Source organism: Bradyrhizobium lablabi (assembly GCF_001440475.1).
In the GTDB taxonomy this organism is placed as follows: domain Bacteria; phylum Pseudomonadota; class Alphaproteobacteria; order Rhizobiales; family Xanthobacteraceae; genus Bradyrhizobium; species Bradyrhizobium lablabi.
Map to the genome: position 1 here is coordinate 143,784 of NZ_LLYB01000046.1, position 57,131 is coordinate 200,914.

The 57,131-nt window shown below is 62.2% G+C and carries 51 protein-coding genes and 4 pseudogenes (1 of these 55 only partly in view); 24 read left to right on the forward strand and 31 right to left on the reverse strand.

All coding sequences use genetic code 11. The features are described from left to right. Positions 1-239: 239 nt before the first annotated feature. Positions 240-1,280: an alpha/beta hydrolase gene (locus CQ14_RS06265; RefSeq protein WP_245320218.1), complete on the forward strand. Its 1,041-nt coding sequence runs from the start codon at positions 240-242 to the stop codon at positions 1,278-1,280. A gap of 187 nt (positions 1,281-1,467) precedes the next feature. On the opposite strand, the gene CQ14_RS06270 is transcribed toward CQ14_RS06265, so the two are convergent. The 3 genes and pseudogenes from CQ14_RS06270 to CQ14_RS47535 form a co-directional block, all read right to left on the reverse strand. Beyond that, a complete protein-coding gene (locus tag CQ14_RS06270; RefSeq protein WP_057857050.1) occupies positions 1,468-2,046 on the reverse strand; it encodes a hypothetical protein in 579 nt (192 codons plus the stop codon). An 833-nt stretch (positions 2,047-2,879) separates the two neighbouring features. After that, a pseudogene (locus CQ14_RS45735) lies at positions 2,880-3,015 on the reverse strand (ClpX C4-type zinc finger protein); the annotation flags it as partial. Positions 3,016-3,096: 81 nt separating this feature from the next. Continuing rightward, a pseudogene (locus CQ14_RS47535) lies at positions 3,097-3,201 on the reverse strand (glyoxalase superfamily protein); the annotation flags it as partial. Positions 3,202-3,541: 340 nt separating this feature from the next. On the opposite strand from CQ14_RS47535, the gene CQ14_RS06280 reads away from it, so the two are divergent. Continuing rightward, a complete protein-coding gene (locus CQ14_RS06280; protein WP_057857052.1) occupies positions 3,542-4,531 on the forward strand; it encodes an OmpA family protein in 990 nt (329 codons plus the stop codon). A gap of 72 nt (positions 4,532-4,603) precedes the next feature. On the opposite strand, the gene CQ14_RS06285 is transcribed toward CQ14_RS06280, so the two are convergent. Beyond that, the gene (locus tag CQ14_RS06285; RefSeq protein WP_057857053.1) at positions 4,604-5,800 is read right to left on the reverse strand and encodes an FAD-dependent monooxygenase; all 1,197 of its coding nucleotides are present in this window, start codon (positions 5,798-5,800) and stop codon (positions 4,604-4,606) included. 257 nt (positions 5,801-6,057) lie between these two features. On the opposite strand from CQ14_RS06285, the gene CQ14_RS06290 reads away from it, so the two are divergent. Continuing rightward, on the forward strand, positions 6,058-6,357 hold the full coding sequence (locus CQ14_RS06290) for a hypothetical protein (RefSeq protein WP_057857054.1): 300 nt from the start codon (positions 6,058-6,060) through the stop codon (positions 6,355-6,357). Between the two features lie 73 nt (positions 6,358-6,430). On the opposite strand, the gene CQ14_RS06295 is transcribed toward CQ14_RS06290, so the two are convergent. Beyond that, a partial coding sequence (locus CQ14_RS06295; protein WP_210183147.1) for a hypothetical protein occupies positions 6,431-6,958 on the reverse strand: 528 nt, incomplete at its 5' end. A gap of 265 nt (positions 6,959-7,223) precedes the next feature. Between CQ14_RS06295 and CQ14_RS06300 the strand changes: the two genes are divergently transcribed. The 5 genes from CQ14_RS06300 (at position 7,224) to CQ14_RS06320 (ending at position 11,525) form a co-directional block, all read left to right on the forward strand. Then, positions 7,224-7,517: an acyl carrier protein gene (locus CQ14_RS06300; protein WP_028346689.1), complete on the forward strand. Its 294-nt coding sequence runs from the start codon at positions 7,224-7,226 to the stop codon at positions 7,515-7,517. A 9-nt stretch (positions 7,518-7,526) separates the two neighbouring features. Beyond that, the gene (locus CQ14_RS06305; RefSeq protein ID WP_057857056.1) at positions 7,527-8,000 is read left to right on the forward strand and encodes a 3-hydroxyacyl-ACP dehydratase FabZ family protein; all 474 of its coding nucleotides are present in this window, start codon (positions 7,527-7,529) and stop codon (positions 7,998-8,000) included. Further along, complete coding sequence (locus CQ14_RS06310; protein ID WP_057857057.1) at positions 7,993-9,192, forward strand: beta-ketoacyl-ACP synthase; 1,200 nt, start codon at positions 7,993-7,995, stop codon at positions 9,190-9,192. Before CQ14_RS06305 ends, CQ14_RS06310 begins: the two co-directional genes overlap by 8 nt. 100 nt (positions 9,193-9,292) lie before the next feature. Continuing rightward, positions 9,293-10,570: a beta-ketoacyl-ACP synthase gene (locus CQ14_RS06315; RefSeq protein WP_057857058.1), complete on the forward strand. Its 1,278-nt coding sequence runs from the start codon at positions 9,293-9,295 to the stop codon at positions 10,568-10,570. A gap of 19 nt (positions 10,571-10,589) precedes the next feature. After that, the gene (locus CQ14_RS06320) at positions 10,590-11,525 is read left to right on the forward strand and encodes a lipid A biosynthesis lauroyl acyltransferase (protein ID WP_057857059.1); all 936 of its coding nucleotides are present in this window, start codon (positions 10,590-10,592) and stop codon (positions 11,523-11,525) included. A 454-nt stretch (positions 11,526-11,979) separates the two neighbouring features. On the opposite strand, the gene CQ14_RS06325 is transcribed toward CQ14_RS06320, so the two are convergent. The 4 genes from CQ14_RS06325 to CQ14_RS06340 form a co-directional block, all read right to left on the reverse strand. Continuing rightward, a complete protein-coding gene (locus CQ14_RS06325; RefSeq protein WP_057857060.1) occupies positions 11,980-13,086 on the reverse strand; it encodes a polyamine ABC transporter substrate-binding protein in 1,107 nt (368 codons plus the stop codon). Between the two features lie 3 nt (positions 13,087-13,089). Next, positions 13,090-14,262 (reverse strand): aminotransferase, encoded by a 1,173-nt coding sequence (locus tag CQ14_RS06330; RefSeq protein ID WP_057857061.1) that lies wholly within the window; start codon positions 14,260-14,262, stop codon positions 13,090-13,092. 8 nt (positions 14,263-14,270) lie between these two features. After that, entirely contained in the window at positions 14,271-14,603 is a 333-nt protein-coding gene (locus CQ14_RS06335; RefSeq protein ID WP_057857062.1) for a rhodanese-like domain-containing protein, read from the reverse strand. 156 nt (positions 14,604-14,759) lie between these two features. After that, positions 14,760-15,209 carry a GNAT family N-acetyltransferase gene (locus CQ14_RS06340; RefSeq protein ID WP_156434715.1) on the reverse strand — a complete coding sequence of 150 codons (450 nt, stop codon included), beginning with the start codon at positions 15,207-15,209 and terminating at the stop codon, positions 14,760-14,762. Between the two features lie 144 nt (positions 15,210-15,353). Between CQ14_RS06340 and CQ14_RS06345 the strand changes: the two genes are divergently transcribed. From CQ14_RS06345 to CQ14_RS06355, 3 genes are all read left to right on the forward strand, one after another. After that, the gene (locus tag CQ14_RS06345; protein WP_063800303.1) at positions 15,354-16,046 is read left to right on the forward strand and encodes a winged helix-turn-helix transcriptional regulator; all 693 of its coding nucleotides are present in this window, start codon (positions 15,354-15,356) and stop codon (positions 16,044-16,046) included. A gap of 122 nt (positions 16,047-16,168) precedes the next feature. Further along, positions 16,169-16,615, forward strand: a complete 447-nt coding sequence (locus tag CQ14_RS06350) for a YybH family protein (protein ID WP_082649728.1) — start codon at positions 16,169-16,171, stop codon at positions 16,613-16,615. Between the two features lie 198 nt (positions 16,616-16,813). Further along, on the forward strand, positions 16,814-17,536 hold the full coding sequence (locus CQ14_RS06355) for a hypothetical protein (protein ID WP_156434716.1): 723 nt from the start codon (positions 16,814-16,816) through the stop codon (positions 17,534-17,536). A gap of 130 nt (positions 17,537-17,666) precedes the next feature. Here CQ14_RS06355 and CQ14_RS06360 read toward each other — a convergent pair whose 3' ends face one another. After that, positions 17,667-18,446: a class I SAM-dependent methyltransferase gene (locus CQ14_RS06360; protein WP_156434717.1), complete on the reverse strand. Its 780-nt coding sequence runs from the start codon at positions 18,444-18,446 to the stop codon at positions 17,667-17,669. A 254-nt stretch (positions 18,447-18,700) separates the two neighbouring features. On the opposite strand from CQ14_RS06360, the gene CQ14_RS06365 reads away from it, so the two are divergent. Then, complete coding sequence (locus CQ14_RS06365; protein WP_057857068.1) at positions 18,701-19,732, forward strand: IS110 family RNA-guided transposase; 1,032 nt, start codon at positions 18,701-18,703, stop codon at positions 19,730-19,732. 410 nt (positions 19,733-20,142) lie between these two features. Here CQ14_RS06365 and CQ14_RS06370 read toward each other — a convergent pair whose 3' ends face one another. Both CQ14_RS06370 and CQ14_RS06375 read right to left on the reverse strand, forming a co-directional pair. Beyond that, positions 20,143-20,955, reverse strand: a complete 813-nt coding sequence (locus CQ14_RS06370) for an aminoglycoside phosphotransferase family protein (protein WP_057857069.1) — start codon at positions 20,953-20,955, stop codon at positions 20,143-20,145. 81 nt (positions 20,956-21,036) lie between these two features. Beyond that, entirely contained in the window at positions 21,037-22,005 is a 969-nt protein-coding gene (locus CQ14_RS06375) for a Bug family tripartite tricarboxylate transporter substrate binding protein (protein WP_057857070.1), read from the reverse strand. 373 nt (positions 22,006-22,378) lie between these two features. Between CQ14_RS06375 and CQ14_RS06380 the strand changes: the two genes are divergently transcribed. From CQ14_RS06380 to CQ14_RS06415, 8 genes are all read left to right on the forward strand, one after another. Beyond that, positions 22,379-23,689, forward strand: coding sequence for an adenylate/guanylate cyclase domain-containing protein (locus CQ14_RS06380; RefSeq protein ID WP_057857071.1), 1,311 nt, complete (start codon positions 22,379-22,381; stop codon positions 23,687-23,689). Positions 23,690-24,167: 478 nt separating this feature from the next. Then, the gene (locus CQ14_RS41530; RefSeq protein ID WP_082649729.1) at positions 24,168-26,837 is read left to right on the forward strand and encodes an AMP-binding protein; all 2,670 of its coding nucleotides are present in this window, start codon (positions 24,168-24,170) and stop codon (positions 26,835-26,837) included. Between the two features lie 357 nt (positions 26,838-27,194). Continuing rightward, the gene (locus tag CQ14_RS41920) at positions 27,195-27,629 is read left to right on the forward strand and encodes a hypothetical protein (protein ID WP_082649730.1); all 435 of its coding nucleotides are present in this window, start codon (positions 27,195-27,197) and stop codon (positions 27,627-27,629) included. Between the two features lie 231 nt (positions 27,630-27,860). Beyond that, the gene (locus CQ14_RS06395) at positions 27,861-28,553 is read left to right on the forward strand and encodes a response regulator transcription factor (RefSeq protein WP_057857073.1); all 693 of its coding nucleotides are present in this window, start codon (positions 27,861-27,863) and stop codon (positions 28,551-28,553) included. Continuing rightward, a complete protein-coding gene (locus CQ14_RS06400; protein ID WP_057857074.1) occupies positions 28,540-29,919 on the forward strand; it encodes a sensor histidine kinase in 1,380 nt (459 codons plus the stop codon). The genes CQ14_RS06395 and CQ14_RS06400 overlap by 14 nt, the downstream gene beginning before the upstream one ends. A gap of 155 nt (positions 29,920-30,074) precedes the next feature. Continuing rightward, positions 30,075-30,704 carry a L,D-transpeptidase gene (locus CQ14_RS06405; RefSeq protein ID WP_057857075.1) on the forward strand — a complete coding sequence of 210 codons (630 nt, stop codon included), beginning with the start codon at positions 30,075-30,077 and terminating at the stop codon, positions 30,702-30,704. A 139-nt stretch (positions 30,705-30,843) separates the two neighbouring features. Next, a complete protein-coding gene (locus CQ14_RS06410; RefSeq protein WP_057857076.1) occupies positions 30,844-31,470 on the forward strand; it encodes a hypothetical protein in 627 nt (208 codons plus the stop codon). Positions 31,471-31,813: 343 nt separating this feature from the next. Beyond that, positions 31,814-32,401 carry a GNAT family N-acetyltransferase gene (locus tag CQ14_RS06415; protein WP_057857077.1) on the forward strand — a complete coding sequence of 196 codons (588 nt, stop codon included), beginning with the start codon at positions 31,814-31,816 and terminating at the stop codon, positions 32,399-32,401. Positions 32,402-32,483: 82 nt separating this feature from the next. On the opposite strand, the gene CQ14_RS06420 is transcribed toward CQ14_RS06415, so the two are convergent. From CQ14_RS06420 to CQ14_RS48550, 4 genes and pseudogenes are all read right to left on the reverse strand, one after another. Continuing rightward, positions 32,484-33,233 (reverse strand): ThuA domain-containing protein, encoded by a 750-nt coding sequence (locus CQ14_RS06420; RefSeq protein ID WP_082649731.1) that lies wholly within the window; start codon positions 33,231-33,233, stop codon positions 32,484-32,486. Positions 33,234-33,286: 53 nt separating this feature from the next. Continuing rightward, positions 33,287-33,874, reverse strand: coding sequence for a hypothetical protein (locus CQ14_RS06425; RefSeq protein WP_057857079.1), 588 nt, complete (start codon positions 33,872-33,874; stop codon positions 33,287-33,289). A 185-nt stretch (positions 33,875-34,059) separates the two neighbouring features. Beyond that, positions 34,060-35,610, reverse strand: a pseudogene (locus tag CQ14_RS06430) (PAS domain-containing sensor histidine kinase); the annotation flags it as partial. A gap of 135 nt (positions 35,611-35,745) precedes the next feature. Next, positions 35,746-36,597 (reverse strand): annotated as a pseudogene (locus CQ14_RS48550) (CHASE3 domain-containing protein); the annotation flags it as partial. Between CQ14_RS48550 and CQ14_RS06435 the strand changes: the two are divergent. Then, entirely contained in the window at positions 36,491-37,870 is a 1,380-nt protein-coding gene (locus tag CQ14_RS06435) for an ABC transporter substrate-binding protein (protein ID WP_057857081.1), read from the forward strand. The pseudogene CQ14_RS48550 and the gene CQ14_RS06435 sit on opposite strands and share 107 nt — an antisense overlap. Positions 37,871-37,879: 9 nt before the next feature. Here CQ14_RS06435 and CQ14_RS06440 read toward each other — a convergent pair whose 3' ends face one another. From CQ14_RS06440 to CQ14_RS06490, 11 genes are all read right to left on the reverse strand, one after another. Then, positions 37,880-38,434: a hypothetical protein gene (locus CQ14_RS06440; RefSeq protein ID WP_057857082.1), complete on the reverse strand. Its 555-nt coding sequence runs from the start codon at positions 38,432-38,434 to the stop codon at positions 37,880-37,882. A 282-nt stretch (positions 38,435-38,716) separates the two neighbouring features. Beyond that, positions 38,717-40,642, reverse strand: coding sequence for a potassium transporter Kup (locus CQ14_RS06445; protein ID WP_057857083.1), 1,926 nt, complete (start codon positions 40,640-40,642; stop codon positions 38,717-38,719). Between the two features lie 155 nt (positions 40,643-40,797). Beyond that, positions 40,798-42,708: a potassium transporter Kup gene (locus CQ14_RS06450; protein ID WP_057857084.1), complete on the reverse strand. Its 1,911-nt coding sequence runs from the start codon at positions 42,706-42,708 to the stop codon at positions 40,798-40,800. Positions 42,709-42,870: 162 nt separating this feature from the next. Continuing rightward, a complete protein-coding gene (locus CQ14_RS06455; RefSeq protein WP_057857085.1) occupies positions 42,871-43,698 on the reverse strand; it encodes an OmpA/MotB family protein in 828 nt (275 codons plus the stop codon). Positions 43,699-43,729: 31 nt separating this feature from the next. Beyond that, a complete protein-coding gene (locus tag CQ14_RS06460) occupies positions 43,730-44,503 on the reverse strand; it encodes a motility protein A (protein WP_057857086.1) in 774 nt (257 codons plus the stop codon). A 310-nt stretch (positions 44,504-44,813) separates the two neighbouring features. After that, positions 44,814-45,776, reverse strand: a complete 963-nt coding sequence (locus CQ14_RS06465; protein ID WP_057857087.1) for a Bug family tripartite tricarboxylate transporter substrate binding protein — start codon at positions 45,774-45,776, stop codon at positions 44,814-44,816. A 45-nt stretch (positions 45,777-45,821) separates the two neighbouring features. Then, positions 45,822-46,544, reverse strand: coding sequence for a hypothetical protein (locus CQ14_RS06470; protein ID WP_057857088.1), 723 nt, complete (start codon positions 46,542-46,544; stop codon positions 45,822-45,824). A 40-nt stretch (positions 46,545-46,584) separates the two neighbouring features. After that, positions 46,585-47,304, reverse strand: coding sequence for an RraA family protein (locus CQ14_RS06475; RefSeq protein ID WP_057857089.1), 720 nt, complete (start codon positions 47,302-47,304; stop codon positions 46,585-46,587). Between the two features lie 134 nt (positions 47,305-47,438). After that, positions 47,439-48,323: a CDP-alcohol phosphatidyltransferase family protein gene (locus CQ14_RS06480; RefSeq protein ID WP_057857090.1), complete on the reverse strand. Its 885-nt coding sequence runs from the start codon at positions 48,321-48,323 to the stop codon at positions 47,439-47,441. Positions 48,324-48,399: 76 nt separating this feature from the next. Beyond that, positions 48,400-49,098 (reverse strand): phosphatidylserine decarboxylase, encoded by a 699-nt coding sequence (locus CQ14_RS06485; RefSeq protein ID WP_057857091.1) that lies wholly within the window; start codon positions 49,096-49,098, stop codon positions 48,400-48,402. 54 nt (positions 49,099-49,152) lie between these two features. Continuing rightward, on the reverse strand, positions 49,153-51,144 hold the full coding sequence (locus CQ14_RS06490) for an ABCB family ABC transporter ATP-binding protein/permease (protein ID WP_057857092.1): 1,992 nt from the start codon (positions 51,142-51,144) through the stop codon (positions 49,153-49,155). A gap of 212 nt (positions 51,145-51,356) precedes the next feature. Here CQ14_RS06490 and CQ14_RS06495 point away from each other — a divergent pair, with 212 nt between their 5' ends. Continuing rightward, complete coding sequence (locus CQ14_RS06495) at positions 51,357-51,977, forward strand: LOG family protein (RefSeq protein WP_057857093.1); 621 nt, start codon at positions 51,357-51,359, stop codon at positions 51,975-51,977. Between the two features lie 11 nt (positions 51,978-51,988). Here the strand turns inward: CQ14_RS06495 and CQ14_RS06500 are convergent, their stop codons facing one another. From CQ14_RS06500 to cysS, 4 genes are all read right to left on the reverse strand, one after another. Further along, entirely contained in the window at positions 51,989-52,366 is a 378-nt protein-coding gene (locus CQ14_RS06500) for a VOC family protein (protein ID WP_057857094.1), read from the reverse strand. A gap of 163 nt (positions 52,367-52,529) precedes the next feature. Next, positions 52,530-54,128 (reverse strand): citramalate synthase, encoded by a 1,599-nt coding sequence (gene cimA, locus CQ14_RS06505; RefSeq protein ID WP_057857095.1) that lies wholly within the window; start codon positions 54,126-54,128, stop codon positions 52,530-52,532. After that, entirely contained in the window at positions 54,125-54,634 is a 510-nt protein-coding gene (locus CQ14_RS06510) for a GNAT family N-acetyltransferase (RefSeq protein WP_057857096.1), read from the reverse strand. Before CQ14_RS06510 ends, cimA begins: the two co-directional genes overlap by 4 nt. A 117-nt stretch (positions 54,635-54,751) precedes the next feature. Next, positions 54,752-56,167 (reverse strand): cysteine--tRNA ligase, encoded by a 1,416-nt coding sequence (gene cysS / locus CQ14_RS06515; protein ID WP_057857097.1) that lies wholly within the window; start codon positions 56,165-56,167, stop codon positions 54,752-54,754. 299 nt (positions 56,168-56,466) lie between these two features. On the opposite strand from cysS, the gene CQ14_RS06520 reads away from it, so the two are divergent. Both CQ14_RS06520 and CQ14_RS06525 read left to right on the forward strand, forming a co-directional pair. Beyond that, positions 56,467-56,775, forward strand: a complete 309-nt coding sequence (locus CQ14_RS06520; RefSeq protein ID WP_057857098.1) for a hypothetical protein — start codon at positions 56,467-56,469, stop codon at positions 56,773-56,775. 168 nt (positions 56,776-56,943) lie between these two features. After that, positions 56,944-57,131, forward strand: partial view of a DUF2865 domain-containing protein gene (locus CQ14_RS06525; protein ID WP_082649732.1) — the 5' end (the start) only. 982 nt of this gene lie beyond the right edge of the window; only the first 188 of its 1,170 coding nucleotides appear in the window; the start codon lies at positions 56,944-56,946; its stop codon lies off the right edge, out of view.

Here is a 57,131-nt window from a genome sequence, read left to right on the forward strand (position 1 = left end):
GTTTTACGGGTGATTTGGGTCTCGCGCGAAGCGATTTATTTTTCCACGCTGGACTGGACGGGGCAAATCAGCTTGAAGTCGTTGAAGAAAATCGCATGAACGCGCAGCGCCTCTTCAGCTCCGATCGACCACCGTCAGACCCGATCCGCCGCGTCACTGGCCGAGAATTAGATGCACGGCGAGCGCAATTGCCGTTACGTTAGGTGGGCCGAAACAAGGAAAACACGAGGGAGGCTATGGTGAGATTTTCAATCGCTGCCGCAGGCTTTTTTCTCGCAACGCTGCTTTCCATTCCGGCGCTGGCACAGACGAGGCCCCTGGTGACTGAAGAGATGATGGTCAAGACTGCCGATCCCGGCATCGAGATCTACGTCCGCAACAAGCGGCCGACCGACATGACGTCGTTCCGGCCCGAGCAGACCGTGCTTTACGTGCACGGCGCGACCTATCCTGCCGAGACGGCGTTCGACCTCAAGCTCGATGGCCTGTCCTGGATGGAATACATCGCCTCGCGCGGCTACGACGTGTGGCTTCTCGACCTACGTGGCTACGGCAAATCCACCCGGCCGAAGGAAATGGCCGACAAGCCCGACGCCAATCCGCCGATCGTGACCGGCCAGACCGCGGTCAAGGACATCGGCACCGCCGTCGATTTCATCCTGCGGCACCGCAACATTCCGCGCCTCAACCTGCTCGGCTGGTCGTGGGGCACCACGCTGATGGCGACCTACACCACTGAGAACGCCGCGAAGGTCGAACGCCTCGTGCTCTATGCACCGAGCTGGATCCGGCAAACGCCCTCGCTGGTTCAGGCCGGTGCCGGCAAGCTCGGCGCCTATCGCATGGTCAACCGCGATCAGGCACGGGAGCGCTGGTACACCGGCGTGCCCGAGGACAAGAAGGCCAACCTCATTCCCGCCGGCTGGTTCGATGCCTGGGCCGATGCGACCTTCGCCACCGATCCGGACGGTGCAACGATGAATCCGCCGGTGCTTCGCGCGCCCAACGGCGTCGTGCAGGACGGCGCCGAGTTCTTCGGCGCCGGCAAGCCCTATTACGATCCTTCGAAGATCACGGTGCCGACCTTATTGGTCGGCGCCGAATGGGACCGCGACACGCCGCCCTACATGGCCCAGACGCTGTTTCCGCTGCTGGTGAACTCGCCGGGCAAACGCTACGTGGCGCTGGCCGAGGGAACGCATACGATCATCATGGAGCGGAATCGGCTGAAGCTGTTCGAGGCGGTGCAGGCGTTTCTCGATGAGGCGAAGCGATCGTGAGAAGTGCGCAGCCCGCATGAACGCAAGCGATAATGTCGTTCGCTCATCCGGGCTACGCTTTCCCGAGAAAGCCACGCGCCACCTGATGCAGCACGCTCACGCCTTTGAGCCGGTGCACGCCCCCCGGGACCACCGGGGCCCGCGCAAAGACGCATCAGCGGGGCTCGCACTTTGGCGGCGGTGATCCTCACCGGGTTTTTATCGCCGCGCAGAACTGTTCCGTGACCGCCGTCGTTTCCTCGGTGACGTTCCAGCCGTTCGTCTCGGCCTTTTCCCTGGCCAACTTCTGCTCGTTCTGAAGCATCTTTTTGATGGACGCGTACGGTTTCCAGTCGGCCCTGGACAGCCTGGCGGGGGGCGCACCGCAGACGTTGTGGGCGATCGCTTTCTGCACACCCGAGCTGACTTCGCTCAATTGGCCCTCGACCACGGCGGTGAAGCGCGCCTTGGCGTATTGGCTGTTGTCTGCGATGAAGTCCCTGCAGAAGGCGACCCGTTGACCTCCGTCGCGGGCCTTGATGTAGGCCGTCTGCGTTTCGTAATGGAGGCGGTAGGCGAGTTTGTTGGCGTTCGGGTCGGATTTCACCGCTTCGAGCATGGCGCGGTGTTCACCCAAGGTGGCGTCATTGATCCTGAAGTCACATACTTTGGCGAGGGAGACGACCGGAACGTAGACCCGCATCTTGGCTTCCAGGGTTTCGTCGGCGTGCGCAACTGGTGCGAACAGGCTGGCGGCGATTGCGAAAGCAGCAGGGCAGCGTTTCATTGTTGACGTACCTCCACAAGCGGTGGCGGTTTGCGAGCGCGGTGACCCAGCCAAGGAGCGTCCAGCCCAGGGCGAATTTCTTGAGACGAATTTCTTGGGCGGCCGTCGAGCGCTCATCTTGATCTGGATCAAGCAGTCAAGCTCGGGTCCTGTTCAGCTTATCATTTCAGTCTTGCAAGTCTGCGGAAATGGGAAGCCCCCTCCATGATCATTCCTCGGCAAACGGACCTTGGGCGCCGCATAATCTATCGGCCGCCGGGGGCTGGACGCAGGTACGGCGTTATCAGCGCGATATACACGCGCCGGGTGTTTATCCGGTTCGATCATCAGCATTACAGCCGCGCGGTTGACCCGGCCTATCTGGAGTTTGCCAAGACGGCCGCCGAAACTCGCAAAGGCAGCGGCGGTCAGAATCGGCCAGCCCTGTAGGCTTCTTACGAATCACCGAATTGCATTCGCGGCAGCATCGATGTGGCGCGGCGGGATTACGCCTTGCGGCTAATCCGCCCTACCCCGTTCGTTCACAATGACCGTCGCGGTTCGCAGCGCCTGCTCATAGCTTTTCAACTGGGCCTGCGAATACGCCTGCATGGTTCGCAATTCGTCCGGCGACTTGTTCTTCAATTGGGCGAGGCTGGGCGATAGCGACGTCTCGCTGTCCGCTGCCGCCCCTCTCGCGTGAAGCGCGAGCACGCTCGCGATACGTTGCAATGCCAGCCGGTTGCGCTCCGCTCCCTTCTCGGCGTGGACGACATAGTGCTGCAGCCTGTCGGTCGACATGGCGCGAGCGCCCTCCTCGTCGCCTTCGATCAGGCGAAGCAGTTGCGCGTCGACGATGTCGATGCAGAGGTCGATACATTCGTCGCAGATGAACACGGCAGGTCCCGCGACCAGCTTGGTCACCTCGTTCTGGTTCTTGCCGCAGAACGAGCAATAGAGGAGCTTGGCTTGCGATGCCGGATTTTGCAGCCTGCCCGGCCAGCCGGACGGTGGCCGCGCTGTATCGATCTTGGCGGACAGGATATTCCAGTTGTCATAGCCGAACGCCTTCGCGATCAGCTCCAGGGACTCGCTGTGCGTGGTTTGCACAGATCTGGCATTTAAGGCATCGCGCAGGGAACGCGCCATGGCCTTGACATCGCGGAAATCGCGCATGAGAGCACCCGTATCGGCGAACGGAGGAGATCGGGGCTTGCCTTGCCGACCCGTTCGCCAATAGCGAGGGCCGAGAGACTTGATACGTTCACCATCCCAAAGGGCGCAAGCGGCGGGTGTATCAACCGGTCATTATAGTTGGTCCGGCCACGGTCGTTGTCAACCCCGACGGGAGACGCTTGCTTTGCCCGGAGCATCCGATGAAGTCGATGATTTGGGGATTCAGGGCATTCGTGAAATTGCAATGACAGTGCGCAGAGCGGAGAGCTCGCAACTTGGCTTGCCGTGCAAGCCATGCCACATACGGCGCCCCGATGGCCCACCATTCGAGAGAGTTTTGATGTCCTTCGTTCGTTTGCTGATCGGTTGCAGTCTCGTTTTCTCCGCATCCAGTGTGCTTGCACAGAACATGCCCGCCGACGCACCGAACGCGCGCGATCACGCGGTGTTGAGCCGCTACGCGGGCTCGTGGCTTGTCGCGCAGGAGATCAGGGAGTTCGATCAGGCCGGCGTGCCGTCCGGGCCGAAGGATAGCGATGTCGCGAGGCTCGAGGGCCGCGTGACGCGCCTTTTCTACATGGCGCCCGCCGGCAAGTCGGCGCTAGTGGTGCAGCGCAATTACGAGCAGGCGCTGGAGCGCGCAGGCGCAACCCGGCAGGACGCCTGCGCCGAAAAATGCGACGACCGGGGTTTCGGGCCGTTGCGCGCGCAGCCCGCCAAGCCGCAGCTCTCCAAGGCTCAACTGGAGGGCTGGAGTGCGGAGACCCTGCTACAGATGTGGCAGGAGACCGGCAGCGAGCGTTACTGGTATGGAACGTTGAACGCCTCCGGCAGCACGCTGCACGTGGCGGTGCTGACGGCAAAGCCGGGCACCGTCGCGCTCGCCGGCAAATACATGGCGACCGTGGTGGAGATCATCGAGCCGAAGGCGATGCACGGTCGCAAGGTGACCGTGGATGCCACAGCCCTTGCCAAGGGCCTGCAGGCCGAAGGCAAGGTCGCGCTGTATGGGCTGTTCTTCGACACCGGCAAGGCGACCATCAAGCCGGAGTCCAAGGCGCAGCTCGACGAGATGGCGCGGCTGTTGCAGTCGAATGCTGCCGCGAAGGTGTATATCGTCGGCCACACCGACAATCAGGGCGCGCTGGACGCCAACCTCGCGCTATCCAAGGCGCGCGCCCAGGCCGTCATCGACGCCTTGTCGAGCACCTACAAGATCGACGGCAAGCGCCTGTCGGGGACCGGCGTGGCGAGCTATGCGCCGCTCGCCAGCAACGCCAGCGAGAGCGGCCGCGCGCGCAATCGCCGCGTGGAGATGGTGTTGCAATAGCAAATAGCCCGCATGAGCGCATGCAATATGCGGGACTTTCTTCCGCTCTTCGTCTCGTTGGTTGACCGCGCGTCAGCTCGCACCGGACGGCGGCCGGTCGAGAGCCTCCGCATCGAAACCGAACAGCGCCGCGCGGCTGGGCGACAAGCCGGTCGACGCCCCCATGGCGGTATCGCGCTCGCGCTGCTCCGGGCCGTCGGGAAGATGAAAGGTGATGGCGTTGCCGCGGGCGGCACCCTGGATCGAGGCGGTGCGGGGCTTGCGCAAGATCTCGTAGCGCTGCAGGGCCGCCGCAACGTCCGACCGCGAAACGCCGGCGAGGCACGCGGCCAGCGTCGCGCCGTCCTCGATCGCCTGCGCCGCCCCCTGGGCCATGTAGGGCAGCATCGGATGGCACGCATCTCCAAGCAAGGTGATCCGGCCGGCGCTCCACTTCTCCAGCGGGGCCCGATCGAACAGCGCCCATTTGAACGTCTCGTCGACCGCACCGAGGATGGCGTGGATCTGCGGATGCCAGCCCGCGTAGCGGCGGCGCGCGTCGTCGACGGTGCCGCGATCGGTCCAGGATTCCCGCTCCCAGTTCGCCTGCTCATGCACCGCGACGAAATTGACGTAACGCCCGCCCGACACGAAGTAATGAACGAAGTGGCCGCCCGGCCCCATCCAGATGGTCGCGTTGTGGGGCAAACCGAGATGGTTCAGGCGCTCGGCGGGAGCCAGGCCCCGATAGGCGACGTTGGCGGAAAACCGCGGACGCTCGTCGCCGAACAGAACACGGCGCACCGTCGAATGGATGCCGTCCGCGCCGACCAGAAGATCGCCGTCGACGAACGATCCGTCCTCGAATTGCGCCCGGACACCATCATCGGTCTCTGTCACGCTGACGCAGCACTGCGCCGTCTGCAGCACGCCGCGCGGCAGCGCGTCGCTGAGCACGGACAGGAGATCGCCGCGATGAAAATGATAATACGGCGCGCCGTAGGCGGTTTCGACCGCAGCGCCGAGCTCCTCGCGCATCAGAATGGCGCCATTGTCCCATCGGCGGGCTTCGATCGCCTGCGGCCTGACGGCCAGCGGCTTCAGGGCTTCCCCAAGCCCATAGCGCTGCAACAGCCGCGTCGCGTTTGGGCTGATCTGGATCCCGGCGCCGACCTCGCTCTTGATCTGCGCCTGCTCGAAGATGCGCACGTCGCAGCCTGCGCGCGTGAGCGCGAGCGCGGCCGCCGTGCCGCCAATTCCTCCGCCGACGATAATGACCTTCAGGCTCATAGTGCATGCTCCTGGCCCGGCGGGGACGCCGGGATCTTCGCGCCGATGCCTGCGATCCGCGCCAGGCAATATGCTGGTGGGCCTGGCAAGAAACGCATCGCGACCGTACACGCGTTCAAGACGTCCCAGCACGATGGCGACAGTGAGACCGACCGGTCCACCGCCCGCAACCTGTGCATGTGTTTTCCGCATGGCTCCCGCAAGCGAACACGCCGTCGTCGACGAAACGACCTTTGCATTTCGGAAACAGCCGTCCGATGTTTGGCTACGAGTACACGTACAAACTGGGACCGTCGATGACACGTGAGGAATTCATCGCAGAGTGTAAGCTTCGGTTAGAAGCCGGCGAAGACATAGAGGCCATCGTCAGATTTTTGCGCGCATCCGCCTGCTCGAAAATAGATTCCATCGCTGTCCTCAACCGAGCCAGCGGCATCGGCCTGGCCAAAGCCAAGGAGGTTGTACACTTCAGCGCAACCTGGGCCGACCGGAAGGCTTCGGACGAAAAGTTTCACGAAGACATCGTTGATGCACTGACCAGCGAGTGGCCCACATGAGCCCCGATGTCGCTTCCGCCGACGCTCGTTGAGCTCCGGCGGACAGGCCGCTCATCCGGGCCACCTGCTCATCCTATTGCGACGTCGTCGAGTACAGGGAATCGAGCGCAGCCCGCAATTCCTCGTGAAAAATTCGAATACAGGATTGATCTACAACGAAATGCCATTTTCCGACTTCGAAAGAATTTGAGCAGTAGGATATCGTGCAAGCTGGTCTTTCCAGCGAACAAATCAGGTCTTCGCGCACACCAAGCGATATGGTCAGGCTCTGATACGTCGTTCTACATTTTGCGAGCTCCAAGGATATCGGCTTAGGCTTCAATAGCCATTGCTGTAGTTCGTCCAACAAGGTTTCGATTCGATCCTTTCGAAGGACAAGGTGGGGCAGCGAGACCGAAAACACGCTTTCCAGGCTCGACGATCCAACATCGTTTGCAAATGGCGGATCGAGCCAAAACTCTCCGACGAGAGACACCTTCGCCAGAATGAGTTCCAAGCCGTCTTCGTTCGAGCCTCGCTTGATGAAGGCCCCGCAAAATTGCTCCCTGCCGCTATTGGCGACCAGCTTCCAATTGTCTGCCGAAAAGTCCATTTCACACTCNACCATCCATGCTTCCGCCTGGAGCTACGGCGGGCTAGTCACCATCCGGGCTANCGCTCGCTTCAGCAGCCTCCCCCGGAACCAGAAACCGCCATCTTTGCCTATAAATCGGTCCCCGCCCGAACCGCCTCCCTCCATTGAACTCAGCGCCCTGCTCCGATATACGGGCACTCGACTCCGGCCGAGGGAACAGGGCCTTCCGGGGCCGCGCACCCGCCTCCTCCAAGCCGTTCCGGAATTTCTCCAGTATATCAAAGGCTTAATGATGTCTTCCACATTCGATCAGATCGCCAACATTATCGCGGAGACCTGCGACATTCCGCGCGACACGATCAAGCCGGAGAGCCACGCCATCGACGATCTGGGAATCGACAGCCTGGACTTCCTCGACATCGCCTTTGCCATCGACAAGGCGTTCGGGATCAAGATGCCGCTCGAAAAATGGACCCAGGAGGTCAACGACGGCAAGGCCACGACCGAGCAGTATTTCGTGCTGCAAAATCTCGCCGATCGCATCGACGAACTGGTCGCCGCCAAGAATGCAGCCCCGGGCGCGTAATCGCCCGCCATGAACCTTGATTACTTCACGCTGATCGACCGCATCGTCGACCTGAACCTCGACGAGAAGAGGATCACGGTCGAGGCGCAGGTGCCGGTCGCGCACACCATCTTCGAGGGGCACTTCCCCGGCTTCCCGATCATGCCCGGGGTCCTGCTCACCGAAGCGATGGCGCAGAGTTCCGGCTGGCTGATACTCGGCGTCCTGAAGTTCGAGCGCATGCCCTTCCTGGCCATCGTGAAGGAAGCCAAGATGCGGGGGTTCGTCAGCCCCGGCTCGTTGCTGACGATCGAGGCGAAGCTTGAGCACGAAGGCTCCGGTTTTGCCGTCACCAAGGTCAAGGGGCGTATCGGCAAGGAGTTGAAGTGCAGCGCTGAACTCACCTTCGGCCTTGCCCCCTTCCCCGACCCGGCCCTGCGCGTGCATATGGACGCGATGGCCAACAAGATCGGCTTCCCACTGCAGGCGATTACGCATGACTGAGTCAAATTCCGCGCCCGCCAAGGAAGTCTGGATCACCGGCATCGGCATCGTCTCCTCGCTCGGCGAAGGGCTGGATGCGCACTGGGATGCGCTGAACGAGAAGAAGATCAACGTCGACGACAAGCGGTTCGCGCCCCACATCGTGCACCCGCTGGCGCCGATTTCCTTCGACGCCCAGATCCCGAAAAAGGGCGACCAGCGCCAGATGGAAGCCTGGCAGCGCATCGGCACCTATGCCGCGGGGCTGGCGCTCGATTCGGCCGGCGTCAAAGGCAACAAGGAAATCCTGGGGCGGATGGACATGATCGTCGCCGCCGGCGGCGGCGAGCGCGACATCGCGGTCGATGCGGCCATCCTGAACGCCGATGCCAGGGGCAATTCGAGCCCCGGCTTTCTCAACGAACGGCTGATGAACGATTTGCGGCCGACGTTGTTTCTGGCCCAGCTCTCCAACCTGCTCGCCGGCAACATCGCCATCGTGCACGGCGTCTGCGGCACCTCGCGCACCTTCATGGGCGAGGAAGCCGCCTCCATCGATGCGGCGCGGATTGCGCTGGCACGGATCGAAAGCGGCCAAAGCGACATCGCGCTGGTCGGCGCCGCCCATAATGGCGAACGCCTGGACCTGCTGATCCTCTACGAATTCGGCGACTTCAATCTGACCGACAAGTTCGCTCCCGTCTGGCAACGCGAAGACAAGAGCGGCTTCGCGCTCGGCTCCGCCGGCTGCTTCCTGGTGCTGGAATCGCGTGAGCACGCCGAAGCCCGCGGCGCCAAGCCCTATGCCAGACTGACCAGGGTGGTCGCCGACCTCGCGCAGCGCAAGCAGCCGGGCGCGGTGACAAAATCGCTGGAAGCGCTGTGGCCGAAGCTCGGCGTCGGCGACAGCGGTACCTTGATCACGGGGGCGACCGGCGCCGAGCCGGCGACCTCGGACGAGAAGGCGTTCCTGCGCCAGCATCCCGGATTTGCGGTCCGCGCCACCGGAACCATGTTCGGCCACACGCTGGAAACCCAGTTTCCACTCGGCCTGGCGCTGGCCGCGCTCTCGATCTCCCGCGGTTCGCTGTTTCCACCCAACGACCCGACCGGGCTCGAGGTTGAAAAGGCAGGCAGCCCGGACCAGATTGTCGTGGTGGGGGCCGGTCACTGGCAGGGCGAAGGCATGGCCCTGGTCGAGGCCATCAAGTAGAGCGTGATTCCCGCAAGAAGGCTTGCGGCATCACGGCCAGAGCAAGAGTTGAGCGCGAGAAGCGCGCTCTTAGTTACGGCGCAGCAGCGACGGGGGAACCATGTCAGCACCACGCGATAAACTCGGCAGGCCGATCGTCGTCGTCACCGGCATGGGCGTGGTGACCTCGCTTGGCGCCGGCAAGACCGACAACTGGACCCGGCTGACCGCCGGTGAATCCGGGATCCGGACCGTGACGCGCTTTCCGATCGACAGTCTGAAGACGACCATGGCCGGCACCGTCGATTTCGTCACCCTGGAGCCGTTCTCCTCGACGGGTCTCACCGAACGTCTCGCCGAGATGGCGACCGCCGAAGCGCTCGAACAGGCTGATATCGGCGGCAAGGCCGATTTTCCCGGGCCGCTGTTTCTCGCGGTCGCGCCGGTCGAGGTCGAATGGCCGCAGCGGCTTGAGCTCGGACGCGCCGTCGGCAAAACCGAATTCGACTACGTGGATATGCTGCACGTCAGCGGCGGCGGACGGTTCACCGCATATCATCGCCGCTTCATGTTCGGCTCGGTGGCGAGTTACCTGGCCGAAAAGTTCGGCACCAAGGGATCGCCGATTTCGCTTTCCACCGCCTGCGCCTCCGGCGCCACCGCAATCCAGCTCGGTGTCGAGGCGATCCGCCGCGGTGAGGCCGACGCGGCGCTGTGCGTCGGCGCCGACGGCTCGGTGAATCCCGAAGCGATGGTGCGCTTCTCGCTGCTGTCGGCGCTGTCGACGCAGAACGATCCGCCGCAGGCCGCCTCAAAACCGTTCTCGAAGAACCGCGACGGATTCGTGATGGCCGAAGGCGCCGGCGCGATGGTGCTGGAAAGCTATGAGTCGGCGATGGCCCGCGGGGCCAAGATCCTCGGCGTGGTAGCCGGTTGCGGCGAGCTGACGGATTCGTTCCACCGCACCCGCTCCAGCCCGGACGGCAAGCCGATCATCGGCTGCATGCGCAAGACGCTGGCCGATGCCGGCCTCGAGCCGGAGCAGATCGACCACATCAACGCCCACGGCACCGCAACGCCGGAAAACGACAAGATGGAATACAACACGACCGCGGTCGTGTTCGGCGAGCATCTGCCGAAAATCCCGGTGTCGTCGAACAAGTCGATGGTCGGGCACACGATCTCGGCGGCCGGCGCGGTCGAAGCCGTGTTCTCGCTCTTGACGCTGGAGCATCAGCGGATTCCGCCGACCATCAATTACGAGATCCCGGATCCGTCGATCCTGTTCGACGTGGTCGGCAACAAGGCGCGCGACGCCAGGGTCACCGCCGTGATGTCGAACTCGTTCGGCTTCGGCGGGCAGAATGCTTCGCTGATCCTGACGCGCGAACCGGTCTAGCAGCACGTCACCCATCACGATGAACCGCCTGCTCCTACGCACCAAGGCGCGCCTGCGCGATGCCGGAAAGCCCGTGGCGGAAGCCGCCGTCGGCGCGCTGACGATCGCCCTGCTCCGCACCACCCGCTATTTCGATCCGGACAAGACCGCCAATTTCTTCGGCCGCGTCACCCGCTTCATCGGGCGACGGCTGCGCGAGGACCGCATCGGACGCGAGAACCTGAAGGCAGCTTTTCCCGAAAAGTCGCCGGAGGAGATCGAAACCATCCTGACGGGCGTGTGGGACAATCTCGGCCGCATCGGCGCCGAGTTCGCCCATCTCGATCACATCTGGGATTACGACCTCGACCACCCGGAGAAGCCGAGCCGCATCGAATTCACCCCGCGCACCAAGGAAATCTTCGATTCGCTACGCGACGACGGCAAGCCTGCGATCATCTTTGCCAGCCATCTCGGCAATTGGGAAATCCCGGCGCTTGGCGCGGTCGCCCATGGGCTCGATTGCGCGATCCTGTTCCGCCGGCCGAACATCGAGTCCGCCGACCGCGCCATCGAGCGCATTCGCGCGGTCAAGATGGGCACGCTGGTGCCGGCGGGGCGCGAGGCGCCGCTGAAACTGGCGGAAGCGCTGCAGCGGGGCCAGCACGTTGCGATGCTGGTCGATCAGTACATGGGCAACGGCGTCGAGGTGACGTTCTTCGGCCGCAAGACCAAGGCCAACCCGACGCTGGCGCGGCTGTTACGCCAGGTCGAATGCCCTGTGCACGGCGTCCGCATCATCCGCCTGCCCAACCACCGTTTCCGCGCCGAACTCTCCGAAGAGGTCAAGCCGGCGCGCGATGCCTCCGGCCAGATCGACATCCAGGGCACGATGCAGGCGGTGACGTCGGTGATCGAAGGCTGGGTGCGCGAATATCCGGACCAGTGGCTGTGGCTGCACCGGCGGTGGCGGTAGCGCCCCCTTCGTAGCCCGGGTGAAGCGCAGCGTAACCCGGGGCCGTTCTCGCAACCAGGTGAAGTCCCCGGATTGCGCTTCGCTCCATCCGGGCTACAGGTTCCTCACTACCCGCCGAACAGCAGGCCGAGGCTCCACGCCTTCATTGCGACGGCGGATCCCAGCACGAAGATGATCTGAAGCAGCGTGCGGGTTGAGAAGAAGGCGAAGATATTGGTCATGTGATGCTCCCCGAGGGAGCTATAGATTCTGCCTCGGGTTCCGGCAACCGAAGTTTGTGGTCCGGACGAGGTATTGTCCACCGGATCTCTCCACGTCATTGCCTGCGACAAACGCAAGGCGTTTGCGCAAGGGAGCGAAGCGACNAACAATCCATCTCTCCGCGTATGCGGCACGATGGATTGCTTCGCTTCGCTCGCAATGACGGCGGATAGAGGCTCGTGCGCCCCACCCGTTACTTGCCCGTCTTCACCCTGGTCCAGAGCCGGTTGATGACGCGTTGCGTGGCCGGATCGCGCGCCTGGATGACGAACAGCTTCTTCTGCGTCGCCTCGTCCGGGTAGATGTTCCTGTCGTTCAGAATCTTCGGATCGACCAGCTTCTGGCTGGCCAGATTGCCATTGGCATAGGACAGGAAGCCGGAATTCTTGGCGGCGACGTCGGGGCGGTAGAGGTAGTTGATCAGCTCATAGGCTTCAGTGACGTTCTTCGCATCCGCTGGGATCGCGAGATTGTCGAAGAACATCTGCGCGCCCTCTTTCGGGATCGTGTAGCCGATCTCGACGCCGTTCTTGGCTTCCGCGGCGCGGCTGCGCGCCTGCATGATGTCGCCCGACCATCCGACCACGAAGCAGATTTCGCCGGAGGCCAGCGCGCCCAGATATTCCGAGGAATGAAACTTGCGGACATTGGGCCTGATCTTGCTGACGAGATCGGCAGCCTTTTCCAGATCCGCCTGCTTGGTCGAATTCGGATCGATGCCGAGATAGCTGAGCGCGGCGGGCAGAATGTCGTCGGCGGAATCCAGCATGTGGATGCCGCAATCCTTGAACTTGGCCAGATTCTCCGGCTTGAAGACGATGTCCCAGCTATCGATCTTCGCATCGGGCCCGAGAATCCTCTCGGCGGTCTTGACGTTGTAGCCGATGCCCGTGGTGCCCCACATGTAATTGGCGGCGTAATTGTTGCCGGGATCGTAGGTGGCGAGCTGGCTGGTCACCACCGGCCAGGCGTTGGCGAGATTGGGCAGCTTCGACTTGTCGAGCTTGAGGAAGACTTTTGCCGTGATCTGGCGCTGCAGGAAATAGCCTGTGGGCACCACGACGTCGTAGCCCGACTTCCCCGCCAAGAGCCGCGTCTCCAGCGTCTCGTTGGCGTCAAACGTGTCGTAGACCACCTTGATGCCGGTTTCCTTGGTAAAATCCTCCAGCACCCCCGGGGCCATGTAGTTCGACCAGTTGTAGAAATTCACCGTGCGCTCCTGCGCCCATGCGGGCGAGAGCGACAGCGCGAGCGTGATCGCGCCGAAAAGGCGCAGCGAAATTCCCGTCGAATCGCGCATGTCCTACCTCTTGCGCCGGCCGTGCACCGCGTCCGACAGCCGCTCCAGCGCCGTGTCGAGCGTTTCGTCCTTCTTGGAAAAACAGAAGCGCACCACCGAGGTCACCGCGTCCTGCTCGTAGAACGCCGACACCGGAATCGCAGCGACCTTGTAGTCGGTCACGATGCGCTTGCAGAACTCGACGTCGGTCTCGTTCAAGCCGAGCGGCGACAGGTCGACGGTGAGGAAATAGGTGCCCTGCGATTTGAGCACGGGAAAGCCGATGCTCTCCAGCCCCTTGGTCAGGCGGTCCCTGCTCCGCGCCAGATCCTTGCGCATATCGTAGAAATATTCATCGGGCTTGCCGAGCCCGTAAGCTACCGCCGCTTGCAGGTTCGGCGCGGTGGTGAAGGTCAGGAACTGGTGCACCTTGGCCGCCACCCGCAGCAACGGCGGTGCGGCGCAGACGAAGCCGACCTTCCATCCCGTCAGCGAAAAGATCTTGCCGGCGCTGCCGACCTTGATGGTGCGGTCGCGCATGCCCGGGATCGTGATCAGCGGGATATGCTCGCGGCCATCGAAGATCACGTGCTCCCAGACTTCGTCACAGATCGCGATGGTGTCGAACTTCTGGCAATACCGCGCCAGCAGTTCGAGGTCCTCGCGGGGATAGACGACGGCGGCCGGATTGAGCGGGTTGTTGAACAGCACCGCCTTGGTCTTCTCGTTGAAGACGCTGGCCAGCATCTCTTCCGTCAGCCGCCAGCCCGGCGGCTCCAGCCGCAACAGGCGCGGAATGCCGCCGGCCTGGCGGATGATCGGCAGGTAGCTGTCATAGACCGGTTGGAAGCAGACGACCTCGTCGCCGGGTTCGACGACGGCGAGAATGGACGACGTCAGCGCCTCGGTGCCGCCCGAGGTCACCATCACTTCGGTCATCGGATCGAGGGAAAGCTTGTGCCAGCGGCCGTAATGGGCGGCGATCGCCTGCCGCAGTTCCGGAATGCCCATCATCGACGGGTACTGGTTGTAGCCGTTCACCGTGGCGTCGGCCGCCGCGCGGCGGATGTCCTCCGGGCCGGGATCGTCGGGAAAGCCCTGGCCGAGATTGATGGCGTTGTTGTCGCGGGCGGCCTGCGACATCGCCTCGAAGACGGTGACGGGAAGGTCGGCAAAGACCTTGTTCATGGAAGTCATGATGGAGATCAGCCGCCGGTCCTGGTCGGCAATCCCGCGGCCTTCCAGCCGATGATGCCGCCCGCCAGATGCTTGTCGTAAGGCAGCCCTGCTGCCTGCGCCGCCAGCGAGGCCGTCACCGAGCGCTTGCCGGAGCGGCAGGCGAACACCACCTGCTTGCCCTTCGGATCCGGGATAGCCGCGGGATCAAAGCTCTGGAGCGGAACGACCACGCCGTCCGGATAGGCTTCCACCGCCACCTCATTGGGCTCGCGGACGTCGACCAGCAGATAGCGGCCCTCCGCGATCCCCTTCGAAACGTCTTCCGGGGTCAAATCGTGCACCTGATGGTCCGCCAACATATCCTCCTGACAAGGCGCCGCGAGGCTCCGATAGGCCCCGCCAAGCGGGCGCCAAAGTCGCCCCTCGCGCGGCGAAAATCAAGCGCCGCGAGCGGGTTAAACGGCCGTCAAAGCCGTGCCGCCGCCCGGCTCACTTATTCTCCTCCGCGCCTGATTTCAGGTCAGAAGTCCTTTCATGATGGGCCACGCCCCATCCTGCGTTTGAGGGCCCGCCGCCCGGTAGCCGCGACGAAGGTAGAAATCACGCGCGTTTGAGCTTGCCTCGGCATGCACCGAAGGGAACTCGCGATCGCGCAGCAGCCCTTCGAGCATGCCAAGCAATCCGGCCCCAACGCCCTGCCCGGCAAATTCAGGCGCCGTATACAGGCCCTCCAGCCTGTCGGCCCGAATGGCCCCCCATCCGGCAACGATGCCGTCCAGCTCGGCCACCCATATTTCCAGCTCGTGCAGCTTTTGCTCCATACCTGATAGCGTGAGCTTCGACGCCCACGCCTGCGCTTCGGCAACGGATATTCTTGGCGGCGCAAGCTCGCGGATCGACCGGCGTCGAATGTCGTGGAGACGGCTTGCGTCCGTGCGCTGTGCCAGACGGTAAATGGCACCCATCGTTACCTGCCTCGCGTCAAACGGATCGGCCAAACGAGCGTAGCGCAAGCTCGCGCAGCAGGAGAGCCTCGATATTGGCGCGCCCGGGATATAGTCCAGAAACTGGACTACCTTGGTGGCCCTCGTGATGCTAAAGTTCTTGTCATGAAAGGCTATGGATCATTTTGTCCCGTAGCCAAAGCTGCGGAAATTCTCACGGAGCGGTGGACCCCGCTCGTGCTCCGCGAGCTGTTGCTAGGGTCCCGCCACTTCAACCAGCTTCGCCGCGGCATCCCGCAGATGTCGCCGACGCTCCTCTCCAAGCGCCTTCAAACGCTAGAAGAAGCCGGGCTAATCTCACGCCAATCAGGCGCTAATGGGCATTGCGAGTACCATCCAACCCAAGCGGCCAGAGAAGCCCGGCCAATTATCGATGCATTGGGCTATTGGGGCCACAGGTGGGCGCGCAGCCAGCTCACACCCAACGAACTCCACGTGGGCCGGCTCATGTGGAATATGCGCCGTTCATTCGATCTAGAGCACATTCCATGCGACTTCGTGCTGTACATCGAGATTGCGGACGCTCGGCCGAAGCACTGGTGGTTTGTTGTGAAGAAGGAGGAAGCCGATCTCTGCTGGGATGATCCCGGCTTCGAGGTCGATATCAGCCTCTACGCGAGTCTGCTGACACTTGTGCAGATTTTCATAGGCGAGATGCCGCTGCTACGGGCGCGTGAGCTCGGCAAAATCGAGATCTATGGTCCTAAGCATCTTGTGAACAGCATGCGCACTTGGTTCCCACGCAGCAAATATGCCAATGAGGCTCCTGCGATAGCAGATCAAGTATCAGCCAGCTGACGAAATTCTCAGTCCACTTTTAGGACTAGTGACCCAGTTCCCCTCAGCGGTAGCGTTTGCGAATGCGCTCATGCGCTAAGCACCTCGGCTAAAGCTAAGCATCTCAGCTAAAGGAGGCAAAGATGAGCCGCCCTTCTCTTCTTTCATACGCCGTGCTGTTGATCTTTACTTGTGCTTCCGTTGGTCATGCAGGAGCAGACCCACTTGCCGACGAAATTTCCTCGGTGGCTGCCAAATGGGATGCCGCCATCAACAACGCAGACTTCGATGCCCTACTTCCATTGTATACCGCTGACGGCAGATTGATGCCGCCTGGTGCGCAGCCCGTCACCGGCCCTTTGGCAATCCGTGATTTCTTTGCTGGACGGGGAAGGAGCGTCGGAAATCACAAGGTTGAGCTGGTCGATGTGTTGCCCATCGGGAACTACGCCTATACCACCTCCCATTTCACGGCCACGTTAGTGGTGAACGAGAAGGCAGCGCCAATTTCTGGCAGCACCGTGAGACTCCTTGAGCGCCAACCCGACGGACAGTGGAAGATAAAGTCTCACATCTTCGTTAGAGAATAGATTCGCGGGTGCCACAGCCATCCGGGCAGGCACCCACCTGACACGGATCGCGGTGATAGATGGTCATGCGCCCTATTGGCCCATCGCGGCAAATCTGACACGTCCCGATGAGGTCCGCTCTCAGGGGCGAAGCCGACTAGATTTTCTCGTCGCAAGTATTACGGCTCGTGACCCGTAGCGGAGCTGAGCAAGCGCGGCATGCTCGGTAAAGCCCCAATCCCATCGACAGCATTTGCAAATATTGTCTTAACTGCTCATTCATCACGCGTGGAAGCAGGTCTTTCATCACCAACGACTATCTTTTTGACAGATTATTTGATGAGCGGGACCATGGACCAAAAACATCGAAATGAGTTGCCCGCATGGGTATGGGGCTTGGCCTTCGCAGCGGGCGACGCCTCCCTGCAGTACGATGAGTCGATGGTCCCGGACGATCTCTCCCAGGCATGGGAGCGCCGTGACAACGACGCCGGCCAGCGTCAGGTCGTGTTGGACTTACTGAAGACATGCAAGCCAGTAGAGGCTCACCATTTTCTCCATTGCGTGGGCAACTACGAAGGACTGACAGCAGAATTCAATGTCGTGCTCAGGCGTCCGGATTGCGATCGAGCAACGGCGCTGATGTATTTCGCTTACTTTTGGATGAACTACTACGACGGCCGTCCCGAATGGATGGATGATGAACAGCACGAATTGATGTCGTACATACGAACACGGGCTTGGAACGGAGAATACATGATCCGCAAGTTTGATGTTCCCGAGCTCACACTGCACGAGCTTGATGAAATGCGAGAAGTTCTGGTGGACAAAAAGGATGATCCGTTCAGTCTTCCTGCCAGCTTCGTGGCCATGAGCAAGAAAGAAGAACTGTTCTACCGGCTGCGTGAAAAATTCATGCCTCGTAAGAGCTTCGCAAACTAGGGTATCCGTTTACATTGCCGTTAGTCCGCATCTCGCCCGAAGCAAAACAACGTTAAAGCCGTTGTCTTGTCGGCTGTCGGTCAATGCTCGCCTCCACCGCCGCTTGACCCGAAGCGGACCAAACTTGAAATTACTCGCGGCGCGCTGAGATCACCGAATACTCGATCTCGTCGGCGAACTGTCCATCAGCAGAGAGCCCTGACAGCCGCTCGTGGAGATCCTTTTCAAAATTCGCAACATTGTCGCCCAGAACGGCTCGTGACGCGAATGAGGTCGAGTACAAATAGCCAATGATACCGTCATATGTCCAAACATGAGGTTGAACGAAGGTCACTTCCGTGAGCGCGCAGAATGGTGTCTGCTTCAGACACTCTTGGTGCAATGGTTTGGCTGAATAGGTCCCGGGACCAGCTCGTCGTTCGTTGCCCAGCCAGTGTTTTATTGTGTCGATCACAACTGCTTTCCATTCGAATACGCGACCGGACCAAAGACTGCTCGGAGATAGAATGACAACAGCGCCATCGGGCTCGACAAATCTGTCGAGATGCCGCGCGACCGCGATGCGGTCAGTCCAATGGAACGATGCTCCAAACGCAGCGACACGTAGCGGCCCGACCGTATCCGCGATGTCCTCGGCGCGGCCGAGCACAAACGTGATTGCCTCAATCCGCTCGGCTGCCGCAGCTCTCCGGGCCATTGCCAGCATCTCCGCATCCGGGTCCATGGCGATTGTGTGAGAGAACCACCTCGCCAATCCAACGAACACGTTGCCAGGGCCGCAACCACAGTCGAGGAGTCGTCCCGCACCATCAAGCCCGTGCCGTGCGACGATCCAGTCAAAAGCCTCCTGCGGATAGGGCGGCCGAAAACGGCGGTAGTGATCAGCGGTGCCGACAAATAGCTCAGTCATGATGATCTCGTCTAAATCTTCGCTCGTCAGTGCAAGCAACGGGAAGCGGAGGTCAGGCGATCAGGCTGGAGTATCCAAATTTGTCACTGAGCGCCAGAGGCTTCGAGCCCCTAGCACCGTGACGAGCAAAAGAGGCGTCAGACAATGCCGCCCGAGATGTCGGCTCTTGATGCTGTGGACGGCTCCTCCATCCGGCATGCAAGTGCCACGGATTCGGGAGCTGCTAGGGCTCCCACGATCTAGAGGAGCTATCCATGCAGACGATCACGACAATCGGACTGGATATCGCGAAGTCGGTTTTTCAGGTTCACGGGGCGGATGCCGTCGGTCAGGTGGTGATGCGCCGTCAATTGAAGCGCCGGTACGTGCTGGCGTTCTTTGAGAAATTGTCGCCGTGCCTGGTTGGGATTGAGGCTTGCGCCTCATCGCACTATTGGTCCCGAGAGCTGCAGACGTTGGGGCATACGGTGCGGTTGATGCCACCGGCCTACGTGAAGCCATACGTCAAGCGGCAGAAGAACGATAGCACCGACGCGGAGGCGATCTGCGAGGCGGTCAGGCGTCCGAACATGCGGTTTGTGCCGACCAAGACACCCGCGCAACAGGGGTGCCTGATGCTGCATCGAGCGCGCCATCTCTTCATCCGCCAGCAGACAGCGGTCATCAATTCGATCCGGGCCTATCTTGCCGAGTTCGGGATCGTTGCCCCTGTTGGGCGCCGGGGCGTCGAGCAGCTGCTGGAGGTCGTCGCCGATACAGCCGACCGCCGGCTCCCCGAGGTGGCGCGTACCTGTCTTGCGGCGCTCGACGTTCAGTTGCGGGCGCTAAAGGCCCAAATCCTGGAGTTCGACCGACGCATCATCGCCTGGCATCGATCGAACGCGACGAGCAAACGGCTGGATGCGATTCCCGGTGTCGGTCCGGTGCTGGCGACAGCGCTGGTCGCGAGCGTTGCCGATGCCAAGGCCTTCCGCTCGGGACGGGACTTCTCTGCCTGGGTCGGGCTCGTGCCGAAGCAGAACTCCAGCGGGGGCAAGGACAGGCTTGGCAGCATCAGCAAGCAAGGCGACCGCTATTTGCGCAGCCTGTTCACGGCCGGCGCGCTCGCTGTGATCCGCTATGCCAAGATCCATGGCACCGCGCATCGGCCCTGGCTCACGGCGTTGTTGGCGCGGCGCCCCACCAAGGTCGCCGCCATCGCGCTCGCCAACAAGCTCGCCAGGATGGCCTGGGCGATGATGGCGAGGAACGATCGCTACAACGAACCCGCCGCACTCACGGCGTAACGACATTGCGCCGGACACCCGGCGTGACGTAACGGTTGGGAGGGCGAACAGCACGTAATGCAGCGCCGGTCGATCCGGCGATCAGGACAACCCACTAGGGCCATGGCATCTTCGAATGCGTGCTTTCGAACGGGACCTGATCCGCGGAGGGCATTATGGCCAGCGGTCATGTGAACCGCGCAAACAGGCCGAACACATGGCTGCTCCGACCAATGCTGCAGCGTGAAGATTCTTCTTGCCAACCCGGAGCCGTCCACACATGGCCCTAAGCAGTACGACGTTTAAGCGTCCCGCATGTCGGCTGTCCGTGGCAGACCGGAAGCCGGTCCATGCTTGCAGCCACAGCCGCTTGTAACCCATAGCGGACACTGATGGGTCGCTTCGACGGGCCACTCCGGCTCGCGAGCGACTCAGTCCTCCGCGAGCAGGGCCGCTTCGATCCGCTGGATCAGGCGCTCCCGTTGGGCAGGCGCCGGGTCCCCGAAAAGGGCGATTACGCGGACGACCGGCAGGTAAGGCTCGGCCGCCGCCGTCAGCGCCGGTTGGGAAATGCCAGCCAACCGCGCGTACTCGGACTGCGCTGCCGCGTTGACGGCGCGCGGTCGCTGCGGATTGTCGGCGACTTCCGCGGCGATCTCGGACAGCATGACGTGGCAGCGCGCGAGATCGAGGACGACGGGCGCCCGGACCGCGCCGCCCCAGTCGATGAGTCTCGGACCATCCGCCGTCATGATCACGTTGCCGGGGTGGAGGTCGGAGTGGCACAGCCCGTCCCCCGGCTGCAGCCGCTCGATCAGGGCAAGGACGCCCTCGGCGATGTGCTTGGGAACAACACCATCGGAATGCCGCAACGAGCCCTCCATCTGGTCGCGCAGAAAGAGGACGTCCGGCGGCGGCGGCGTCTTGTGAACGGATAGGTAAAGGGAGGCGAGGATCGCGCCCGCTTGCCCCAAGGTCAGGGCGCCGCTGCGCGAGAGTTGCAGCAGGGTCGGTCCGTCGAGGCGCGGCAGCACAATGCCGAAGCGTCCCTCCAAGGTTACCTCGTCGAGCACCTCAGGCGCCGGGCCGCCAGCGGCGAAGACGGCGCGGGTCATCCGCGCCTCCCACCAGCTCACCCGCCGCGGAATGCCGGCCTTGAACAGCTTCACGACCTGACCAGGCCCCCAGGCATGGACGTCCGCAAAGACGCCCTCGCCGATCTTCTCCCCCAGCGATCCCGGCATCACCCCTCCTCCCACCGGCCAGCAAACACTGGCGGCGGGCAAAAAAGAACCCCGTGGTTGGGCAGTCCCCCTTGCTGCTTATCACCGTTTCATATCGCCCGCCAAAACCACCCTGCTCCATTTCTTGACCTCATCCGAGATCAGCTTGGCGAAATCGCCGGGCGACCCGCCAAGCGTCGTGCCGCCCATATTGGCAAGCTGCGCCTGGAATTTCGGATCGGCGACGCTGACGTTGACCGCCTTGTTGAGTTTTTCGACGATTTCTTCCGGCGTGCGCTTTGGACCGCAAAGGCCGAACCATGCGCTTGCCTCGTAACCGGGCACGCTTTCGCCCAGGGCTGGAACATCCGGCAATATCGGCGAGCGCGTCACCGTCGTTACCGCCAGGGCGCGGAAATTTCCGGCCCTGACATACTCGATCGACGAGAGCAGCGGGCCGAAATAGACATGCGCTTCGCCGGTGAGAAGCGCCGGAAATACCTGCGCGCCGCGATAAGGCACGTGAAAGAGATCGAGGCCGGTCATCGTCTTGAACATTTCACCGGCCATGTGGGTCAGAGATCCGGTGCCGGCCGACGCCATATTGACCTTGCCGGGCCTGGCCTTCGCGAAGGCGATGAACTCGGCGACTGTCCTGGCGGGAATCGACGGGTGGACCTCCATGACCAACGGCACGCGAACGACACCTGCGATCGGCGCGATGTCGCGGATGAAGTCGAAGCTGACATTGAGCATGGTCGCGTTGATCGCATTTGCCGCGGTAGCCAACAGCAGCATGTAGCCGTCCGGGGATGCCCGCACCACCGCCTCGGTCGCGATGTTGCCGGTTGCGCCACTGCGGTTCTCGATGACAAATGACTGCCCAAGTCGCTCCGACAGCGATTGACCGATCAATCGCGCAACGATGTCGGGTGCTGAGCCGGCGCCAAAGCCTTCGAGCAGGTGCACCGGTCGCGTCGGGTAACTCTGTGCGCTGGCGAAACGGGATAGTGCCGGAACGGTGGCAGCGGCCGCTGCCAGATGCAGGAATTGACGGCGTGCAATTTTCATTGCGGCCTCCCCAAACTGCCGGCATGCGGAGTTTCTGCGGAGCCGCAGGGCCGCACACGCAGATGTCGGTTCAATTTCGATGCGCACCTGCCGACGGCATGATCGCTGCGGCTAAGGCAAAAGGGACTTCGGCATGTCCCGCTCGGCAGCTCATCATCAGGCTACATCAGTTGCACGACCGGCGGAAGGCACGTCGGCGGCTTTTGGCTTGTTTGGTAGCCGGTTGAGTAAGCAGCCTGTTACCGCGTGCCAGGATGACGCTTGCGCGGTTTCGGCTTCCGCGTGCCGCGGCAAGCTGGTAGGATTCAGATCGAACCGCCAGGAAAGCCGACGACGGCGATCACGCCACGCACTTTACGTGAAGTGATGTGCAATGGTTCCGAAAACCCAATACGCGAAAAGCGGTGATGTTCGCATCGCCTATCAGGTCGTTGGCGAAGGGCCGTTCGACCTCGTGTTCGTTCCTGGTTTCATCTCGAACCTCGATGTCGCCTGGGAGGAGCCCTATCGTGCGCGGGTCTGGACCCGCCTGGCGGCCTTCGCCCGCCTGATCATGTTCGACAAGCGCGGCACCGGACTTTCCGACCGAGCGGTTGGCGTGCCAACCCTGGAAGAACGCATGGACGATGTTCGCGCGGTCATGGATGCCGTCGGCTCGCAACAGGCCGCCCTGTTCGGCATCTCCGAAGGCGGTGCGATGTCAGTCCTGTTCGCGGCCACCTACCCGGAGCGTACCCGGGCGCTGGTCCTGTACGGCACCTATGGCCACTTCAGCTCATGGGTTGTGCCGCCGGACAGGATCGACGCCGCCCTGGATCGCATGGAAAGAAATTGGGGGACCGGCGAGAGCATCCATTTGTTCGCCCCCAGTGTTGCATCCGATGAGACGTTCAAGCTGTCATGGGCCCGTTTTGAACGTCTGGGTGCAAGTCCTTCTGCGGTTGTCGCGCTCATGCGAATGAACAGTGAAATCGATATTCGTCCAATCCTGCCGTCGATACGTGTGCCGACGCTCATCATTCATCGGCAAGGGGACGTTCGCGTCAACGTCGAGGCCGGGCGATTCATGGCCCGGCAAATTCCAAACGCGAAGTATCTCGAACTCCCCGGCAGTGATCACTCGTTGTGGACCGGCGAAACAGAACGGATACTGGATGCGGTCGAAGAGTTCCTGACGGGCTCGCGGTCCGCAATCGAATCCGATCGCGTGCTCGCCACTGTTCTGTTCACCGACATCGTGAACTCAACCAGGCGTGCCGAGACGATCGGAGATCGTGCATGGCACGACGTGCTTGATCGGCACAATGCGCTGGTGCGGCGGGAGATTTCCCGACATCGAGGGCATGAGGTGAGGACAATGGGTGACGGCTTCCTGGCAACCTTTGACGGCCCGGCCCGGTCAATCCGGTGCGCTCTGGCGATCAATGAAGGCGTTGAAGCGCTTGGGCTCCAGGTAAGGGCCGGCCTTCATACCGGCGAGGTCGAAATGACCGATGATGATCTGAGCGGCATCGCCGTCCACATTGCATCGCGTGTCGCGACGATGGCAAAGCCCGGGCAGGTTCTGGTGTCGAACACGGTCCGTGATCTTGTCGCGGGATCAAGCATCAGATTTCATGACGAGGGTAGTCACTCCCTGAAGGGCCTCACTGAGAGCGTCAGATTGTTCGCGGCCGAGCGTTAGCGGCGCAAAGCGGATATTCTGCGAACGGGTTTCTTGCTTTGGAAGAAGCCTTCCGTAACATCAAACATGTACCGTCAATATCTATTGCTGGCAGCAGTAGCGGACGTCGCATTGAGTGGGATAGCGGACGCCGACGAAATTGCCGAGCCAGTTCCGCCGTTGAGAGATGGAAGGCTCGATAGCGGCGCAGGCCTGTCAATGAGGATAATTCAGATGCGACCTTCCAGCGGGGAAGAAACAAACAAGGAAAGATTCTAGCCAACTGGAGGTACCCAATATTGCCAGCTGCCCGATCCGAACTTTTGTCGCGGAGCGAACCGACAAGGTGACGCAGCAGCGTTAGCGTATGATCGCAGAAGAACCGGAATGGGAAAGCGGGATGTAGTCCCCTGCTACTCCTGGCGATTGCAGTCGCTTCGTGCAGCCTCAGCCCCACAGCGGTCCATTTTCGTGGCGACGGAGGTCAGCTGTGACAGCAATGGCGGCGCAAAGTCCTAAGCCGGATTACGTGATTTGGCCCGAGGGAACCTCGACCGCCCGAGGCGACCCGGAGGCCGAAGCCCAGCTCACATTGGGGCAGGTCATCGGTCGAACTGCAAAGCAATTCCCCCACCAGCCTGCGATTATCTCCTCCACGTCTGCGCCTCTGACGTACAGCAATCTTCAGCGCCAGCTGGACGGTATCCGCCGGCAGTTGCGTTTGGCCGGGTTCGATTGCAACGCCCGGATCGGGGTACTCATGCCGAACGGCGCTGACGCCGTTCTTACCATCGTTGCCGTAGCGTGCTGCAGCGTCGCAGCTCCTCTTGATCCGCGGCTGTCCCAGACGGAGATCGATCAACGTCTCGACATGCTGCGGCTGAACGCTCTTGTCGTGCCGCAAGGCAGCGCCTCTGAAGCTCGCCAGGCCGCTGAGCGGAGAAAGCTCCCCATCATCGAAGCCGTTCCGCTCGGACACGGTCAGCTTGGACTCAATATCGCAGTGCCGGTCTCCAAATTCCCTGCGATCGATGCCGAGCCTGATCCGAACTCGCCCGCCTTCATCCTGCAGACATCGGGGACGACCGCGCAGCCGAAGCTCATTCCGTTCAGTCATGGCAATATGCTGGCGGCGGCCGCACGGCTTCAGGCCTGGTTTGGCCTCACTCACCAGGACCGTTGCCTGAGCGTATCGTCGCCCTACTATTCCCATGGGCTCAAAGTTACGGTCTTCACGCCGCTCCTGACGGGCGGCAGCATTGCCATCCCGGCGAACAGTGCCGTCGTGGCGCTGGATGAGTGGCTCGATGCCCTGCGGCCAACCTGGTACTCGGCAGGTCCTACGCTTCACGCTGCCCTGCTGGACAAGGCAAGGAGCCTTGAGAATGCAGAGGCGGCGCACACGCTGCGTTTCGTCGTATCGGGTGGCGCGCCGCTGCTGAAAGACGTGCAGGACGATCTGCAGCGCATTTTGGGCGTGCCGGTGCTGGAGCATTACGGCTCCAGCGAAGCCGCGCAAATCGCCGCCAACGTGCTACCGCCCGGGCCGAACAGGCCAGGCACTTGCGGGCAACCTTGGCCTGATACCGTGACCATTGTTGGTGAGGATGGACATCCCGTGCCGGCCGGTGAGCGGGGTGAGATCTGGGTTCGTGGTCCCACCGTGACGTTTGGCTATCTCGATGCGCCAGAACTCAATCGAGCTGCTTTTACGGAAGGTTGGCTTCGCACGGGCGACATCGGCAGCCTCGACGCAGACGGCTTCCTGACCCTGCACGGCCGCCTGAGTGAAGTAATCAACCGCGGTGGTGAGAAGATCGCCCCTGCCGAGGTGGAATCCGCGCTACTCCGCCATCCGGCCGTAGCCGAAGCCGCGGCTTTCGCAATTCCCCATCCACGCCTTGGCGATGACGTCGCAGCCGCCATCATTCCCCATTCCGGCGCGCAGACGACACCTGCGGAGCTTCGCCAGTTCCTGCAGAGCGAGTTGGCCTCGTTCAAGATTCCGCGGAGCATTCTGATCCTCGACCGGCTGCCAAAGGGGGCGACGGGAAAGGTTCAACGGCGGCGGCTGCGTGAGGCGCTCGACGTGGGTCATCAGGGGACGATGCCCCTGCCTGCTGTGAAGAAGGTGACATTGGATCTGGAAACTGAATTGCTGATCCTGTGGCGCAGGTTGCTCAAGTGCAAGACCGTGACGATCGACGATGATTTTTTCGCGCGCGGCGGTGACTCCCTTCTAGCGCTGGAAATGCTCATCGAGGTCGAGCGGCTCATCGGCAAGCCCGTACCGGAGAGGATCCTGCTCGAGGCGGAAACGATCCGGCAACTTGCTCCAAAAATCCTCATGCAGACGGGCACGCCGGCAACGCCATTCTTCCAGTTCAGTCCCTATGGTCATCGGCCTCCCCTGCACTTCTTCAATGGAGACCTCGTCAGCGGCCATGTGTGCATGCGGCGGATGGTGGAGCTTTTCGGGCCGGATTACCCGATCACCTCCATCGATCCCCATGGTCTGCGTGGGGAAGCAATTCCGCCGTCGCTCGAGCAGATGGCCGCCGACCGCCTGCCGCATATTCTGGAGAGGCAGACCAGCGGTCCTTTCCTCCTGGGCGGCAAATGCAACGGCGCCATGGTGGCGTTCGAAGCAGCCCGCCTGCTGATGGCAGCCGGCCACAAGGTTGACATGGTTGCAATGGTCGACCCGCCGACTATCAGTGCCCGTCCGGCGCCGCGGGCAATCATCGGGCTGATGAAGCCGATCGTTTCGCCATATCTTCTGCGCTGGACGTATGAACAAATGGCGCGGCTGGAGCGATACGCCAAGGCGTCGACGCGCGGGCCGATTGCGATCGCCGAGAGCGAGATTCCGCAACCGTTGTGGGACGCCTATTCAATCGCCATGGCGAAATATCTTCCGGCGCCCCTCGAGGTCCCTGTGGCATTTTACGCGGCCAAACACGACGGCCGCGCGTGGCGGCATCTCAGCTCTCAACTCGAAGTGATCGAGGTGCCTGGGGGACATCATGGCTGCCTGACGATCGGCGCTGAGCTGCTGGTCGATCATCTGCGGAAAAGAATAGACCTTCTGGCTGAAGGTGCGCCTCCGCTATTGAACCGCACAGGTCGCGATTTGCGTTCCGTCAGGCGCCGCGCCAGCACCAATTAGGCAGGGTTCGACAAGTCGCGAACACCCACCCGGATCTCCTCGTATTCAATTTCGGGGCTGAGGAACTCGACCGATCGCAACAAGCTCTCGATCAGTGTCGCGATTTGAAGCCTGTCGCTGCTGCGGTTTCGCGGAGCGTCTCATTCAGAGATGAGCTTTCCATTGGTAGCCTCTGCGCTGATCTGTTTTGGCGCGCTCACGGCGCATTCCCCCAACGGCAAAGACGATGCGCAAAACTAACTTCCGTGTCAGAAACTGTCACATTATTCATTTGAACTCACTGGATCATTTGGGTCTGCTGGCTGTCTTCCTTTCTTGCGACCGTATCGGTCGCTGCAATTCAGCACGGAGGTTGGGATGAACAACAAGCTCCTCAAATGCCTCACGGCGGGTGCGATGGCTGCGACGCTTGCGCTTGCGTCACCGGTGCTCGCTCGCGGTGGTGGCGGTCATGGTGGTGGCGGTATGCATGGTGGTGGTGGCATGCACGGAGGTGGAATGCATTTCGGTGGGATGGGCGGCGGCATGCGTGGCGGCGGCATGGGTTTCGCCGGCAGCCGGGTCGGTTTCGCAGGGAGCCGCGTCGGTTTCGCAGGTAGCCGCTTCGTGGGTCCGCGCTTCGCGTCTGCAAGGTTTGCGCATCATGGCCGGTTCTTCCATCACCGCCATCATCGCTTTGCGTTCATTGGCGTGCCCTACGCCTACGCCGCCTACGACAGTTGCTGGCGCAGGACGTGGACGCCGTACGGACTGCGATGGGTCAATGTCTGTGGCGCCTACGGCTACTACTGAAGGTATCGCGATTGAGGCAATGGCGCTGCCATATTGATCTCGTGAGTCCGGGTCCCAGCGCGTCCCTGCCGTCCGGTCGCTAGGATCCAGACATGGTGATGGCCGCCACCGCATGCTCCCGGAAACGGGATCCGGTCTCCGTAGGTGGCGGCCGTCACCTTGTTCACGTAACCTTCAGACTGCATGAGCGAGTCTCCGGCTGCCTGGCCAGTCGTTCGGAGACGGAAGACCATGACGGGAGGTCACCGGCGCATTTTGGTCGTCGAGGATGACCCGGAAACCGCGGGTCAGATCGTGGAATCGCTCAAGACCAGCGGTTACCAGGTGGATTTGGCCACCAGCGGGCACGAGGCGTTGAGTCGCGGCGGCGCTGGCGATTATGCCGTCATCACGATCGACCGCATGCTGCCTGATATCGACGGCATCGCCGTCATGCGTCAGTTGCGCGACGACGGCATCGCCGCCCCTGTCCTGATCGTCAGCGCACTCGGAGAAGTCGACGATCGGGTGCGCGGCTTGCGGGCCGGCGGCGATGACTACCTGGTCAAGCCGTTTTCGTTCGTCGAACTGCTGGCGCGCGTCGAGGCGCTCGGCCGGCGCAGTGACACCATTGTCAAGGAGACGATCTTGCGTGTCGGCGATCTCGCACTCGACCTGATGTCGCGGACCGCGAGCCGGCGTGGCAAGGACATTGTTCTATTTCCCCGGGAGTTCCAGCTTCTTGAGTATCTGGTTCGCAACGAAGGCCGCGTCGTATCCCGGGCCATGTTGCTGCAGCATGTCTGGGACCTTCATTTCGATCCCTCGACAAATATCATCGACGTTTATGTCGGTCGCGTGCGTCGCAAGGTCGACGATCAGCAGGCCTATCCGCTGATCCATACGGTTCGCGGTGTCGGGTACTCTCTCCGTGCTCCTGGCTAAGACCCTAACGTCATCGACTTTCAAGCAGGCGCTGATCGCGATCGGGACGTTCGGCATTATCGTGTCGGCGCTTTTCGTCTATGTCTACCTGTCCACTTCCTCCTATGTGCGCGGCCGGTCGGATCGTGGCATCATGACGGAATATTCGAGCCTGCAGGGCGCGTACGAACGTTCGGGGCGCGATGGGCTGATCGCCGGGATTCAACAACGCATCGCCGACGGCAATCTTGCAAGCAACGTATATCTGGTGGCCGATCCTTCATTGGTCGCGCTGGCCGGCAATCTCAGGGAATGGCCGCCGACAGCCACCGCAGCCAGCGGATGGATAGAGTTTCGCGCAAGCGAGGCGTTGCCCAACGCGGCAAACCGGCCGCTGCTGCGGGCGATGCTTCATACATTTCCAAGCGGCGACCGTCTGCTGGTGGGAAGGGATATCAGCGACCTCGACAGCTTCGCTGATCAGATCAGGATCGCGATGTTCTCGGTCGCCGTCTTGTTGTTTGTGGTTGCGGGGGTCGCGAGCATCCTCGTGACGCGCCGAACAGTGGGGCGGATTGAATCGATCAACGCCACCAGCCGGGCCATCATGCAGAGCGGCCTGGATCAACGCATTCCGCTGCGCGGCACCCATGACGAATGGGATCGCGTTGCAGAGAACCTGAACCTGATGCTGGACCGCATCGAAACATTAATGGGAGAAGTCAAGCAGGTGAGCGACAATGTCGCGCACGACCTCCGGACGCCGCTGACGCGCATGCGCGGACGGCTCGAAAAGGCCTATCACGGCCAGCGCATCGGCGAGGACGACCAGGCGCTGATCGGCGACACGATAGCCGACCTCGATGCCGTTTTGCGGATATTCTCGTCGCTCACGCGGATTGCGCAAATCGAGACCCAGGCACGAAAGGGCGCGTTCCGCACCGTGAATCTCGTGGAGATCGTCGGCGAGGTCGTGGAACTGTACGATGCCGCGGCCGAACAGGAGGGCACCCGACTCACTGTCGTCGGCGATCGCGAGGTGATGGTGACCGGCGATCGCGACCTGATCTTCGATGCCATCGCCAATCTCGTGGACAATGCGATCAAGCATGGCCGCACCGGCGGGCAAATCGTGGTCGCGACCGAAAACATCGATGGCAAGCCGGTCATCTCGATCGCCGACGACGGGCCCGGAATTCCAGCTCACGAATACGAGCAGGTTTTCAAGCGCTTTTACCGGCTCGAACAAAGCCGCTACACGCCGGGAAACGGTCTTGGGCTCAGCCTGGTCGCTGCCGTCGCCCATCTTCACGGCGCGCGGATCGAAATGCTTGATAACTCGCCGGGTCTCAGGCTCAAACTCTGGTTTTCCGCACCAATCCATTAGCCGCGAATAGGTCAAGGTGCCGGCGAAAGTCCAACGCGGTTCCTGCGAGCCAAGCTCCGTCGCTCGGGCGATCACCTTATCGTCGGGTTCTGCCTTTATTTCTGCACTATTTGAGCAGCAAATGGACCCATCTAGCGCTTCGGGGGGACAGGCAAATGCCAAGATCCGGATTAGCGTTGTCACTTCTGGGATTGGTCGGGTTTGTGCTTGGTGGGTGCATGCAATCGACGCTCGCACCGTCGTCGAGTGCCAGCTTTACTCCTAGGGACCGGCAGTTGCTGGCCCATGTGCGTTATGCGCAGGCGACCATTCCGGAGACCTATCGCCGCCATATTGTCGACTACATGCGCAAGGAGCAGCCGGGAACCATCCTGGTCGATACCAACTCAAAGTATCTCTATTACGTCCTGCCGGGCGGTAAGGCGATCCGCTACGGCGTGACGGTGGGAGAGGAAGCGCTGGCCTGGTCCGGCGTCGCCACCGTTGGCAAGATGGCTGAATGGCCGGATTGGATCCCGACAGCGGAGATCCAGGCCCGACTCGGCCCCTACCCGAAGCGCGTCGCCGGAGGTCCGGATAATCCGCTGGGCGCGCGGGCGCTCTACCTTTACGAGGGCAACAAGGACACGCTGTACCGCATCCACGGCACCAATCAGCCGGAATATATCGGCCAGGCCATCTCGTCCGGCTGCATCCGCATGACCAATGAGGATGTCATCGATCTCGTGAATCGGGTGAAGCCCGGCGCGATCGTCGTCGTCCTGCCGCCGGGCCGGAGTGCGTGACGCGTTGCGCTGCGTGAAGCTTCGCGAAGCGCGGGGTCTCCAGGCTTAGCGAACAACTCCGGCATGAGGCCGGATCTTTTGCCAGACCCGGGAACACGCGAGGCGGCGCGCCTGCCTTGTTCAGCGAGAGACATCGCCGATGGTTGAGGCGCCCGGCAAGCAAATGCCTGACGGTGCTGGCCTCGGCCAGATTTCATGGGAGCCGTCTGAACTGCTGGCAAACTACGAGCGGTTGTTGAGCCGTTGCAGAGATGAACTCCAGAAGCCCGAGCTCAATCCATATCAACACTTTCCGCGAGGTCTCTGGAAGTCGTTTCCTTTTTCTTTTCTAAAACACACCCTACACGCCCTCCAGCAGCCCAACGCCGTCGGGCAAGAGATCGCCGGAGGGGCCGCAATACTCCAAGAGCTTGAAAGACTGGACGATCAGGCGCTGCGCGGCATCGCTGAGTGCAACCGCATAAATCACCGGCGACTGCTTCAAAGAAGTGTGTTCGGGTCCTGGTCGAAGTTTACCGTCTCCTTTGGTTTCGTGCTGACGGCCTTCAAAGCAATAAAAGAGATTTTCGGTACGGACATATTCAAGGACATTTTCGGTACGGATATATCTACGGTTCGTCCCTACGCAGTACAGATCTTGGTCGGGCTGGTGCTGGGATCGGTACTAATCTGGATCCTCTCGCGTCCAGCGCTGCTTTTGGTGCGGGCTCTCGACGATCTGATTGCCATCACACTCGTACGCCGAGGCCTACCTAAATCGGAATGACGAACGTGAGCCGGCCTGTCCCGAAGAACATTTGCGTTCAACGGGTTCACGGCGGATGGGCAGACGCTTTGGAAGCCGGGATCGCGCAATAGTGTTTCAAGCTCGCGTTGCGAGGCTTCGATCGGCCCCGTCCGTCCGCGCACGTGCGGCCTTCCCGCTCCACAATCAACTGCGACGGATTGTGTTCCATCTTCGCGTGTCGGCGAAAATGGAGTCTCGCTGATTTTTCTCCTACGGCCATGCGGGACGTGATTTGACCCTTCTCGAAAATTGCACTCAAGTTCTAGCGGCTGGAAGGAAGGTATCGTTTGTTTGGACGGTGGGTGATCGAGGGAACCACACGATGGCAACGGCGCCGGAAGTCAGATCTGCGGATGCGAACATCCGGGCCATCGCGATCAGCACCATCGTGCTCGGCTTTGCGGCCGACCCGATGGCGCGCTGGGCCTGGCCCGATCCGTCCGAATACCTCAGAATAATGCCACGGTTCGTCAATGCTTTTGGCGGCCGCGCTTTCGAGCATGGCACGGCCTATGTCACCGAAGGGGGGCGCGCCGCCGCCCTGTGGCTGCCGCCCGGCGTCGAGCCGGACGAAGCCGAAATGGGCGCCATCATGGAGGAGACTCTGCGCCCGGAGATCGCCGAGGATATCAGCGTCGTCACGAAAGGCATGGCCGAACATCATCCCCGCGGGCCGCATTGGTATCTACCCCTTGTCGCCGCCGACCCGAACTGGATCGGGCAAGGGCTCGGCGCATTGCTCATGAAACACGCGCTTCGACGATGCGACGAGGAAGGCATCGCGGCCTACCTCGAAAGCTCGAACCCGCGTAACCTTTCTTTCTATGAGCGCCATGGCTTCGAGATTGTCGGCAGGATCCAAAGCGGCTCGTCTCCCGTGCTGACCCCGATGCTGCGGCCCGCATCATGAGCGCTCGAGTTGACGCGTGACCGGTACGCTGTGACGCGCGCGTCGATGGGCTCGTTGCCAACACGTGCGAAGTGTCCCGGGCTTACCTTCGCATGGACCAGAGGATGGCATTGGTGAGGATTTGCTGGTAGCGGGCGTCCCGCCAGACGGATGCTTCGTGGCCCAGCGCCGTATAGAACACCCGCCCCTCGCCGTAAGATCGTTTCCAGGCGAGCGGCCAGCCATAGGATCGTTGATGCACGCCGGTCTTGCCAAGATCCACCGAGCTTGGGTCGAGGCGCAGGAGCACGCGTGACCCGCGATAGTCGAAGTCCCTGATCTGATAGATTTCGTCCGCGACCTGCAGCGAATTTCCGAGAAATGCCACCAATGGATCGCTGCGATCAGCCACTTCGATCGTCACAGCCTGATGCCAGGGATGACCATTGAAGTAGCCACCTACCAGATCAAGATAGTCCGGCCAGTTGTAGAATGTGTCCGTGGCCGAATGAACGCCGAGGAACCCGCGGCCCGAGCGCACAAAGTTGAGCAGAGCCGCCTTCTGATCGCCGCTCATCGGAAGTTCTCCCGACGTGTAGAACATCACCGCGGCGTAGCGCTGCAGGTTGCCGGTCGAGAATTCGGAGGGATCTTCGGTTGCAGTGACATCAAAGACGCCGGAATTCTTTCCAAGCTGCGTCAGGATTTCCCTGGAAAGCGGTATGACGTCGTGCCGGTAGCCGGCCGAGTGTGTGAAATAGAGGATGCGCTCTCGCGGAGGCTCCGCGCGCGCGCCGAACGGCCCGATTGCCGCCGCGCCGCCGAGGAGCGCGATGAACTCGCGTCGCCTCACAATCCTCTCCTTCAGACCTGACCATCCATCTGGATTGCTGCGTTACGGAAAACTCAGGACAGCGTCACATTATCGAGAAACGGTTTCCAGGAGAACGCCTCGCTGTTGGCCTTGTCGAATTGTCCATCCTCGAGGAGCTTGCCGACAGACCTGAAGTACTCGCAAAGGAACGTCGCATCCGGCAATTGATAAACGTGCTCATTCGGCACCCACAAGTCAAATTTCCTGGCGGAGAGAAATGCAGACAGGATTGCAGGCTTGAGATCACGTACATTGTCCGGCCATTCTGACGCGGCGGTCCGAATTTTGATGCTGTCCGAAAGACTGCGAAATTTAACGCCCAGGCTTCGGAGTTCGGAAGCTTTTCGGTCGGCCGACTTCCGATTCAGCCATTCCAATGCGATGCCAACCAGCATTCCGGTCAGGAAGACCATCGCAAATTTGAACCAACGCTGCTGACCCAGTACGACCAGATTTTCAAAGGCGGTCGTGACCGTAGCGTTACGAAAAACCGTCGTGGCCACACCGCTGGGATCGGAGAAGACATATTCCTTCAGTCCTTTTTCGAGGATAGGCATGACCAGCGGGATCAGCAGAAGACCCCAAATCCCAAACAGAAGCTGTTTAAGCCGACTGGACATCGAGCCCTATGGTTGCACGCAGACGAGCCATTCCGCCGAACTAACGCCTGAACGACCCATCTGGCCTCCCCTAAAAAAGGCAGAGATGCAGATTGTTGCAGTGCATGAATCCGATTGTGGGGGGCGTCGGTAACATCTGCCGCAGCCGAGAACGGGTCTCACTTTGCTTTTCGCAACCTGCAATCTCATGCCGCCGGATTGGACCGGACCTGCCGGGCTGGAACGCTCTCCTCTCGCGCCAGCGGCAGGGAAAACTGAAAGACGGCGCCTCGGGGTTCGTTTGCGCTCACCCACATCCGCCCTCCATGAGCCTCGACCATCGACTTGCAGATCGCGAGGCCCATTCCCATGCCCTTGGCCTTGGTCGTGTAGAAGGCCTGGAATACGCGCTCGGCATCCTCCGGGTCGAGGCCGGGCCCGGAATCGCTGATAGTGACGAGCACGCCGGCCGCCTCCGTCTCGGTGTTGATCCGAAGCTCGCGCGCCCCCTCGTCACTGCCGTCCATGGCTTCAATGGCATTGACGATCAGGTTCAGGATCACCTGCTGCAGCTGCGTGCGATCGCCTTCCACCATGGGCAAGCCCGTGGCCAGCTCGGTCTGTAGCGAGATGCCATGCTTGAACATTTCGCTTCGGGTCAGCGCGACCATTTCGAGGATGGCTTCGTTGAGGCCGAACCAATCCTTCCGGGGCGGCACCTTGTGAATGAGGGCCCGGATGCCGCCAATGACATTGCCGGCGCGCTTGCCGTCGTCGACGATACGGTCGAGCGAATAGCGAACCTCGTCGAGATTGGGCGGCCGCGCACGCAGCCAGCGTAACGCCGCCTGGGCATTGGTAACCGTCGCGGCGATCGGCTGATTGACCTCATGGGCGATCGAGGCCGACAATTGCCCCATCGTGGTGACGCGGTTGGCGTGCGCGAGCTCTGCCTGCATGGCGCGCAAGGCTTCTTCCGCTCGCCTGCGTTCGGTGATGTGACGCCCGACGCCGCGGTAGCCGATGAAGCCCCCCTTCTCGTCAAACACCGGCAGGCCGGAGACGGACACGTAACGCTTGCTGCCATCGGGACCAAGCCGCGCCAGCTCGAAATCGCGAAACGGCAGATGGGCATCGAGTATCTCGCGGTGCTTGCGCCAGGCCTCTTCATCAGGCTCCAGGTAAGGCACTTCCCAACGTGTCTTGCCGATCTCGGAGCCCGGCGTCGGCGCATCGGCCAGGTCCTCCGCGAATTCCTGGTGAATGAAGCGATGCTGCGTGTCGGTCTCCCAGTACACGTCGAAGGAAAACTGTACGAGGGTGCGAAAGCGCTCCTCGCTCTGCCGCAGCGCTTCTACCGCCCGCTTGCGGTCGGTCAGATCGAGGACAAAGCCAACACCTTGACTTGTACCTTCCCCGAACATCGCCCCGCCGATCAGCACCGGCACGCGGCTTCCGTCTTTCCGCAAGTACTCCTTCTCGAACGGTTGGGCAGTCCCGATCCGCTTGAGCTCTGCCACGGTACGCGCGTCGCGTTCGCGCCATTCAGGTGGTGTTAGCGTTGTCCGGTGCAGACGACCCGAGGTGAGATCCTCCCGGTCGTATCCCACGATACGGAGAAACTCGTCATTGGCCTCAAGAATGCGTCCCTCGACTTCCCAGATGATGATGCCGACGATGTTGGCGTCGACCAGGTAGCGGATCTTCTTGTCGCGCGCCAGGAGATCGCCGTGCAGCGCGATGTTCTCTGCGATCGCTTTGCGCCGCCGGATCGCTTCGAGTCGTGCCAGCGCCAATGCCACCCCTGCCAGGACTGCGACAATGAGGATGGCAGTCGCGATCAGCCAGGCCTTGCGATGTTCGAGTTGCTCGCTGCGCTTCTCCTGATCCACGTGCAGGAAGCGCTCGTGGTCCACCATCTGGTCGAGCTGCGATCTTATCTCGTCCAGGCTGCGAATCATCGCCATCGCGGCAGGCCCCGAATAGGTGCGGGCAGTTTTGACGATTTCATCGACCTCGCGCAGCTTTGCTGCAACGATCAGCGCCAGATGTCCGGCGCGATGGCTCTGCAATGGATCGCCCGCGACCAGCGCCTGGAGGGCCTGCGCGTCCCGTCTTACGGCTTCGTCGGCGACGCCATAGGCCTTGAGATATTGCGGATCGAGGGTCAGCAGGTAGCCGCGCCGTTGCGCCTCCACGTCGGCGATGACCGCTCGCAATCGCTCCAGCGTCTCGAGCACCTGACGGTTGCGCTCCTGCGCAAGATTTGCCGCTTGTCGCTCCTGCCCGTATCTAAGGCCGAGAATCGCGGTCGCGACAACCACAGTGAGAAGCGCCGTGACCGCCAGCCTCAGCGGACGAGCAAACCACCGAAACGACTGGCTCAGAAGAACTGACATTGGCCTGATCTTCGATGCTCGCCTGAGCGGCGTTTTCTGATGCCGACGCAGAGTATTGCTACTATAATGGAAAACAGCCACAGTCCGCACAGGTGAGCGGGAACCGGCACCCTCAACCGCGCAGTCATAACGGCTTAAAAGCCCGTGGGTCCCCTCGCAAGGGGCCAGAACGTCACGGGAGTACCGCGGCTGCTGTGAAGTTCGATCCTTCGGCCGGAGCAACCACGGGAGCAAACAGATGGCTCCAAGCGAGAAGTTGCCTGCAAAATTGCCGGGCCTTTCCAGGCCGGCGAGCAGGCGCAGCTTCGTCAAGGGTTTGGGCGCAGCCCTGCCGGCTCTCACCATGCTGCCGCGGTGCGGCTTTGCGGCGGATGATACCGCGAACTATGCCGGCGCTGCGATCGGTTGGAAACAATTTGCGGGGCAAACGATCACGCTCGGCGGCGCTATTCATCCCTGGACGAACGCGATCACTCCGCTTTTGCCCGAGTTCACCGAGCTCACCGGCATCAACGTCGTTCCCGACTTCCGGCTGGAGACCGCGTATCTGGGCGCGCTGGCGATCCATCTCAACCGTCGCGACACCACACCCGACGTCTTCATGTTCACGATCTACGGCCAGGGCATCTCGGGAGGATGGCTTGAACCGCTGAGCGCCTATTATGCCGACAAGTCGCTAACCGATCTTGCCTGGTATGACGAGGGCGACCTTCTCAAGACGGCCCAAACCTTTCCGCTGTGGCGGGACGGCGAACGCTACGCGATGCCGATCACTTCGGAGGCGGTGACCCTGTTCATCAACGGCGATGCGCTGGCCGCCAAGAACCTGTCGGTTCCCCGCACTTTCGAGGAGCTGCTTGTTACCGCGAACGCGATCAAGACCGATGAGATGTCCGGCATAGCCATGCGGGCGCAGGCCAGCGGCAATTCGTCCGTACCGGCGATGAGCTTTGTGTTCTCTTATGGAGCCCACATGGTCAAGGACAACAGGGCCGCATTCGCGAGCCCCGAGGCAATCGCGGCCATCGAGATGTACGGTCAGTTGCTCAGCCAGGCCGGGCCTGGCGGCGTCAGCGGCTATGAATGGTACCACGTGCTGGACGACTTCCTGCAGCGCAGGACCGCGATCGCGATCGACAGCAGCAACTTCGCCACCGACATCTCCAATCCGGCAAGAAGCCAGGTTTCCGGTCAGGCCGTGTTCGCCGCCTTTCCACATGTCGCCGGCCGCACGTCAGTGCCGTTCATGTCGCACTGGCAGGCGTGCATCAATTCCAGGTCACGACACAAGCGGGCGGCTTTCCTGTTTATGCTGTGGGCGACCAGCAAACCGACCTCGATGCGGACGGCAGCAGCGGGGCTGGCGACGACGCGGGTGTCGGCCTGGTCGAGCGAAGGCTTCAAGAAGGCGTTTGGCGCACAAGCCGCGGAGGCGGCGCTGACCAACTTGCAGAATGCCGATGTCGACCGCGCCAAGGCGATCCTGTTTCACCCGCAATCGAGACCCATCATGGACGCCTTCATGATCGGCGTGAATGAAGTGGTCACCGGTGCGAAGCCGGCGAAGATTGCGATGACGAGCGCCGCCGAGAAAGCCAACGCGGCGATCCGCGGATAGCAGAGCCCGCTATTTCCCTTGCTCCCACTGCATGAATTTTTCAAGCAAGGGCTTTTCGGGCGCTGCTTTGGCCGTTCCAGCGGGCTCGGAAACAGCCGGGTCTTCGCTTCCTGGTGTTCCTCGAAACTGCTTGAACCCTTGAAGCAGCGCCTCGGAGTCTTCTTTGGATGTCGCTTGAGCCGGCGTAGCCAATGCAGGGGTAGAAATGGAAACGGCGAGGTCCGCGGGCTCATTTTTTGACCTCGGAGGCATGTTGAGCACCACGAGCGTCACGATCACAGCGGCACCGATCGCTGCCGCAATTGCCGTGACGAGCAGTCCGCGTGACGGTCGGCGTTCGTAAATGAACTGGGACTCCAGCGGACGGGTGGATTTGGCGAAGGCCTTTTCGCGCATCTCGTCAAAACGCGACACAGGGGCAGCGGAAGCAAATTGGTGCTCCCCCGTCTGCGGTGTCTCGTTAGATCGCGGGTTCGCCATGCTGCGCGCCGAGCGCGGTGCATAGTACAGCGGATCATTCGGATCGTCGGGGTTGGGATGGTCGTTCGCGCGGATGAAACTCATTTGCGCTACTCCTCACAGTACCACATCATCGCATCGGAATATTTGCCACTCAAGGCTTCAGCCTGGGCTTCCGAGCACTGTCCCACGGTCTCTGGCATGAAACGCCGCAAGCATTCGCGCCTGCGGCCAGCGGGGTAAAACTTCCATCCGCCACCCCCCGACGTCAAGAGCCTGATCCAAACCGGGAGGCGTGTGGAGTCGGATGTTCTGTTACGCCTCAGAAACAGTCAAGCTGTTGCCGTCCTGCGACAACATAGGCGGGAACTTGTGGAATTCGCGCCCCTAGATCGTGACCTGCGTTCCCACTTCGACCACGCGTCCGGTCGGGATCTGGAAGTAGTCGGTGGCGTCGTTGGCGGAGCGGCTGAGGCGGATGAACAGCAGGTCCTGCCAGCGCGGCATACCGGAATGGGCAGCCGGCTTCAGCGCGCGGCGGGACAGGAAGAACGAGGTCGACATGATGTCGAACTGCCAGCCGAGCTTGCGGGCGATCGCCAGCGTCTTCGGCACGTTCGGCGATTCCATGAAGCCGAATTTGAGCGTGACCCGCGAGAAGGTCTCGCTCAGCTGCTCCATCCGCACCCGTTCGGCATCGTTGATCCGAGGCGTCGGCGCGGTCTCGATGGTGAGAATGACGTTCTTCTCGTGCAGCACCTTGTAGTGCTTGAGGCTGTGCATCAGCGCCGTCGGCGCGCAATCGGGATCGGAGGTGAGGAAAACCGCGGTACCCGGCACCCGCTGCGGCGGACGCTTCTCCAGCATCGCCACCAGGTCGGCCAGCGGGAATTCCAGTTTGCGCGATTTCTCGAACAATAGCCGGCTGCCGCGCCGCCACGTGTACATCAGGAGCATCACGACACCACCGAGCGCCAGCGGCACCCAGCCGCCCTCGAATACCTTCAAGAGGTTGGCCGCAAGGAAGGTGATGTCGAGGAACAGGAACGGCGCGATCAGGGCGGCGGCCGCGATCGGCGACCATTTCCAGACCCGCCAGATCACGACAAAGCCCATCATCGCCGTGACCACCATGGTGCCGGTCACGGAGATGCCATAGGCCGAGGCCAGCGCACTCGACGAGCGGAATAGAACCACCAGCAGGATCACCGCCAGAAACAGCAGCAGGTTGATGCGGGGAATGTAGATCTGGCCGGAATGGGCTTCCGAGGTGTGGCGGATTTCGAACCGCGGCATCAGGCCGAGCTGGATCGCCTGGCGCGTCAGCGAATAGGCGCCGGTAATGACGGCCTGGCTCGCGATCACGGTCGCCACCGTCGCCAGCGCCACCATCGGGATCAGCGCCCAGTCCGGGAACATCAGGAAAAACGGGTTCTCGATCGCCTTGGGATCGGCGATCAACAGCGCGCCCTGCCCCAGGTAGTTCACCGCCAGCGACGGCAGCACGATGAACAGCCAGGCGGTCTGGATCGGCCGCTTGCCGAAATGGCCAAGGTCGGCATAGAGCGCCTCCGCGCCGGTGACGGCGAGAAACACCGCGCCCAGCGTCACGAAGCCGATCAGACCGTGATGGAGCATGAAGGAAACCGCGTGGAGCGGATTGAAGGCCTGAAGCACTTCGGGATGGCGTGCGATCTGCGGCACGGCCGCGATCGCGATCACGGCGAACCAGACGCACATGATCGGCCCGAAGAACGCAGCCACGCGGGCGGTGCCGTGGGACTGCACGGCAAACAGTGCGACCAGAATGACCAGCGTCAGCGGCACGACATAATGTTCGAAGGATACGGTGATCAGCTTCATGCCTTCGATCGCCGACAGCACCGAGAGCGCCGGCGTCAGCACGGCGTCGCCGTAAAACAGCGCCCCGGAGATGATGCCGAGCAGCACGATCGTGGCCCCGCCCTTCCCCACCGCGCGCTGCGCCAGCGCCATCAGCGCCAGCGTACCGCCCTCGCCATTATTGTCGGCGCGCAGGAGGATGACGACGTATTTCAGCGTCACCACCACGATCAGCGCCCACAGGATCAACGAGAGCACGCCGAGCACGGCCTGCGACGTCGCAGCGGCCGAGCCCTCACTCGCCGCCACCACCGCTTCGCGCAGCGCGTACAGCGGGCTGGTGCCGATGTCGCCATAGACGACGCCGATGCTGCCGAGCATCAGGGCTTTGAAGGTGGCGGTGGAATGCGCTTCGCCATGACCGTTGGCCGCGGGCGTTTCCGCCGCGGTGACCGCAAACTGGACTGACATGGGGATTTGCGCCTCGATTGCTTACTGCAATGCACAATTCAGAACGGCAGGGCTATACTCCCGCCGCGAACGCATAGGTTAGGCTTGATTCAGGCCTCCGGTATGCAGCCGGAGCATGGATGGAGAGCCGCCACTAGCCACGATTCACAGCAATATCAGATAGTTACCTGCGTGCCGACCTCCACGACCCGTCCGGTCGGGATCTGGAAATAGTCGGTGGCATCGTTGGCCGACCGGCTCATCGCGATGAACAGGTGGTCCTGCCAGAGCGGCATCCCCGACTGCGCCGAGGGCTTGAGCGAGCGCCGCGACACGAAGAACGACGTCGCCATGATGTCGAACTGCCAGCCGAGCTTGCGCGCGATCACCAGCGCCTTCGGCACGTTCGGCGATTCCATGAAGCCGAAGCGCAGCCGCACCGTGGAGAACTTCTCGCTGATGCTCTCCATCTTGACCCGCTCGGACAGGTCGACGCGCGGCGTCTGCGCGGTCTCGATGGTCAGGATCACGTTGTGCTCGTGCAGCACCTTGTTGTGCTTGAGATTGTGCATCATCGCGGTCGGCACGAAGCTCGGGTCTGAGGTCAGAAATACCGCCGTGCCCTTGACGATGTGGGGTGGACGCTTTTCCAGGCTCTTGATCAGGTCCGCCAGCGGCACCTCGATGCGGCGCGTCTTGGCGGTCAGGATGGTGGCGCCACGGCGCCAGGTCCAGATCATCACCGCGACCGCAATGCCAAACAGCAACGGCACCCAGGCGCCCTCGAACAGCTTCAGCAGGTTCGCGGCAAAGAAACTGGTGTCGACGACGACGAGGGGCAGGATCACGGCCGCGGCGGTGGCCGCGCGCCAGTTCCACAGCTTCCAGATCACGACAAAGCCCATGATGCCGTCGACCACCATGGTGGTGGAGACGGCAATGCCATAGGCCGACGCGAGGCCGCTCGAGGTACGGAACAACAGGACCAGCAGCACGACCCCGATCAACAGCAGCCGGTTGACGCGCGGCAGATAGATCTGGCCGGCATGCGATTCCGAGGTGTAGCGCACCTCGAACCGCGGCAGGAGGCCGAGCTGCACCGCCTGCCGGATCAGCGAAAACGCCCCCGTGATCACCGCCTGGCTGGCGATGACGGTCGCCGCGGTCGCCAGCACCACCATCGGCAACAACAGCATCCCCGGCACCAGCCGGTAGAATGGGTTTTCGACCGCCGCCGGATCGGACAACACCAGCGCGCCCTGCCCGAAATAGTTGATCAGCAGCGCCGGCATCACGAAATAGAACCAGCCGGTCTGGATCGGCTTGCGTCCGAAATGGCCGAGGTCGGCATAAAGCGCCTCGCCACCGGTCACGGCCAGAAACACCAGGCCCATCGTCACCAGTCCGATGGTGCCGTGGGACAGCATGAACTGGATCGCGTACCAGGGATTGATCGCGTAAAGCACCGTGGGATCGTCGCTGATGTGGATGAGGCCCAGGACCGCCAGCGTCGCGAACCAGACCACCATGACCGGCCCGAAGGCCGAGGCGACGCGCGCGGTGCCGCTGCTCTGCACCGAGAACAGCACGACGAGGATGAAGATCGTCAGCGGCACCACATAATGTTCGAGCGCCGGCGTGACCAGCTTGAGACCTTCGACCGCCGACAGCACTGAAATCGCCGGCGTGATCATGGAATCGCCGATGAACATCGAGGCGCCGACCACGCCGAGCGCCAGCAAGGGCAAACTTCGACGGCCCAGCGCCCGTTGCCCAAGCGCCATCAGGGATAGCGTGCCGCCCTCGCCGTTGTTGTCGGCGCGCAACAGCAGCAGCACATATTTGGCTGTCACGACGATGAACAGCGACCACAGGATCAGCGAGAGTACGCCGAGCACGATGATGCGCGATACCGGCTGGCCTTCGGCAGCGTGCGTGACGGCCTCGCGAAACGCGTACAACGGCGAGGTGCCGATATCGCCGAACACCACGCCAATACTGCCCAGCGTCAGGGCCCAAAAGCCTGAGGTCGCGTGCCCCTCATGGGCCTCGGTAGAGGTCGAGGTAGATGTGACGCTGACAGTCATGGTGGAAGAGAACGTTCTCGTCGTTGAATTGATCCGCGCGGCTATCGACGCTTCCGCGTTGCCTGTCAATCTCGGACAAGCATAGCACCACCTGCGATGCGGAGCTTACGCAAAGCAGATTCCATCGAAACGACATGGTGGTATTATGGTAGTTCCGGCTTGCTACGGCTTCAGATTCGGCGGAAGCGGCGGATTTTCGCGCATCAATGTGATGGTGACGCGACGGTTTGCCGGCAATGTCGGATCGTCGGGAAATAGTGGCTGGCTGTCGGCCCGGCCGCCGACGGCATAGATGTGGGATGACGGCAGCCCTTCGCGCTCGAGAATCTGGCGCACGACGTTGGCGCGGTCGGCCGACAGATCGAACGCGCCATATTCGCCCCGCGTCGGCACGAAGCCCGCAGAGGTGTGGCCGACAATGTTGACGCGCAGCGGTGTCGCCTTCAACGGCACGGCCAGTTTCTGGATCAGCCGGCGGGTGCGGTCGTACGGGACCTTGGAGCCGTCAGCGAACATCGAGCGGCCGTCCTGGTCGACGATTTCGAGATTGAGGCCCTCTTTGGTCTCCTCGAACATGATGTGCTTGGACATTTCGGTCAATTCCGGCATGTCCTGCAGCGCCTGGCGCAACGAGGCCGCGGCGAGCGCGAACTCGCGATCGACTTTTATGCGGGCACCGAATTCGCGCTGACGGTCCCTTTCGTCGGGCGTTGGGGTGTTGGAGGCTTCCTCGGGCGAAATGTGCTCGACATTCTTCAGCTTCGGCCGCGTCGGCAGGCCGTCGGATTCGACGATGCCCGAATGCCGGGACTCGGTCTGCACGCCGAACGCCTCGCGCATCGAGCCGGCGACGATCTTGAGCTTCTGCTGGTCCTGGCTGGAGAATGCCACCAGCATCACGAAGAACGACAGGAGTAGCGCCATCAGGTCGGCGAACGTCACGAACCAGCCGTGACCGCCATGCGCCTCTTCGCGTTTTTTCTTGGCCATGCTTTATGTCCGCGCCTTGATGCCGTCCCGATCAGGCCGGAACCAGCTCGCCTTCCTCGTGGCGGTGCTTTTCCGGCAGATAGGCCAGCAGCATTTCACGCACCAGGGCCGGGCTCTTGGAATCGCGGATCATCAGGATGCCGTCGATGATCAGCGTGCGGTTGGTTTCCTCGTCGATCAGCTTGCCATGCAGCTTGTCGGCGATCGGCAGGCAGATCAGGTTCGCAACCACCGCGCCGTACAGCGTCGCCAGCAGGGCGACCGCCATGAACGGACCGAGCTTCGAGGGATCCGACATGTTCGAGAACATCTGCACCATGCCGAGCAGCGTGCCGATCATGCCGAACGCCGGCGCGCAGTCGCCGATCGCCCGATAGATCTTCGAACCCTCGTTGAGATGCATCAGGAAATTGTCGCGGTCGCGCTCCATGTTGTCGCGGATAAATTCGAGATCGTAACCGTCGGCGACGTAGCGGATGCCCTTGGCGAGGAACGGCTCGTCGGTCTCGACCTTTTCCAGCCCGACCGGACCCTGCTTGCGGGCGATTTCGGCGATGCGCGCCAGTTCGTCGACCAGGTCGCGCGCCGCGAGCCGGCTCATGGTGAAAGCGAATTTCGCGCCGAGCGGCATGCCGTGCAGGATCGCGCTGAGCGGAAAGCGGATCATCGTCGCCGCGAACGAGCCGCCGAAGATGATGATGACGGCGTGGATGTCGTAGAACATCCGGAAATCACCGCCCATCAGGATCAGCGTCGACAACACGATGACGCCGGCGAGCAGGCCTACGAGCGTGGTGATATCCATTCTGAACTCCAACGCGTACGCGAAGTACCGGCCATCCTGACCGGTCGCGCGCCCCATCCGGAGCTCGCGCAAGAGGAACCCTACGTCGGCGCAATTAAAGAGCCGTAAAGGTTAAACTCGAACAGGGATCGTAAAATTGCGGGGCCCGCGAGGCCGGCCGCAAGGATTCGCTAACCATATTGCGCCAGCCCATCCCCGTCATTGCAAGCGGAGCGAAGCAATCCATCGCGCGGCATAACGGATGCATGGATTGCTTCGTCGCTTCGCCCCTCGCAATGACGGGGCCAAGCCCAACGATCACGGCAAGCACCTACTGCGCCTGCGTGCCGATGCCGGCGGCCTTGATGATCGGCCACCATTTTTCGATCTCGGCCTTCTGGAAGGCGGCCAACCCTTCCGGCGTCTGCTGGGCGGGCGGCGCGACGTCGAGACCCAATTCCGAAAAACGCTTCTGGATCGCCGGGTCGGCCAGCGCCTCCGTTGTCGCCGCGTTGAGTTTTGCGATGATCTCCTTCGGCGTGCCCTTGGGCGCCCAGAAGCCGAACCAGCCGGACATATAGAGGCCCGCCACCCCGCTCTCGTCCGCGGTCGGAATATCCGGCATCGAGGCCGAGCGGGTGGCTGAGAGATTGGCGAGCGCCTTGATCTTGCCGGCGCGGATTTGCGGCAGCGCCACCGCACCCTGCACCACCAGCAGATCGACCGTGCCCGAGACCAGATCGGTCATCGCAGGCCCTGCGCCGCGATAGGGAATGAACTGCACCTTCTGCTTGGTCAGGTTCTCGAACAAAACGCCGGTGACATTCGCCGCCGCATTCTGGTTGACGAAGTTGATCTTGCCCGGATTGTCCTTCATCCACGCCACGAGTTCGCCGAGCGTGTTGGCCGGCAGGTCCTTCTTGGCGACCATGAGCTGTGGATTGTTCGAGACCAGCGCGATCGGCTCGAAATCCTTTTCGAGATCGTAGTCGAGCTTGTAGATGATGCTGCCGACATGGGTGTCCCACTGGCCGATGTCGAAGGTGTAACCGTCAGGCGCGGCGCGCGCGACGCGGCCGACACCGATGCTGCCCCCGGCGCCGCCGACATTTTCGATCACCACAGACTGCCCGAGCGTTGTGCGCATCCGCTCGCCCATGATGCGTGCGGCGGTGTCGGTCGAGCCGCCGGGCGGGAACGGCACGATCAGCGTGATGGGGCGAGAGGGATAGGTCTGTGCCTGCGCAAGGGCGCAACTCATGATCAGCAGCAGCGCGGTAACGAGCTTCTTCATCACTCCCTCCCCCGATGTTGAGCGTGCATTGTTGCACGTCTTTAGCTAGTTCAAATTGACCTTTGGAACGCTCGCCTGCATGAGAGGCACCATCGACGGAACGCCGTACAGCTCGGAGATGGTTTCGCGGTTCTTCTGATAGAGCACCAGAACCTTGTCATCGGCGATCTGCTGGACAGTGTAGAGCTGATCGATGCCCTCGATCAATTTCCGATAGTTTGTCCCATCGGTCGCGCTCGTCGCAAGGGAGACGGCGTCCCTCTCCGTCAGCCGCTTGTCGCCATTGGTGTCTCTCTCGACAACGACATGAAGCACCGCAACGGCCGCGCGCGGCTGGTCGGGTGCATCTTTCAACTTGTTGAACAGCATATGGCTATCGAGCAGCAACTGGCCGACGCCATCGAAGAGCCATCTGCTCTCGTTGGAAGAAACGTTCAGGAAAAGCAGGTTGACCTGCTGCCGACTTTCCTTCGAATAGACCGATCCCGCACTGTAGGATTGCGCGCGAAAAAGAGGAACTTGCACATGGGTTGTTGCAACGATTGGGCGTGGGGTGCCCAGCGAAAATTCCTCTGATATTTTGTCCTGTGGGTCGACGTTAACGACGTTGGTGACCCTGCGCGATCGCGTTTCTTCCTTGAAGATCGTCAATCCGGCGTACAGCCCCAGCAAAATGCAGGTCGTGGCAGCGCCCGCTATTGCCAGCGCGTTGAACCGCCAGACGTATTTGAAGAAGCCATTTTCGCTTTGTTGCACGGCGGCATCCATTTGGAGCCGGTGCGAGCCGGCATTGACGGCATGCGCCCGCCTAGTGGATCTCCGCCGAGCGCTTCAGCGCCTCTTTCAGTTTTTCCAGCGTGAAGTCCGGGCTGCGCGCGATCTCAAGGATCGGCGTTTCGCGCCGGCCGCAGAGTTCGGCGGCTTCCGGAATCTTGGCCGCGATATCGTGCGGGATGACGATGGCGCCGTGCTGGTCGGCGTGGATGAGATCGTCGGAATGCACGGTCATGCCGGCGACGCGCACTTCGCCGCCCCAGGCTTCCGCATGGACCCAGGCATGCGACGGTCCGACCGAACCGGCCAGCGCCTGGAAGCCCGGCGCCCATTGCGGGATGTCGCGGATCGAGCCGTCGGTGATGACGCCGAGGCAGCCGAGCGCCTTGTGCACGTTGCTCTGCACCTCGCCCCAGAACGCGCCGTAGCCGACATCGGCGCCGTCGATATCCTGGATCACGGTGATGCGCGGGCCGAAGCCGGTGCCGACATATTCGTAATAGGCGATGCGGCGGCGGGCCTGCTCGTCGGCGGGAAGCGTGGATTTGAGCACCGAGCGGATCGTGACCGTGCGGGCGTAGCCGACCATCGGCGGCAGATCGGGAAACGGGCAGACCAGCGGCTTGGTGGTGTAGCCGATCAGGCGGCGTTCGGGCGCGACGATCTCCATCGCATTGCAGATCGTCGGCGTGTCATAGCGCGCCAACGCCTCGAGGACGGAAGCAGGCAGCGGGGCGGTAACGGCTTTGTTCACGGCGTTCTCTCCTGATTATTTGGCCCGGCTCTTTCAGGCCGTGCGTCGCTTGAGCCCCTATAGCCGAGATTGTCGGAGAACCCAACTCGGCAGCGGCTCATGGCAGATATATCGGAAGGTGCGCCGGGGCGGACTCAGTTCAACCGCGCCGGCCGTTCGTCCTTGGTCTCGCCGGAGGCCGGCGAGAACGGCGCTGCGGCGGATGACGGCGCGGCGGCTTCGGACGCCGCAGCCGGCTGCGCGGCAGCCGCATTGCGCTCATGATCGCGATAGGACTTCCAGCCCCAGGGTAGGCTCAGGAGATAGAGCACCGAGCCGATCGACAGGATGTGCCAGGGATAGCCGATCAGCAGTGCGACGAAGAACACGACGGAGACGAAGACCGGCAGCACCATTTCCGGCGGCACCCGCATCTTCACCGTCTTGCCGGAGAACACCGGCAACCGCGACACCATCAGGAATCCGATCAGGAGCGTATAGGCCGCGGTCAGCGTGGCCGGCGGTTTCGAGATGCCGAGAAACGCCAGATAGAACGGCAGCATCGCCAGGATCGCGCCAGCCGGCGCCGGCACGCCGGTGAAATAATTCGCCGCAAAGGCAGGCTTGTTCGGATCGTCGATACTGGCGTTGAAGCGCGCCAGGCGCAGGCCGCCCGCGATTGCAAACACCATCGCCGCGATCCAGCCGCCATTGGCCAATTCCTGGAGCTGCCAGAAATACAGCATCAGGCCCGGCGCGACGCCGAAATTGACGAAATCGGCGAGGCTGTCGAGTTCGGCGCCGAATTTCGACTGGCCCTTGATCATGCGCGCGACGCGCCCGTCGACACCGTCGAGCACGGCCGCGAATACGATCGCGGCGACCGCGAGCTCCATCCGTCCCTCGATCGACAGGCGGATCGCCGTCAGACCGGCGCAGATCGCCAGCAGCGTGATGACGTTGGGCACCAGCATCCGCACCGGGATCGGGCGAAACCGGCGGCGGCGCAGTTCAGGGTCTTTGGGGTCCGGGATCAGCATAGCCGGCTATTATATAGCAAGCGCCCGCCCGGTTCGCCATTGGGCGGCCGAGCGGCAAAATCACCCGTTCAGAGGGTTAATCGGCTCGGAATGCCCGGCCCTGCTCGCTGGAGCCGAAATCGGCCAAAATCGTCTCGCCCGCAATCGCGGTCTGGCCCTCGGAAACCAGCGCCCGCGTGCCTTCCGGCAGATAGACGTCCAGACGCGAGCCGAACCGGATCAGGCCGAACCGTTCTCCGGCGCCGATTGACTGGCCTTCCCGCACGAATGAGACAATCCGCCGCGCCACCAGGCCGGCGATCTGGACCACGCCGATCCGGCCGTTGGTACTCGAGATCACCAACGAGTTGCGCTCATTGTCTTCGCTGGCCTTGTCGAGCTCGGCGTTGATGAAGGTGCCGGGACGGTAGGCGATGCGGTCGATGCGGCCCGCCACCGGGCTGCGGTTCACGTGGCAGTTGAACACGCTCATGAAGATCGAGATGCGCGGCAGCGGCCGGTCGCCGAGGCCGAGTTCGGCCGGCGGCAGCACCTGCGCCACCATCGAGACGCGGCCGTCGGCCGGCGACACCACGATGCCGTCGCGCACCGGCGTCACGCGGACGGGATCGCGGAAGAACAGCGCGCACCAGACGGTCAGGCCGGTAGCGATCCAGCCGAGCGGCGTCCAGATCCAGAACAGGATCAGGCTGGTCAGCGCAAAGGCGCCGATGAAGGGATAGCCCTCGGGATGGATTGGCGGGATCTGCGCGCGGATGGAATTCGCAATCGACATTAGGGCTCGCTGTTATCTGGCCGACTTCCGTCGGGAATTCGCGCCGTATTTGGATTATTCCGCGGCTGTTGCCAAGGAATCTTTGGATTTGGGCGGGTCCTTGGAGGGATCGCTGAGGGGATCATCGACCGGCGGCGGCGCGCGGTTCGGCGCTTCGTTGCCCTCGTCCATCTGCGCGAGCTTCTCCCGCGCTTCCTCGGCCTCGCGCTGCCTGTTCCACATGCTGGCGTAAAGCCCACCGGCGGCCAGAAGCCTGACATGGGTGCCGCGCTCGGCGATGCGGCCTTGATCGAGCACGATAATTTCGTCGGCGCCGACGATAGTCGAAAGCCGGTGCGCGATCACCAGCGAGGTGCGGCCGCGCGAGACACGCTCCAGCGCTTCCTGGATTTCATGCTCGGTGTGGCTGTCGAGCGCCGACGTCGCCTCGTCCAGCACCAGGATCGGCGGCGCCTTCAGCACGGTGCGCGCAATCGCCACGCGCTGCTTCTCGCCGCCGGACAGTTTCAGTCCGCGCTCACCGACCTGGGTCTCGTAGCCCTTCGGCGAATGGCGGATGAAGCTGTCGATTTGCGCCAGTTGCGCCGCCTGCTCCACTTCGGCATCGCTGGCGTCCCAGCGGCCGTAGCGGATGTTGTAGCGGATGGTGTCGTTGAACAGCACGGTGTCCTGCGGCACCATGCCGATCGAGGCGCGGAGCGACGCCTGCGTGACGTTGCGGATATCCTGGCCGTCGATCAGGATCTTGCCGCTGGAGACGTCGTAGAGACGGAACAGCAACCGCGAAATCGTCGACTTGCCGGCGCCGGAAGGCCCTACGATCGCTACCGTCTTGCCGGCCGGCACCTCGAAGCTCAGGCCTTTGAGGATCGGCCGCTCCGGATCGTAGGCAAAGCGCACATCGTCGAAGCGCACATTGCCGGCGCTGACGGTCAGCGGCGCGGCGTCCGGGATGTCCTTGATCTCCGGATTGCGCGACAGCACGTTGAACATCTTCTCGATGTCGATGATCGCCTGCTTGATCTCGCGATAGACCATACCCATGAAGTTCAGCGGCTGGTAGAGCTGGATCATCATGGTGTTGATCATGACGAAATCACCGACCGTGTTGGTGCCGTTGCGCACGCCGAGCGCGCACATCAGCATGGTTGCGGTGAGGCCAAAGGTGAAGATGATCGCCTGCCCGGTGTTGAGCACCGCGAGCGACGTATAGGTTTTCACGCTGTTGCGCTCGTAGCGCTCCATCGAGCGGTCGTAGCGCTCGGCCTCGCGCGTCTCGGCGCTGAAATATTTCACCGTCTCGTAGTTGAGCAGCGAGTCGATCGCCTTGGTGTTCGCCTCGGTGTCGGAATCGTTCATCTTGCGGCGGATCTCGATCCGCCATTCGGTCGCGATGTAGGTGTAGTACATGTAGATCACGACGGTAACAGCGGTGACCAGCACGTAGCGCCAGTCGAACTGCCACAGCAGCACCGCCATCAACAGCGCGACCTCGACGATGGTCGGGATCAGCTGCAGGATCACCATCCGCACGATCACCTCGATGCCGGTGCGGCCGCGCTCCAGCACCCGCGTCAGGCCGCCGGTCTTGCGCTCCAGGTGAAAGCGCAGCGACAATTCGTGCATGTGAACGAAGGTGATATAGGCGAGTTTGCGCACCGCGTGCATCGCGACGCGGGCGAAGATGCCGTCGCGAAACTGCGTCAGCACCGCCATCAGGACCCTCACCGTGCCGTAGCTTGCGGTCATCAGCAAGGGCGAGGCGATCAACCACAGCATCCAGTTCGACGGCTCGACCGGCGCCGTGCCCATGCCGTTGAGCGCATCGATCGCCCATTTGAAGGTGAACGGAACGATCAGCGTCGCGAGCTTGGCCGCCAGCAGCAGCACCATCGACCAGACCACGCGCATCTTCAGGTCGGCGCGGTCGCCGGGCCAGATATAGGGCCACAGATGCACCAGCGTCCCGACCAGGGTCGCCTTGTCGGGCGAAGCGCCGGCCGGCTCGGCAGCAACGGCATCGGCGCGCGAATCAGGCTCAGCCATTGGCGTCGCGCTCACGGCAAGGTGGCGCACCGGTCGCCTTCAGGGAATTTTCGGTAGTCTGCATATGGACGTCATATAGAGCCTTTACCTCCCCCGTACAGCCTTGAAAGATAAATCTTTCCCCCGTTTGGTTTGATTTCGGGCTTATTTGTGCTGCATCACCGAATTCCACCGGACTTGAGCTTTACCGAGTGCAGTGCCACATGATCTCCATGGATCAAATCAACACCGATCAAATCAAAACCGTTTGTGTCTATTGCGGCTCCGGCCCTGGTTCCAACCCCCGCTTTGTGGAAGCTGCCCAAGCCCTGGGAAAGGCTTTTGCCGAGAACAATATCCGCCTCGTCTATGGCGGCGGATCGGTCGGGCTGATGGGTGCGATCGCCAAGTCGACGCTGGATCACGGCGGCCTGGTCACCGGTATCATCCCGGATTTCCTGCGATCGCGCGAACATATGCTGAAGCGCGTTCAGGAAATGATCGTCACGCCCGACATGCACGAGCGCAAGCGGCTGATGTTCGAACACTCCGACGCGTTCGTGGCGCTGCCGGGCGGCGTCGGCACGCTGGAAGAACTGGTCGAGCAGGTAACGTGGCAGCAGCTCGGCCGTCACACCAAGCCGGTACTGCTCGCCAATATCGACGGCTTCTGGGAACCGCTGTTTGCGCTGCTCACGCATATGCGCGAAACCAAATTCATCCGCCCGCCGTTCGAGATCGACATTCTCAAAGCCGACCAGGTCGAGGACATCGTGCCGCGGCTGCGCGCCGCCGCTGCGCGTGCTCCGGCGGGCGCCAAGGAGATGGCGCCGGAATTGGCGCGGAAGTTGTAGCCATTACGATTTCACTCGGCCGGAAACGTCACCGCCTCGATGCGGTTGCCGTCGGGATCGATGACGAAGGCCGCGTAATACTTTACGCGATCATGCGGGCGCAGGCCCGGCGCGCCGTCGGAACGGCCGCCGGTTTCTAACGCGGCGGCATGAAACGCATCGACATCGGCAGATGATTTCGCGCGAAGGCAGATGTGCGTGCCGCTCTCCGGCGGCACAGGCGCCATGCCGGCGCGCAGGTTGATCCAGAATTCGGGATAGGTCTTGCCGAAGCCGATGGTGGCGGGCCGCGTCACCAAGCGCGACAGGCCGAGGGCTGCAAGCGTCGCTTCATAGAAACGCGCGGACCGTTCGAGGTCAGCAACGCCGACGGAGATGTGGTCGATCATGGATTGGCCCCCTGCTCTCTCCCCGTCATTGCCTGCGACAAACGCAAGGCGTTTGCGCAAGGGAGCCCTTGCGACGAAGCAATCCATACTTTCTTTGCGGCACGATGGATTGCTTCGCTTCGCTCGCAATGACGGCGCGTTTGCGACGCCGCTTTGCGTCACCTCACACCGGCGCGCCTGATTTCACCAGCTTGTAGACCACCGAATCCATCAGCGCCTGGAACGAGGCGTCGATGATGTTCGGCGACACGCCGACGGTGGTCCAGCTCTCGCCGTTTTCGTCCTCGCTCTCGATCAGGACACGCGTGACCGCTTCCGTACCGCCATTGAGGATACGCACGCGGTAATCGATCAGCTTCAGGCCCTCGATGTACTTCTGGTACTTGCCGAGATCCTTGCGCAGCGCGACGTCGAGCGCGTTGACGGGGCCGTTGCCTTCCGCGGCCGAGATCAGCCGCTCGCCGGCGACGTCGACCTTCACCACGGCGAGCGCGACCGTGACGCGCTGGCCGTTGGCGTTGTAGCGCTGCTCGACATTGACGTCGAACTGCTCGACCTTGAAATATTCCGGCACCCGGCCGAGCGTGCGCCGCGCCAACAGGTCGAACGAGGCGTTGGCGGATTCATAGGCGAAGCCCGCCGCCTCCCGCTCCTTCAATTCCTCGACCAGCCGCGCCAGTTTCGGATCGCTCTTTTCGTAAGGAATGCCGGCGCGGTCGAGCTCGGCCATCACGTTGGAACGGCCGGCCTGGTCCGATACCAGCACCTTGCGGTGGTTGCCGACGGATTCGGGCGATACGTGCTCGTAGGTCTGGGGGTCCTTCAGGACCGCGGAGGCATGAATGCCGGTCTTGGTCACGAAGGCGCTCTCGCCGACGTAAGGCGCGTGGCGGTTCGGCGCGCGGTTGAGCATGTCGTCGAGGGTGCGCGACACCTTCATCAGCGTCGCCATCTTCTCGTCCGTGACGCCGATCTCAAAGGCGTCGGAGAATTCGTTCTTCAGGCGCAGCGTCGGGATCAGCGAACAGAGATTGGCGTTGCCGCAGCGCTCGCCGAGCCCATTCAGCGTACCCTGGATCTGCCGCGCGCCGGCGCGCACCGCGGCCAGCGAATTGGCGACCGCCTGCTCGGTGTCGTTATGGGCGTGGATGCCGACATGGCTGCCCGGGATGTGCTTTGTCACAGCGCCGACGATGGTTTCGACTTCATGCGGCATGGTGCCGCCATTGGTGTCGCACAGCACCACCCAGCGCGCCCCGGAATCATAAGCGGCCTTCGCACAGGCCAGCGCGAAATCGGCGTTCTCCTTGTAGCCGTCGAAGAAGTGCTCGCAATCGACCATCACCTCGCGATCCGCAGCCTTGGCCGCGCTGACGCTGTCGCGGATCGAGGCGAGGTTTTCCTCGTTGGTGGTCTCGAGCGCCACCCGCACCTGATAGGCGGATGATTTGGCGACAAAGCAGATCGCATCGGCCTTGGCTTCCAATAGCCCCGCCAGCCCCGGATCGTTCGAGGCCGAACGGCCCGGACGGCGGGTCATGCCGAACGCGGTGAATTTGGCGCTCTCGAATTTTGGCTTCGCGGCAAAGAATTCAGTGTCGGTCGGATTGGCGCCGGGATAGCCGCCCTCGACATAATCGATGCCGAGCTCATCCAGCATCTGCGCGATGATCTGCTTGTCATGCAGCGTGAAATCGACGCCGTTGGTCTGCGCGCCGTCGCGCAGGGTGGTGTCAAAGAGATAAAGACGTTCGCGGCTCATTGTGGCGCTCCCGGCGCGGCGTCTGCCAGCGTCTTCTGCATCGTGGTGTTGGCGAGCCATTCGCCATTGAGCGAGACGGTGTTGCGCTGCTTGGCGGTATAGCCGCGCTTTCGAAACAGCGGCTCCGCGGTGTCGCTGGCGTCGACCGTCAAGGTTTTCGCACCGCGCGCGCCCGCCAGTTTTTCCAGCGCGTCGACCAGCATCGAAGCGACGCCCTGCCCCGCCACGCTCGGATGGACAAAGAGCATGTCGATATGGTCAGCGCCCTTCAGGGACGCAAATCCGACCGGCGCGTTCTGGATGGTCGCGATCAGCGTCAACTGTCCAGCGAGCTTCTTGCCGAATTTTTCCTCGTCCTCGGCTGCCGCAGCCCAGGCTTCCTGCTGCGCCTCGCTGTAATCATCGCCGGTCAGCCCCTCGATGGCGGCGACAAAGATCGCCGCCAGCATCGGAACATCCGCCGGCAGAAACGGCCGCAAGCCGGGTTTGGGCAAAGCCTGTCCCATCGCGTCAAAACACTCCGAACAATCTCAAGGCCAGGATGACCGCGGCAACGATCAACGCCCATTTGATGAAGATGTAATAACGCCAGTGTTTCGGGAAAGGCGTATCGGGTTTTTCCATCACGCGACCTCCCATGTGGTCACAGGTTTTCCGTCCTTGTCCTTGCCGTCCTTGATGGCAACGCCCATGGCGGAGAGTTGGTCACGGATGCGGTCGGACTCCTTGAAGTCCTTTCGCGCCCGGGCCGCCGCACGGTCGGCAATCAGGCGATCGACCTCTGCTGCATCGATGCCGCTCGCCTGCTGCTTGCGTCCCTTCCATGCCGCAGCCCCCATCGAAAGGAAGCCGAGCAGCCGAAGCGAGGCGGCAAACTCGCCGCGTTCGCGCGCGCCGCCGGACGCCGCAGCGTTGCGCAGGCCGTGCAGGACCGCCATCGCCTGCGCGGTGTTGAGATCGTCATATAGCGCCTCGACCATCGCCGGCGACGGCTCGCCGCCCTCGGCATCGGCCGCGATCGCATACCAGTCGTCGAGTGTCTTCGCGGCCTCTTCCGCGCTCTTGGCGGTCCAATCCAGCGGCGAACGGTAATGCGTCCTGAGCATGCTCAGACGCAGCACCTCGCCCGGCCAATCGGCCAGCAATTCCCGGATCGTGAAGAAGTTGCCGAGCGACTTCGACATCTTCTCGCTCTCGATCTGCAGGAAGCCGTTGTGCATCCAGACATTCGCCATGCGGTCGGAATGGAAGGCGCAGCAGGTCTGGGCGAGCTCGTTCTCATGGTGCGGAAACACCAGATCGATGCCGCCGCCATGAATGTCGAATTTTTCGCCGAGATGCTTCCAGGCCATCGCCGAGCATTCGATATGCCAGCCGGGACGTCCCTCCACCTTGATGCCCGATGGCGAGGCCCATGACGGCTCGCCCGGCTTCGACGGCTTCCACAGCACGAAGTCGGTGTTATCACGCTTGTAGGGCGCGACATCGACACGAGCACCCGCGATCATTTCGTCGAGCGAGCGCTTCGATAGCGCGCCATAGCGCGGCATCACCGAATTGGCCTCGTTCATCGCCTGCGGCGAGAACAGCACGTGATCCTCGGCGACATAGGCAAAGCCGCCGGCAACCAGCTTCTCGATGATCGCCCGCATCTCCGGAATATGCTCGGTCGCGCGCGGCTGCACCGTCGGCGCCAGGCAGCCTAGCGCGGTGACGTCGTCCTGATACTGCTGATAGGTCTCTTCGGTGACCTTGCGGATCGCCTCGTTCAGCGGCACGCCGGGATAATCGCGCGCGGCGCGGACGTTGATCTTGTCGTCGACGTCGGTGATGTTGCGAACGTACGTCACGTGATCGGCGCCATAGCGGTGGCGCAGCACACGAAACAGCACATCGAACACGATCGCCGCGCGACCGTTGCCGATATGGGCGAAGTCGTAGACGGTCGGTCCGCAGGCATACATGCGGACGTTACCGGCATCGAGCGGCACGAACGGCGGCTTTTCCTTGGTCAACGTATCGTACAAGCGCAACTGCATGACAAACCCATCCCTTGCGGCCGGGCGTCCAGTGATCTCAGTTTTTGAGAAAAGACGGCCTCAGCCAGCGAATCGCTAGCTAATAATCTCGCGGCAAATGCTGCAGATGGCGAGGAGACCGTTCATGGTTCCACCATTGCGGTATCGGAACGATGCCGTCAAGGCCTTGCTCGCGCCCAATTTGAGGCCGATCAGACCGCGGAACCTTCCTTTTCGCCGCCGCTCGGCCCTCCTGGTTAATCATTATTAACCCTTTGGGCCTATCCCTGAGCGCGGTCCTCTCCCCTGCCGGTGTCCCCATGCGCTCTTCCGCACTCATCGCCTGTGCCTTCTTCCTGCTTGCCGCCTCGGCCGCTTCCGCCGACAGCCGCGTTTTCATCGTTGCCAACCAGGCCGATGGTTACGGCGTGGACGAGTGCCTCGCCCGGGGCGACAAATGCGGCGCCCATGCCGCCCGCGCCTACTGCCAGTCACGGGAATTTGCGCAGGCCACCGCCTATCGCCGCGTCGAGCCCGACGAAGTTACCGGCACGGTTCCAGCCGGCGGCGGCGAGAAATGCTCTGGGCCGGCGTGCGGCGACTATGTCGCCATTACCTGCCAGCGCTAAAGGCGCTTTTCCCGTAATTTCAAGGGCCGGCCTGCCACATCCGCGCCCCGGAAACGACGTGACGTTGCCCCGAGAAGCAGGTATTGGATGCGGCCTTGGCCGCAGAATGCCGCCTTGGCCGCACTACCAGGCTTTGAAGCCGCGCGGATCAGCCCTCAATGGCCGGATATGCTGGAAATTCGCACCATTCCCTTCCTCTGTCGGATTTTGACCTGCGCCCTCCTGCTCGGCATCGCCGCGCCCGCTTTGGCGCAGACGAACGAGGACGCCCTGGCGCAGATGCCGCCCGGCGCCGTACCGCCTCCGCCGCCACAGCAGGGTGCGCAAGCCAATCCGATCTGCATCCGGCTCGAGGG

Coding starts and splice junctions, on each gene's coding strand:
- cimA (WP_057857095.1), bottom strand. CDS start 54,128: ATGAGCCGCGAACGTCTTTATCTCTTTGACACCACCCTGCGCGACGGC.
- CQ14_RS06450 (WP_057857084.1), bottom strand. CDS start 42,708: ATGACTGTCAGCGTCACATCTACCTCGACCTCTACCGAGGCCCATGAG.
- CQ14_RS06495 (WP_057857093.1), top strand. CDS start 51,357: ATGGATCAAATCAACACCGATCAAATCAAAACCGTTTGTGTCTATTGC.
- CQ14_RS41530 (WP_082649729.1), top strand. CDS start 24,168: ATGGCGGCGCAAAGTCCTAAGCCGGATTACGTGATTTGGCCCGAGGGA.
- CQ14_RS06380 (WP_057857071.1), top strand. CDS start 22,379: ATGGTTCCGAAAACCCAATACGCGAAAAGCGGTGATGTTCGCATCGCC.
- CQ14_RS06375 (WP_057857070.1), bottom strand. CDS start 22,005: ATGAAAATTGCACGCCGTCAATTCCTGCATCTGGCAGCGGCCGCTGCC.
- CQ14_RS06520 (WP_057857098.1), top strand. CDS start 56,467: ATGCGCTCTTCCGCACTCATCGCCTGTGCCTTCTTCCTGCTTGCCGCC.
- CQ14_RS06480 (WP_057857090.1), bottom strand. CDS start 48,323: ATGCTGATCCCGGACCCCAAAGACCCTGAACTGCGCCGCCGCCGGTTT.
- CQ14_RS06350 (WP_082649728.1), top strand. CDS start 16,169: ATGAGCCGCCCTTCTCTTCTTTCATACGCCGTGCTGTTGATCTTTACT.
- CQ14_RS06305 (WP_057857056.1), top strand. CDS start 7,527: ATGAACCTTGATTACTTCACGCTGATCGACCGCATCGTCGACCTGAAC.
- CQ14_RS06280 (WP_057857052.1), top strand. CDS start 3,542: ATGTCCTTCGTTCGTTTGCTGATCGGTTGCAGTCTCGTTTTCTCCGCA.
- CQ14_RS06315 (WP_057857058.1), top strand. CDS start 9,293: ATGTCAGCACCACGCGATAAACTCGGCAGGCCGATCGTCGTCGTCACC.
- CQ14_RS06370 (WP_057857069.1), bottom strand. CDS start 20,955: ATGCCGGGATCGCTGGGGGAGAAGATCGGCGAGGGCGTCTTTGCGGAC.
- CQ14_RS06435 (WP_057857081.1), top strand. CDS start 36,491: ATGGCTCCAAGCGAGAAGTTGCCTGCAAAATTGCCGGGCCTTTCCAGG.
- CQ14_RS06285 (WP_057857053.1), bottom strand. CDS start 5,800: ATGAGCCTGAAGGTCATTATCGTCGGCGGAGGAATTGGCGGCACGGCG.
- CQ14_RS06335 (WP_057857062.1), bottom strand. CDS start 14,603: ATGTTGGCGGACCATCAGGTGCACGATTTGACCCCGGAAGACGTTTCG.
- CQ14_RS06500 (WP_057857094.1), bottom strand. CDS start 52,366: ATGATCGACCACATCTCCGTCGGCGTTGCTGACCTCGAACGGTCCGCG.
- CQ14_RS06340 (WP_156434715.1), bottom strand. CDS start 15,209: ATGGGTGCCATTTACCGTCTGGCACAGCGCACGGACGCAAGCCGTCTC.
- CQ14_RS06425 (WP_057857079.1), bottom strand. CDS start 33,874: ATGTCCAGTCGGCTTAAACAGCTTCTGTTTGGGATTTGGGGTCTTCTG.
- CQ14_RS06460 (WP_057857086.1), bottom strand. CDS start 44,503: ATGGATATCACCACGCTCGTAGGCCTGCTCGCCGGCGTCATCGTGTTG.
- CQ14_RS06365 (WP_057857068.1), top strand. CDS start 18,701: ATGCAGACGATCACGACAATCGGACTGGATATCGCGAAGTCGGTTTTT.
- CQ14_RS06345 (WP_063800303.1), top strand. CDS start 15,354: ATGAAAGGCTATGGATCATTTTGTCCCGTAGCCAAAGCTGCGGAAATT.
- CQ14_RS06410 (WP_057857076.1), top strand. CDS start 30,844: ATGGTTGAGGCGCCCGGCAAGCAAATGCCTGACGGTGCTGGCCTCGGC.
- CQ14_RS06270 (WP_057857050.1), bottom strand. CDS start 2,046: ATGAAACGCTGCCCTGCTGCTTTCGCAATCGCCGCCAGCCTGTTCGCA.
- CQ14_RS06490 (WP_057857092.1), bottom strand. CDS start 51,144: ATGGCTGAGCCTGATTCGCGCGCCGATGCCGTTGCTGCCGAGCCGGCC.
- CQ14_RS06395 (WP_057857073.1), top strand. CDS start 27,861: ATGACGGGAGGTCACCGGCGCATTTTGGTCGTCGAGGATGACCCGGAA.
- CQ14_RS41920 (WP_082649730.1), top strand. CDS start 27,195: ATGAACAACAAGCTCCTCAAATGCCTCACGGCGGGTGCGATGGCTGCG.
- CQ14_RS06360 (WP_156434717.1), bottom strand. CDS start 18,446: ATGACTGAGCTATTTGTCGGCACCGCTGATCACTACCGCCGTTTTCGG.
- CQ14_RS06300 (WP_028346689.1), top strand. CDS start 7,224: ATGTCTTCCACATTCGATCAGATCGCCAACATTATCGCGGAGACCTGC.
- CQ14_RS06465 (WP_057857087.1), bottom strand. CDS start 45,776: ATGAAGAAGCTCGTTACCGCGCTGCTGCTGATCATGAGTTGCGCCCTT.
- CQ14_RS06485 (WP_057857091.1), bottom strand. CDS start 49,098: ATGTCGATTGCGAATTCCATCCGCGCGCAGATCCCGCCAATCCATCCC.
- CQ14_RS06455 (WP_057857085.1), bottom strand. CDS start 43,698: ATGGCCAAGAAAAAACGCGAAGAGGCGCATGGCGGTCACGGCTGGTTC.
- CQ14_RS06290 (WP_057857054.1), top strand. CDS start 6,058: ATGTTTGGCTACGAGTACACGTACAAACTGGGACCGTCGATGACACGT.
- CQ14_RS06310 (WP_057857057.1), top strand. CDS start 7,993: ATGACTGAGTCAAATTCCGCGCCCGCCAAGGAAGTCTGGATCACCGGC.
- cysS (WP_057857097.1), bottom strand. CDS start 56,167: ATGCAGTTGCGCTTGTACGATACGTTGACCAAGGAAAAGCCGCCGTTC.
- CQ14_RS06355 (WP_156434716.1), top strand. CDS start 16,814: ATGCTCGGTAAAGCCCCAATCCCATCGACAGCATTTGCAAATATTGTC.
- CQ14_RS06325 (WP_057857060.1), bottom strand. CDS start 13,086: ATGCGCGATTCGACGGGAATTTCGCTGCGCCTTTTCGGCGCGATCACG.
- CQ14_RS06440 (WP_057857082.1), bottom strand. CDS start 38,434: ATGAGTTTCATCCGCGCGAACGACCATCCCAACCCCGACGATCCGAAT.
- CQ14_RS06320 (WP_057857059.1), top strand. CDS start 10,590: ATGAACCGCCTGCTCCTACGCACCAAGGCGCGCCTGCGCGATGCCGGA.
- CQ14_RS06470 (WP_057857088.1), bottom strand. CDS start 46,544: ATGGATGCCGCCGTGCAACAAAGCGAAAATGGCTTCTTCAAATACGTC.
- CQ14_RS06510 (WP_057857096.1), bottom strand. CDS start 54,634: ATGGGACAGGCTTTGCCCAAACCCGGCTTGCGGCCGTTTCTGCCGGCG.
- CQ14_RS06415 (WP_057857077.1), top strand. CDS start 31,814: ATGGCAACGGCGCCGGAAGTCAGATCTGCGGATGCGAACATCCGGGCC.
- CQ14_RS06330 (WP_057857061.1), bottom strand. CDS start 14,262: ATGACTTCCATGAACAAGGTCTTTGCCGACCTTCCCGTCACCGTCTTC.
- CQ14_RS06405 (WP_057857075.1), top strand. CDS start 30,075: ATGCCAAGATCCGGATTAGCGTTGTCACTTCTGGGATTGGTCGGGTTT.
- CQ14_RS06445 (WP_057857083.1), bottom strand. CDS start 40,642: ATGTCAGTCCAGTTTGCGGTCACCGCGGCGGAAACGCCCGCGGCCAAC.